59 protein-coding genes, 1 tRNA gene and 1 riboswitch (2 of these 61 cut by a window edge) are annotated in these 57,671 nt (G+C 40.4%); of the genes, 32 read left to right on the top strand and 28 right to left on the bottom strand.

Annotated elements, in window-relative coordinates; genetic code table 11:
- Together PR699_RS04685 and PR699_RS04690 are read right to left on the bottom strand one after the other, a co-directional pair.
- Positions 1 to 641: the 5' portion of an SDR family NAD(P)-dependent oxidoreductase gene (locus PR699_RS04685; RefSeq protein ID WP_014656095.1), read on the bottom strand. The gene continues 322 nt to the left of window position 1, outside the view; only the first 641 of its 963 coding nucleotides appear in the window; it begins with the start codon at positions 639 to 641; its stop codon lies beyond the left edge, outside the window.
- Positions 642 to 736: 95 nt separating this feature from the next.
- Positions 737 to 1,291, bottom strand: coding sequence for a TetR/AcrR family transcriptional regulator (locus tag PR699_RS04690; RefSeq protein ID WP_223854793.1), 555 nt, complete (start codon positions 1,289 to 1,291; stop codon positions 737 to 739).
- 475 nt (positions 1,292 to 1,766) lie between these two features.
- Here PR699_RS04690 and alr (PR699_RS04695) point away from each other — a divergent pair, with 475 nt between their 5' ends.
- Positions 1,767 to 2,990: an alanine racemase gene (gene alr / locus PR699_RS04695; RefSeq protein ID WP_004920471.1), complete on the top strand. Its 1,224-nt coding sequence runs from the start codon at positions 1,767 to 1,769 to the stop codon at positions 2,988 to 2,990.
- Between the two features lie 207 nt (positions 2,991 to 3,197).
- Positions 3,198 to 3,935 (top strand): phosphatase, encoded by a 738-nt coding sequence (locus PR699_RS04700; protein WP_004920468.1) that lies wholly within the window; start codon positions 3,198 to 3,200, stop codon positions 3,933 to 3,935.
- 44 nt (positions 3,936 to 3,979) lie between these two features.
- Here PR699_RS04700 and PR699_RS04705 read toward each other — a convergent pair whose 3' ends face one another.
- Complete coding sequence (locus PR699_RS04705) at positions 3,980 to 4,450, bottom strand: GNAT family N-acetyltransferase (RefSeq protein WP_272572841.1); 471 nt, start codon at positions 4,448 to 4,450, stop codon at positions 3,980 to 3,982.
- A 215-nt stretch (positions 4,451 to 4,665) separates the two neighbouring features.
- Here PR699_RS04705 and PR699_RS04710 point away from each other — a divergent pair, with 215 nt between their 5' ends.
- The 3 genes from PR699_RS04710 (at position 4,666) to rlmA (ending at position 7,693) form a co-directional block, all read left to right on the top strand.
- Complete coding sequence (locus PR699_RS04710; RefSeq protein ID WP_004920462.1) at positions 4,666 to 5,979, top strand: serine hydrolase; 1,314 nt, start codon at positions 4,666 to 4,668, stop codon at positions 5,977 to 5,979.
- Positions 5,980 to 6,566: 587 nt separating this feature from the next.
- Positions 6,567 to 6,764 (top strand): hypothetical protein, encoded by a 198-nt coding sequence (locus PR699_RS04715; RefSeq protein ID WP_004920458.1) that lies wholly within the window; start codon positions 6,567 to 6,569, stop codon positions 6,762 to 6,764.
- A gap of 107 nt (positions 6,765 to 6,871) precedes the next feature.
- Complete coding sequence (gene rlmA / locus PR699_RS04720; protein ID WP_041705372.1) at positions 6,872 to 7,693, top strand: 23S rRNA (guanine(745)-N(1))-methyltransferase; 822 nt, start codon at positions 6,872 to 6,874, stop codon at positions 7,691 to 7,693.
- A gap of 45 nt (positions 7,694 to 7,738) precedes the next feature.
- Here the strand turns inward: rlmA and mntP are convergent, their stop codons facing one another.
- From mntP to pabB, 8 genes are all read right to left on the bottom strand, one after another.
- Positions 7,739 to 8,323: a manganese efflux pump MntP gene (gene mntP, locus PR699_RS04725; protein WP_014656091.1), complete on the bottom strand. Its 585-nt coding sequence runs from the start codon at positions 8,321 to 8,323 to the stop codon at positions 7,739 to 7,741.
- A 7-nt stretch (positions 8,324 to 8,330) separates the two neighbouring features.
- A riboswitch (yybP-ykoY riboswitch) is annotated at positions 8,331 to 8,508 on the bottom strand.
- A gap of 151 nt (positions 8,509 to 8,659) precedes the next feature.
- Entirely contained in the window at positions 8,660 to 9,118 is a 459-nt protein-coding gene (locus PR699_RS04730) for a DUF986 family protein (protein ID WP_004920450.1), read from the bottom strand.
- A 90-nt stretch (positions 9,119 to 9,208) separates the two neighbouring features.
- Positions 9,209 to 10,060 (bottom strand): PTS mannose transporter subunit IID, encoded by an 852-nt coding sequence (locus PR699_RS04735; protein ID WP_004920447.1) that lies wholly within the window; start codon positions 10,058 to 10,060, stop codon positions 9,209 to 9,211.
- A gap of 13 nt (positions 10,061 to 10,073) precedes the next feature.
- Positions 10,074 to 10,874: a PTS mannose/fructose/sorbose transporter subunit IIC gene (locus tag PR699_RS04740; RefSeq protein ID WP_004920443.1), complete on the bottom strand. Its 801-nt coding sequence runs from the start codon at positions 10,872 to 10,874 to the stop codon at positions 10,074 to 10,076.
- Between the two features lie 87 nt (positions 10,875 to 10,961).
- The gene (manX, locus tag PR699_RS04745) at positions 10,962 to 11,933 is read right to left on the bottom strand and encodes a PTS mannose transporter subunit IIAB (RefSeq protein ID WP_204282976.1); all 972 of its coding nucleotides are present in this window, start codon (positions 11,931 to 11,933) and stop codon (positions 10,962 to 10,964) included.
- 655 nt (positions 11,934 to 12,588) lie between these two features.
- Positions 12,589 to 13,953 (bottom strand): L-serine ammonia-lyase, encoded by a 1,365-nt coding sequence (locus PR699_RS04750; protein WP_014656089.1) that lies wholly within the window; start codon positions 13,951 to 13,953, stop codon positions 12,589 to 12,591.
- A 173-nt stretch (positions 13,954 to 14,126) separates the two neighbouring features.
- Positions 14,127 to 14,687, bottom strand: coding sequence for a CoA pyrophosphatase (locus PR699_RS04755; protein ID WP_004920428.1), 561 nt, complete (start codon positions 14,685 to 14,687; stop codon positions 14,127 to 14,129).
- On the bottom strand, positions 14,671 to 16,047 hold the full coding sequence (gene pabB / locus PR699_RS04760; protein ID WP_014656088.1) for an aminodeoxychorismate synthase component 1: 1,377 nt from the start codon (positions 16,045 to 16,047) through the stop codon (positions 14,671 to 14,673). The genes PR699_RS04755 and pabB overlap by 17 nt, the downstream gene beginning before the upstream one ends.
- A 155-nt stretch (positions 16,048 to 16,202) precedes the next feature.
- Here pabB and PR699_RS04765 point away from each other — a divergent pair, with 155 nt between their 5' ends.
- Entirely contained in the window at positions 16,203 to 16,388 is a 186-nt protein-coding gene (locus tag PR699_RS04765) for a YoaH family protein (RefSeq protein WP_004920422.1), read from the top strand.
- 177 nt (positions 16,389 to 16,565) lie between these two features.
- Complete coding sequence (yebF, locus tag PR699_RS04770; protein WP_004920419.1) at positions 16,566 to 16,931, top strand: protein YebF; 366 nt, start codon at positions 16,566 to 16,568, stop codon at positions 16,929 to 16,931.
- An 80-nt stretch (positions 16,932 to 17,011) separates the two neighbouring features.
- Here the strand turns inward: yebF and PR699_RS04775 are convergent, their stop codons facing one another.
- Positions 17,012 to 17,242: a DNA polymerase III subunit theta gene (locus PR699_RS04775; protein WP_014656087.1), complete on the bottom strand. Its 231-nt coding sequence runs from the start codon at positions 17,240 to 17,242 to the stop codon at positions 17,012 to 17,014.
- A gap of 393 nt (positions 17,243 to 17,635) precedes the next feature.
- Between PR699_RS04775 and ftnA the strand changes: the two genes are divergently transcribed.
- The 4 genes from ftnA (at position 17,636) to PR699_RS04795 (ending at position 20,004) form a co-directional block, all read left to right on the top strand.
- Positions 17,636 to 18,139, top strand: coding sequence for a non-heme ferritin (ftnA, locus tag PR699_RS04780; RefSeq protein WP_004920416.1), 504 nt, complete (start codon positions 17,636 to 17,638; stop codon positions 18,137 to 18,139).
- A 190-nt stretch (positions 18,140 to 18,329) separates the two neighbouring features.
- Entirely contained in the window at positions 18,330 to 18,716 is a 387-nt protein-coding gene (gene copC / locus PR699_RS04785; protein WP_004920415.1) for a copper homeostasis periplasmic binding protein CopC, read from the top strand.
- A gap of 2 nt (positions 18,717 to 18,718) precedes the next feature.
- On the top strand, positions 18,719 to 19,615 hold the full coding sequence (copD, locus tag PR699_RS04790) for a copper homeostasis membrane protein CopD (protein ID WP_004920413.1): 897 nt from the start codon (positions 18,719 to 18,721) through the stop codon (positions 19,613 to 19,615).
- A gap of 41 nt (positions 19,616 to 19,656) precedes the next feature.
- The gene (locus PR699_RS04795; protein ID WP_004920411.1) at positions 19,657 to 20,004 is read left to right on the top strand and encodes a DUF2511 domain-containing protein; all 348 of its coding nucleotides are present in this window, start codon (positions 19,657 to 19,659) and stop codon (positions 20,002 to 20,004) included.
- 372 nt (positions 20,005 to 20,376) lie between these two features.
- Here the strand turns inward: PR699_RS04795 and PR699_RS04800 are convergent, their stop codons facing one another.
- The 3 genes from PR699_RS04800 to yebS form a co-directional block, all read right to left on the bottom strand.
- Complete coding sequence (locus PR699_RS04800) at positions 20,377 to 20,610, bottom strand: DUF1480 family protein (RefSeq protein ID WP_004920410.1); 234 nt, start codon at positions 20,608 to 20,610, stop codon at positions 20,377 to 20,379.
- 147 nt (positions 20,611 to 20,757) lie between these two features.
- Entirely contained in the window at positions 20,758 to 23,097 is a 2,340-nt protein-coding gene (locus tag PR699_RS04805) for an MlaD family protein (RefSeq protein WP_014656086.1), read from the bottom strand.
- Complete coding sequence (gene yebS / locus PR699_RS04810) at positions 23,072 to 24,298, bottom strand: membrane integrity lipid transport subunit YebS (RefSeq protein ID WP_014656085.1); 1,227 nt, start codon at positions 24,296 to 24,298, stop codon at positions 23,072 to 23,074. Before yebS ends, PR699_RS04805 begins: the two co-directional genes overlap by 26 nt.
- A 136-nt stretch (positions 24,299 to 24,434) precedes the next feature.
- Between yebS and PR699_RS04815 the strand changes: the two genes are divergently transcribed.
- From PR699_RS04815 to PR699_RS04840, 6 genes are all read left to right on the top strand, one after another.
- Complete coding sequence (locus PR699_RS04815) at positions 24,435 to 24,917, top strand: GAF domain-containing protein (protein WP_004920404.1); 483 nt, start codon at positions 24,435 to 24,437, stop codon at positions 24,915 to 24,917.
- Between the two features lie 111 nt (positions 24,918 to 25,028).
- On the top strand, positions 25,029 to 25,721 hold the full coding sequence (gene proQ, locus PR699_RS04820; protein WP_004920399.1) for an RNA chaperone ProQ: 693 nt from the start codon (positions 25,029 to 25,031) through the stop codon (positions 25,719 to 25,721).
- A gap of 19 nt (positions 25,722 to 25,740) precedes the next feature.
- A complete protein-coding gene (gene prc / locus PR699_RS04825; protein ID WP_004920397.1) occupies positions 25,741 to 27,783 on the top strand; it encodes a carboxy terminal-processing peptidase in 2,043 nt (680 codons plus the stop codon).
- 172 nt (positions 27,784 to 27,955) lie between these two features.
- A complete protein-coding gene (htpX, locus tag PR699_RS04830; protein ID WP_014656084.1) occupies positions 27,956 to 28,837 on the top strand; it encodes a protease HtpX in 882 nt (293 codons plus the stop codon).
- A gap of 229 nt (positions 28,838 to 29,066) precedes the next feature.
- Positions 29,067 to 29,348 (top strand): hypothetical protein, encoded by a 282-nt coding sequence (locus PR699_RS04835; protein WP_004920390.1) that lies wholly within the window; start codon positions 29,067 to 29,069, stop codon positions 29,346 to 29,348.
- Between the two features lie 48 nt (positions 29,349 to 29,396).
- Complete coding sequence (locus PR699_RS04840) at positions 29,397 to 29,519, top strand: hypothetical protein (RefSeq protein ID WP_004920387.1); 123 nt, start codon at positions 29,397 to 29,399, stop codon at positions 29,517 to 29,519.
- 6 nt (positions 29,520 to 29,525) lie between these two features.
- Here the strand turns inward: PR699_RS04840 and PR699_RS04845 are convergent, their stop codons facing one another.
- A complete protein-coding gene (locus PR699_RS04845) occupies positions 29,526 to 29,747 on the bottom strand; it encodes a DUF2594 family protein (protein ID WP_014656083.1) in 222 nt (73 codons plus the stop codon).
- A 143-nt stretch (positions 29,748 to 29,890) separates the two neighbouring features.
- Between PR699_RS04845 and PR699_RS04850 the strand changes: the two genes are divergently transcribed.
- From PR699_RS04850 to PR699_RS04865, 4 genes are all read left to right on the top strand, one after another.
- Positions 29,891 to 30,748: an NAD(P)H-hydrate dehydratase gene (locus PR699_RS04850; protein WP_014656082.1), complete on the top strand. Its 858-nt coding sequence runs from the start codon at positions 29,891 to 29,893 to the stop codon at positions 30,746 to 30,748.
- A gap of 188 nt (positions 30,749 to 30,936) precedes the next feature.
- Positions 30,937 to 32,145, top strand: a complete 1,209-nt coding sequence (locus PR699_RS04855; protein WP_014656081.1) for a sugar transporter — start codon at positions 30,937 to 30,939, stop codon at positions 32,143 to 32,145.
- Positions 32,146 to 32,290: 145 nt separating this feature from the next.
- The gene (locus PR699_RS04860) at positions 32,291 to 32,623 is read left to right on the top strand and encodes an SMR family transporter (RefSeq protein WP_004920375.1); all 333 of its coding nucleotides are present in this window, start codon (positions 32,291 to 32,293) and stop codon (positions 32,621 to 32,623) included.
- Positions 32,624 to 32,659: 36 nt separating this feature from the next.
- The gene (locus PR699_RS04865) at positions 32,660 to 32,968 is read left to right on the top strand and encodes a DUF333 domain-containing protein (RefSeq protein ID WP_014656080.1); all 309 of its coding nucleotides are present in this window, start codon (positions 32,660 to 32,662) and stop codon (positions 32,966 to 32,968) included.
- Between the two features lie 371 nt (positions 32,969 to 33,339).
- On the opposite strand, the gene dsbB is transcribed toward PR699_RS04865, so the two are convergent.
- Positions 33,340 to 33,861 carry a disulfide bond formation protein DsbB gene (dsbB, locus tag PR699_RS04870; protein ID WP_036940423.1) on the bottom strand — a complete coding sequence of 174 codons (522 nt, stop codon included), beginning with the start codon at positions 33,859 to 33,861 and terminating at the stop codon, positions 33,340 to 33,342.
- Positions 33,862 to 34,100: 239 nt separating this feature from the next.
- Positions 34,101 to 35,648, bottom strand: coding sequence for a sodium/proton antiporter NhaB (gene nhaB, locus PR699_RS04875; RefSeq protein ID WP_004920360.1), 1,548 nt, complete (start codon positions 35,646 to 35,648; stop codon positions 34,101 to 34,103).
- A gap of 221 nt (positions 35,649 to 35,869) precedes the next feature.
- Between nhaB and fadR the strand changes: the two genes are divergently transcribed.
- From fadR to PR699_RS04895, 4 genes are all read left to right on the top strand, one after another.
- Complete coding sequence (gene fadR / locus PR699_RS04880) at positions 35,870 to 36,586, top strand: fatty acid metabolism transcriptional regulator FadR (RefSeq protein ID WP_004920358.1); 717 nt, start codon at positions 35,870 to 35,872, stop codon at positions 36,584 to 36,586.
- Between the two features lie 1,119 nt (positions 36,587 to 37,705).
- On the top strand, positions 37,706 to 39,007 hold the full coding sequence (locus PR699_RS04885) for a D-amino acid dehydrogenase (RefSeq protein WP_004920353.1): 1,302 nt from the start codon (positions 37,706 to 37,708) through the stop codon (positions 39,005 to 39,007).
- A 47-nt stretch (positions 39,008 to 39,054) separates the two neighbouring features.
- Positions 39,055 to 40,125, top strand: coding sequence for an alanine racemase (gene alr, locus PR699_RS04890; protein ID WP_014656077.1), 1,071 nt, complete (start codon positions 39,055 to 39,057; stop codon positions 40,123 to 40,125).
- A 136-nt stretch (positions 40,126 to 40,261) separates the two neighbouring features.
- Positions 40,262 to 41,014, top strand: coding sequence for a MipA/OmpV family protein (locus PR699_RS04895; protein WP_014656076.1), 753 nt, complete (start codon positions 40,262 to 40,264; stop codon positions 41,012 to 41,014).
- Between the two features lie 127 nt (positions 41,015 to 41,141).
- Here the strand turns inward: PR699_RS04895 and PR699_RS04900 are convergent, their stop codons facing one another.
- From PR699_RS04900 to gapA, 3 genes are all read right to left on the bottom strand, one after another.
- The gene (locus tag PR699_RS04900; protein WP_014656075.1) at positions 41,142 to 41,759 is read right to left on the bottom strand and encodes a tetratricopeptide repeat protein; all 618 of its coding nucleotides are present in this window, start codon (positions 41,757 to 41,759) and stop codon (positions 41,142 to 41,144) included.
- Between the two features lie 202 nt (positions 41,760 to 41,961).
- Positions 41,962 to 42,843 (bottom strand): D-hexose-6-phosphate mutarotase, encoded by an 882-nt coding sequence (locus tag PR699_RS04905; protein ID WP_004920336.1) that lies wholly within the window; start codon positions 42,841 to 42,843, stop codon positions 41,962 to 41,964.
- A gap of 172 nt (positions 42,844 to 43,015) precedes the next feature.
- Positions 43,016 to 44,011, bottom strand: a complete 996-nt coding sequence (gene gapA / locus PR699_RS04910; RefSeq protein ID WP_004920333.1) for a glyceraldehyde-3-phosphate dehydrogenase — start codon at positions 44,009 to 44,011, stop codon at positions 43,016 to 43,018.
- A 355-nt stretch (positions 44,012 to 44,366) separates the two neighbouring features.
- Here gapA and msrB point away from each other — a divergent pair, with 355 nt between their 5' ends.
- Positions 44,367 to 44,780, top strand: coding sequence for a peptide-methionine (R)-S-oxide reductase MsrB (msrB, locus tag PR699_RS04915; protein WP_004920330.1), 414 nt, complete (start codon positions 44,367 to 44,369; stop codon positions 44,778 to 44,780).
- A 115-nt stretch (positions 44,781 to 44,895) separates the two neighbouring features.
- Entirely contained in the window at positions 44,896 to 45,201 is a 306-nt protein-coding gene (locus PR699_RS04920) for a YeaC family protein (protein WP_004920326.1), read from the top strand.
- A gap of 231 nt (positions 45,202 to 45,432) precedes the next feature.
- Here PR699_RS04920 and pncA read toward each other — a convergent pair whose 3' ends face one another.
- From pncA to sppA, 3 genes are all read right to left on the bottom strand, one after another.
- Positions 45,433 to 46,089, bottom strand: a complete 657-nt coding sequence (pncA, locus tag PR699_RS04925; protein ID WP_014656074.1) for a bifunctional nicotinamidase/pyrazinamidase — start codon at positions 46,087 to 46,089, stop codon at positions 45,433 to 45,435.
- Positions 46,076 to 47,095 carry an asparaginase gene (gene ansA, locus PR699_RS04930; RefSeq protein WP_004920319.1) on the bottom strand — a complete coding sequence of 340 codons (1,020 nt, stop codon included), beginning with the start codon at positions 47,093 to 47,095 and terminating at the stop codon, positions 46,076 to 46,078. The genes pncA and ansA overlap by 14 nt, the downstream gene beginning before the upstream one ends.
- 193 nt (positions 47,096 to 47,288) lie before the next feature.
- Positions 47,289 to 49,157 carry a signal peptide peptidase SppA gene (gene sppA, locus PR699_RS04935; protein ID WP_014656073.1) on the bottom strand — a complete coding sequence of 623 codons (1,869 nt, stop codon included), beginning with the start codon at positions 49,155 to 49,157 and terminating at the stop codon, positions 47,289 to 47,291.
- Between the two features lie 321 nt (positions 49,158 to 49,478).
- Here sppA and PR699_RS04940 point away from each other — a divergent pair, with 321 nt between their 5' ends.
- Genes PR699_RS04940 through PR699_RS04950 form a run of 3 tightly spaced genes read left to right on the top strand, consistent with a single transcriptional unit; the run spans position 49,479 to position 53,024 of the window.
- The gene (locus PR699_RS04940) at positions 49,479 to 50,030 is read left to right on the top strand and encodes an NAD(P)H nitroreductase (protein ID WP_014656072.1); all 552 of its coding nucleotides are present in this window, start codon (positions 49,479 to 49,481) and stop codon (positions 50,028 to 50,030) included.
- An 18-nt stretch (positions 50,031 to 50,048) separates the two neighbouring features.
- A complete protein-coding gene (gene selD / locus PR699_RS04945) occupies positions 50,049 to 51,089 on the top strand; it encodes a selenide, water dikinase SelD (protein ID WP_014656071.1) in 1,041 nt (346 codons plus the stop codon).
- A 3-nt stretch (positions 51,090 to 51,092) separates the two neighbouring features.
- Positions 51,093 to 53,024: a DNA topoisomerase III gene (locus PR699_RS04950; protein WP_014656070.1), complete on the top strand. Its 1,932-nt coding sequence runs from the start codon at positions 51,093 to 51,095 to the stop codon at positions 53,022 to 53,024.
- Between the two features lie 81 nt (positions 53,025 to 53,105).
- Here the strand turns inward: PR699_RS04950 and xthA are convergent, their stop codons facing one another.
- Positions 53,106 to 53,921: an exodeoxyribonuclease III gene (gene xthA / locus PR699_RS04955; protein ID WP_004920298.1), complete on the bottom strand. Its 816-nt coding sequence runs from the start codon at positions 53,919 to 53,921 to the stop codon at positions 53,106 to 53,108.
- 461 nt (positions 53,922 to 54,382) lie between these two features.
- On the opposite strand from xthA, the gene PR699_RS04960 reads away from it, so the two are divergent.
- A complete protein-coding gene (locus PR699_RS04960) occupies positions 54,383 to 55,258 on the top strand; it encodes a LysR family transcriptional regulator (protein WP_041705365.1) in 876 nt (291 codons plus the stop codon).
- A gap of 1 nt (position 55,259) precedes the next feature.
- Here PR699_RS04960 and PR699_RS04965 read toward each other — a convergent pair.
- The 3 genes from PR699_RS04965 to PR699_RS04975 form a co-directional block, all read right to left on the bottom strand.
- Positions 55,260 to 55,344, bottom strand: a tRNA-Tyr gene (locus PR699_RS04965).
- Positions 55,345 to 55,483: 139 nt separating this feature from the next.
- A complete protein-coding gene (gene purU, locus PR699_RS04970) occupies positions 55,484 to 56,332 on the bottom strand; it encodes a formyltetrahydrofolate deformylase (protein ID WP_004920291.1) in 849 nt (282 codons plus the stop codon).
- A 199-nt stretch (positions 56,333 to 56,531) separates the two neighbouring features.
- On the bottom strand, positions 56,532 to 57,011 hold the full coding sequence (locus PR699_RS04975) for a YchJ family protein (RefSeq protein ID WP_014656068.1): 480 nt from the start codon (positions 57,009 to 57,011) through the stop codon (positions 56,532 to 56,534).
- A 130-nt stretch (positions 57,012 to 57,141) separates the two neighbouring features.
- Between PR699_RS04975 and rssB the strand changes: the two genes are divergently transcribed.
- Positions 57,142 to 57,671, top strand: partial view of a two-component system response regulator RssB gene (gene rssB, locus PR699_RS04980; RefSeq protein ID WP_014656067.1) — the 5' portion only. 469 nt of this gene lie beyond the right edge of the window; only the first 530 of its 999 coding nucleotides appear in the window; its start codon is at positions 57,142 to 57,144; its stop codon lies beyond the right edge, outside the window.

Below are 57,671 nucleotides of genomic sequence, written 5' to 3' on the forward strand. Positions count from 1 at the left end.
CCGGGGTGAATAGCGCAAGCGCGAATACCCAGGTTGCGATAACGGCGGTCAAATTCAACAGCAAATAAAATGTTGGCAGTCTTTGAACGACTATAGGCAAGTTGTGGCTGATAGTCAGTATAGGAGAAATTAAGATCGTTAATATCAAAATCGAATAAACGGTGTCCTGCTGAGGAAACGCTAATAACACGAGCGCCTGAATTTAATAAAGGTATTAGGCGATTAACAAGTACAAAATGACCTAAGTGGTTAATACCAAACTGAGTTTCAAAACCATCGGCAGTATGACCAAATGGTGTCGCCATCACACCAGCGTTATTAATGATAATATCAATTGGTTTTCCGGCTGCGAGTAGTTTGTCAGAGCATGTGCGTACAGAGGCAAGCGATGAAAGATCTAATTCAACGAGCTCGAAACTGCCTTGTGGGTTAGCGCCACGAATAGCGTGAGCTTGCTTTTCACTTTTAGCAGTATGGCGAACGGTACCAATAACATGAGCGCCACGTGCGGTTAATGCTCTAGCAATTTCAACGCCAAGACCAGAAGAAGTTCCTGTAACGAGAATACGTTTATGACTTAAATCGATGTTATTTAAAACGTCATCAGCGGTGGAGGTGGCACCGAATAGGTTCTTTTTCATGTAATTCTCCTTAATATATGAGCACTAAAAAAGCCCCGCGCTCTTAATTTCAATATGGAAAACAACTTACTACATGATGGTGATTGACTGATTTTTTAACAAATCGAAACGGGAGCTGTAAAACAGTCAACGAGTATTTTTGTGCGTTGAAATAATTCGGTGGTGGTTGGGTTATCTGCAAGTTGACCATTTAATGCCAATAAAAAGACCTTTGCTGCCATCTCATCTTGTAAAATGACTGCAACACATTGCAGGATAAATTGCTGGTGCTGCTGCACAATACTAGGGGCAAGCTGCTCACAGATATCATAAAATTCTGCACCCATCGGTGCGCCTATCCTGTCAGCCCAAGGTTCGAGGATCAGTAATTGGCTAACTTGCATTAAACGCTCTTGTGAGGAGCGTTGTGAGTGAGCCACTTTTTTGGCGCTAGGTTGCCTTGATACCAACCATTCAACAAATACGTTGATAAAAATTTGCTCTTTATCTTTAAAATGTTTGTATAACAGTGTACGAGAAAGATGGGCTCTGTTCGCAATATCCTCAAGTGAGGTTTTTTTAAATCCAAAATTTAAGAAGCACCAACGAGCAGATTGTAAAATATGCGTTTGTCGTTGATTAATTTCTTCTTGGTGCATCTTTATTGGCACATCCACGCTCCATATAGGCTAATGCGAATTTGACATTATTAGACAATCTTATTTGGATGTTGACAAAGTTAACTAATATTGTCAATTCGTCAAAATAACTAGATGTAAAGCTCGCTTTATGGAAGTGACTAAATACGTTACTTCCATGATGGGCTAAATAACGTTGATAAATAGCATGATTAATCGGGTTTGGATGCGCGTCATAGAAACGTACTTTTAGCTAATACCGATATTAAAAACTTTTTTAATATAAAGTTATCAAATGGTTATGTTTGTTTTGTTGAATGGCTTGGTTATTATTTACCCTTAATCAAAATAATTAATTATTCACTTTTACTGCATTAATTGCTTGTTCAAAATATTCAACTTGATATTATTTCTATCCTATATGCATCAAATGTATATTTTCACTCTCCATAATTATAAAAATAATTTATTGGAGAATCTATTTCATTGATTACTAAGGATATAAAAGATGTCATTTCGGTTGAGATATCTTGCTTTACTTCCTCTATTGGTCGCAACAGCTTGCCAGCAACCTGCAAACACCAACACCAAAGCGATCCCTGACGCACAAGTCCAACCCATTATTGTGAATAATTCTTGGATAGAAATTTCTCGTAGTGCACTCGATTTCAATATTAAAAAAGTGCAGGCGTTGCTGGGGGATAAGTCATCGCTTTGTGCTGTATTGAAAGGGGATGCGTATGGTCATGATTTGACACTGGTAACGCCTCTGATGATTGAAAATAATGTGCAATGTATTGGCTTAACAAATAATCAAGAATTTAAACAAGTCAGAGAGTTAGGTTTCAAAGGCCGTTTGATGAGAGTGCGTAATGCCACTGAACAAGAAATGGCACAAGCAACAGCCTATGACGTTGAAGAGCTTATCGGTAATCTCGATATGGCACAGCGTTTAAATGATATTGGTAAAAAGCAAAATAAAGTAATACCAATCCATTTAGCATTGAATTCAGCGGGAATGTCACGTAATGGGCTAGAAGTGAGTCATGCGCAAGGCCTCAATGACGCAAAAATGATTGCTCAATTACCTCAGCTAAAAGTTGTTGGCATCATGTCGCATTACCCTGAAGAAGATGAGGCTCAAATCCGCAAAGATTTAGCGAAGTTTAAAAAGCAGTCACAACAAGTCCTTGATGTAACTGGATTGAAGCGTGAAGATGTCATTTTGCATGTGGCGAATACCTATGCAACCATCACTGTACCTGAGTCATGGCTTGATATGGTGCGTGTTGGCGGTATTTTCTATGGTGACACGGTAGCAACGAAAGACTATAAGCGTGTCATGACATTAAAATCGAATATTGCCTCGGTGAATCATTACCCTAAAGGAAACACGGTCGGTTATGACAGAACCTATACGCTAAAACGTGACTCTGTATTGGCTAATATTCCTGTCGGTTATGCTGACGGCTACCGCCGAGTATTCAGCAATGCGGGGCACGCATTAATTAATGGGCAAACGGTGCCTGTATTAGGAAAGACATCAATGAATACCGTGATGGTCGATGTGACTGACTTAAAGCAAGTCCAACCCGGAGATGAAGTTGTTTTCTTTGGTAAACAAGGTAATGGTGAAATCACTGCCGAAGAGGTTGAAGATATCAGTGGAGCATTATTTACTGAAATGTCAATTCTTTGGGGAGCGACCAACAAACGTATTCTTGTCGATTAAAGATAGCATTGCAGTAGGAAAAGAGAGCGAGTAGATATTCGCTCTTTTTATTTGTTATTTAGGCGTGTCACTGCTGATATTGGCGTATCCATTAAAATATGAGTTATGGCATCGCTATCGTAATAACATCTTGATATGTTAGCTTGAATGATCATTTGATTATTTGATAGTGTCGGAAGGCACACAATAGAATTAGAAGGGTAGCATATGTATCAAGTTGATTTGCATGCGCATACTATTGCCAGCACACATGCCTATAGCACGGTTAATGAGTATTTTTCCGAGGCAGCACGTAGAGGGATAAAACTGTTTGCCATTACAGATCATGGCCCTGAAATGGACGATGCTCCACATCAGTGGCATTTTGCCAATATGCCTATTTTGCCACGTATTGTGAATGGCGTTGGTTTGCTCTACGGTATTGAAGCGAATATTAAAAATAAACAAGGTGAAATCGACTGTAATGAAAAAATGAACAGGCAATTAGATATTATCTTAGCGGGCTTTCATGAACCAGTTCTTGCACCACAAAGTCAGGCGGATAATACAGAAGCGATGATTGCCACAATTCAAAGCGGCAAAGTACACATTATTACGCATCCGGGGAACCCTAAATACCCGATTGATATTCGTGCGGTTGCTCAAGCAGCAAAAGAGTGTAATGTCGCATTGGAAATGAATAACTCATCATTTTTGCATTCTCGCGTTGGCAGTGAATCAAATTGTCTGGCAATAGCTAAAGCAGTGAAAGAAGTGGGTGGCTGGGTTTCATTGGGCTCTGATTCACATTATGCGGGATATTTAGGTAATTTTGATAAAGTGGTTGAGATGTTAACCGCGATTGATTTTCCCCAAGAGCAGATCTTAAATGTCACTCCCCGCAGGGTATTGGATTTTCTTGAATCACATGGAAGAAAAGCCATTCCTGAATTTGCTGATTTTTAAATTATAAAGCCGTTTAGTCATCATTAAACGGCTGAAATAGGTTGCTAAAGCGATAAGGTCATATTAATACAAGGAAGATAGCTTTGAGCTAATGCAGAATAATATTGGCCTTTGTTTTGAGAAATAAACCCTTGTTTTTGATAAAACCGTTCGGCATTAGGTGTCGATTCTAAAGTGAGTTGTTTGATATGACGGGATTTAGCTTCTTGTTTGATCCTGTCCATAATTAAACGGGCTGCGCCTAAACCTGAATATTCAGGTAAAGTAAAAATAGCATCAACACTGTGCTGTTTAAGGTTTAAGAAACCTGTGGCGATTGGAATATTAAGCTCATTAACAACCACAAAAAATGGATTTTCTTCCACCATAGTTCGATAGCTTTCTGGCATTTTGTCTGGCGCCCACGCCATAATCACACTATGGCTAAAGCTTTGTTTACAAGAGTGACGAATCGCGTTATTTCTGATAAACCAAAGTTGTTCGGCTTCAGATGGTACAGCGAGTCTAATTTCCATTAAGCCCCCAGTTACATAATAAATTTCTGTGTTATCAAATCAAAAATCAGATTAATAAACAACTTAATCACCAAAGTACTGCTGAAGATTAAAAGTAATCCCATAAAAGAGCCGTATCCCTTCGTCTTTTTGGTCGATAGCGATAATAAAATCCAACGCTAAGATATTAATGACAATAAAAAGAGCTAGTTGTTATTATTATAAAAGGTCACCCTATGAAAAAATACAAAGTAAATGTATGTTTATTCTCGGCTTTATTCTTTACATCGCTCTATGGTTATGCAAATCAAACTGACAACGAATGTCATGTGCCTGCTTTATCGCAATGCCCTCAGCCTGTTGATAGTCACTACCCAAATGTTAAAGACATGCTGACATGGGATCAAAATGAACGATTGCTTGGTTTTCGTAATGATTACCGCTCTTACCCCGGAGATGTATTCCATGCAATTAATCCCAAACCGCTAGAAAGAGAAATTCAAAACTTAGTTGATGTCACTTACCAATTGAAAGGGATGACATATAACCTTGATGACTATATTAAGCGTAATGATGTTACCGCGTTAATGGTGATAAAACAGGGAAAAGTCGTCTTTGAATATTATGGTAAAGGAAACACGCCAAAAACGTTATGGACCTCGCGTTCGGTCGGAAAATCAGTTGTTTCAACTCTAGTTGGGATAGCACTACAGGAAGGTAAAATAGCCTCATTAGACGATGCCATAGTTAAATACAATCCAAGTGTTAAAGGAACCGCTTGGGAAGATGTGACAATAAGGCAGTTGTTACAACACACCTCTGGGGTTGAGTGGGGGGAAGATTATGAAAACCTAAACTCAGATTTTGCCAAAATGACCGAGTGTGAAGCAAACCCGAAAATCTATGAGTGTGTGCAACAGTTAGTTATCAATCCTAAACGAAAATCCTATGCAAAAGCTGGGGAAGTGTGGCAATACAATTCAGGCGGTGCGTGGTTATTAGGGGATACACTTGAAAAAGCAACGGGTGTATCGATAGCACAATATCTCGAAAATAAGATATGGCAACCTTTTGGTATGACGAGCGACGGGGTATGGCAAAGCTATGAATTAAATAAACATAATACAGGGGCACATGGTTTTAATGCCACGTTAGAGGATTGGGGTAAGTTTGGGCTATTTTTTGCAGGGAATGGAGTCTTGCCAGATGGTCACAAATCATTACCGGATAATTGGGTGAATGAGTCTAAAAGCTGGGTACAAGCGAAAAACTCGGTGAATCCAAGTTACCCAGAAGGGATCTATGGCTTTGAATGGTGGAACAATAGCGTTCCGCAAAAAATGCAAAATGCACAACCTAAAGAGGGCCTAGATGGGAACAATACATTGTGGGCATTGGGAATTTTTGGGCAAATTATTGTGGTCAATCCAAAAGAGCAGCTAGTCATTGTTCAGTGGTCCACATGGCCAGTTGCTCATCCAGCAGAAGATGGGCAGCCGTTAGAAGCCTCATTAGTTTTTAATGCAATTAATAACTATCTAAACAAATAATATACTTAATAAATATGAAACGATCGCTCAATTAAAACAAGCGATCGTTTTTATATGTAAAAAGAGTAAATTTGGAAAATAAAAAATAGATTGACTCCTTGTTGAGCTTTCATTGATATTTCACAGCCAATAGATGACGATTTTTTTTGATTTGTTGCCTGTCGGATAATTTAAAATGTTGTAATTTGTGTTATGTGGTTTTTTATATTTACTTTGAAGCGGTAAAATGGCTTCTTTATCATGATATTACTCAATAAATAAATTCAATTGGTTTTTATGAGTGCCTCGCATTTTGTTATCTTGTTGTTTTTGTTTAATAAATAAATCAATGAGTAATTGGTGTTATTTTTTTAATAAAAATGAATAGGTAAAGAAAATAAAGTTATCACTAAAAGGAATTTTCTATCATTAGACTCATTGTTAATAAAGTAAATAGAACATCAACAAATCGCATAAATATTACCCCATAAATAACCTATAAAAAATTTATAAATCTTTAAGTTTTTCCTATTGTAGTGTATTTAAAAAATATGATTTATTGATATCGCAAGAACATCCTTGTATACATAAATTTGAAGGTATTTAGAATGAAAAAGTTATTAGCAATTGCGACGGTATTGTCATTAGCCATTTCGGGTTCGGCACTCGCTGCAGGTACAGCAAAAGAGGGGAAAACATCGCCTACGGTGAAAACACAGCAAAGTAGCCAATCGCATTCATCGAGCAACAGCAAAGCTCATAATCAACCAGTAAAGAAAAAGACTCCAGACTCTACTAAAGGTTAATGAGCCACCACTAATGTCAATCCAGTCTCAGTGCCATGGGAAATATACAGCCCGTGGCGCTGAATCTATATGGTATACTGCTTTTTATTTATCAAGATATACCTGTTATGAGCTATCAATGCCCCCTGTGTTTTAGTCCTTTAAAATTGAATAATAATAGTTGGCAGTGTTCCAATAACCATCAATTTGATCGTGCAAAAGAAGGTTATGTGAACTTACTGCCAGTACAACATAAGCGTTCTAAGGATCCTGGTGACAGTGCCGAAATGATGCAGTCTCGGCGGCAATTTTTAAATGCAGGTCATTATGATCCAATGCGTCAATGTGTGACTGAGAAATTAGCGCAATACCTTTCTGAGCAGAGTGAAAATGTATTAGATATTGGTTGTGGAGAAGGGTATTACACTGACTATTTTATGCAAAGCTTAATAAAACAGCGGGCAATTAAAGCTGTTTTTGGGTTAGATGTATCAAAAGCCGCTATTCGTTATGCAGCAAAACGCTATCCATCAGTCAATTTTTGTGTTGCCTCTAGTCACCGTTTGCCTTTCCCTGAACAAAGTATTGATGCAATTGTTCGTATTTATGCACCTTGCAAAGCGGAAGAATTAGCTAGAGTTCTGCAACGTTCGGGAATATTGATTACTGTAACACCAGCTCCTGAACACTTACAGGAATTGAAACAGTTGATTTATAGTGAGGTTAAATTACATCCAATTAAAGAAGAAGCCTTGCCGCAATTTAAATTAGTGGATGAAACCAATTTAAAGTACTCAATGCACTTAACAGGGGATGAAGCATTTGCATTATTAGAAATGACCCCTTTTGCATGGCGAGCTTCTGTGGATGTTAAAAATACATTACAACAGTCAGAACCAAAAGATTATACGGCTGATTTTCTGATACGGGTGTATCAACTTATTGATTAACAAAATGAGATTACTCCCCCTACCAGTTCAGTAGGGGGGTATAAATTATGCGCTGTACATAAATACTTCGAGATGTTCGAAGAGGATATTAAAGCCAATAGCGATTAATACTATCCCACCGATAATTTCTGCTTTTTTTCCTAATAGTGGCCCCACATAACGACCAATCATCATACCTACCGTGGCCATGATCATGGTCATGAGGCCAATTGTCATTGCGGTATGCACAATATCAACTTGTAAAAATGCAAGACCAAGTCCGATAGCCATTGCATCAAGACTAGTGGCAATAGCAGAAAGTACTAAGCTAAGAGAGCTGTTGCGTGAAGGCGGTGTGCAGCAGTCATCATCGCTTTTGGCTTTAATACCTTGCCAAATCATACGAGAGCCAAGAATGAAGAGCAGGCCAAAAGCAATCCAATGATCCCAACGAATAACATATTGGCTTGCGAGAATACCAATTCCCCAGCCTATAATTGGGGTGAGTGCTTCAATAATACCGAAAATAAAACCAGTGCGGAGGATCTCTTTAAAGCGGGGTTTGTGCAGAACAGCACCTTTACAGATAGCGACAGCAAAAGCGTCCATGGAAAGGGCGAGTGCTAAAATAAGCGTAGCGTAAAAGCTCATAATATAAACCTCGGTTGGGTGCATCCATATACACATGAATTACCCCCAACCAAAAGGCTTATTCATGTGTCTATGGTCTTGCCAACCAAGATGGCGTCCGCACCACGTTTAAAAAACAAACGAGTATGTTGATACGGACATTCTGGATATATTTCCAGAACAGGCTACTCCCCAATGACGTGGTTCGAAAGATATCATAAATTAATTGAAAGGCAACACTTAATTTTATGTGGATATTAAAATTTATTGAGAATAATTTTCATTTGCAGAAATAAAAAAATTGAGGTTAATTAAATTTGTTATTAACCTCAATCTTAATGTGAATATATATAACCATTATTTATGATTAATGAAAAATTCATATATTCTTTGTAAATCATCAAGTTGAGAAACTTGAATATGGATTTTCTTATGCTCTAATCCGATAATTAGAATTCCGTCTTCTGATAAATTCATTGTTTTTATTCTGTCGTACAATATAAATGTGTTTGCAAAATAAAAACCTGTTTGTTTAAAAAATAGCTTTGGTGCTCGAATAAAAGCCAAATAGACTGACATTAAAATTGTAACCATTAATAAATAAGTGGTTAACATACTACCGTGTCGTGAAATATTGGTATAAATAACGATACAGATTAAGACAATAAAGATAATTGCATCGACACGATGTTTACGTCTGAGGTTAATTTTGAGTAGGGTTTTTCCCTTAAGTAAATGTTGAATAAACTCATCGTAAATTGCATACAGCAGCATCAGTAAAATAATAATGGCTAGTATGAAATCATTTAAGGTCATTTTCAGTGCCCTTGGCTAAGTAAACGTGCTAGAGAGCTTAAAAGTAAAAATGGGAGGCTGCAACCTCCCATTTCAGTTTATTACAGCAAATTATGGTGCTAAGAACTTCAACCAAGCACCTAAGATACCAAGGCCAAAGAAGCCAATGATGATCCACAGTGGGTTAACTTTACGGCGAAGTAGCCACATACATGCAAAAGTTAGTAATAATGGAACTAAACCAGGCATCAAATCATTCAAAATATCTTGAATGGTTTTGATTTCCATAACTTTTGTTGTTGGGTTCTCAATATTGGAAACAACGACGGGAATGTTGACCTTGGTCCATTTATTCACCAAGGCACCCATAACAAATAGCCCCAGTATTGATGCACCTTCAGTCAGTTTTTGTAAGAATCCGCCACCGATATCTTGAACAATATCAACCCCTTTTTTATAGCCATACGCAACGCCGTAGTAGAGCGTTAATAGGCGAACAAGGTTGAATAGAACAAAGAAGAGGATTGGGCCGAGTAGGTTACCAGTCATTGCAATACCGGCGCCTAGGGCTGCAAATACAGGACGAACAGTACCCCAGAAGATTGGGTCACCAACCCCGGCAAGAGGTCCCATTAAACCCACCTTAATACCGTTGATGGCACCATCATCAATATCTGCACCATTCGCACGTTGCTCTTCCATCGCCATGGTGACACCTAAAACAGGCGCAGCAACGTAAGGGTGGGTGTTAAAGAACTCAAGATGGCGTTTGATTGCTTGTTTACGCTCATCGTTATTTTCAGGATACAGGCGACGGATCACCGGAACCATTGAATAACAGAAGCCCAGCGCTTGCATACGTTCAAAGTTCCAAGAACCTTGTAACAAGTTAGAACGCAAGAAGACGCCGCGAATATCGCTTTGTGTAAGCTTTTTCGCTGTTGGATTTGTTGTATCTACCATGGTTGCGCTCCTCCTAGTCTAATTCATTATCAAGGTTGTTGTTGCTATTATTTTGTGCGACAACAACTTGAGATTTATTGTATTTCGGGCTGAGTTGGATATACAGGATAGCCATAACCGCACCGATCACACCCAGCGCAACAAGGTTAAATTCGGTAAATGCCGCAGTAACAAAGCCTAAGTAGAAGAATGGCATTAGATAGCCTGCACGCATCATATTGATAACCATTGCATAACCGACAACAACGATCATACCACCAGCAATGTTCAGACCATCAGTAACGACCTGTGGAATTGAATCCAGTAGTTCTCTTACCTCAGAGGTACCAACAGAAACTGCAACGATAAGCGCTGGGATCGCAATACGCATTGCTTGAAGTAATAATGCAGAAACATGGATCCAACTGATAGCGGTTAAATTACCACTGACGGCAGCACGGTCAGCAGCATGTTGGAATGCAACGGTAACGGTACGCACAATAATGGTAAGGACTTGTCCAGCCGCCGCCAGTGGAATTGCGATGGCGATACCAGCCCCGATATTTTGTCCACCAGCAATGACCAGAATGGTTGAAATAATTGATGCAAGTGCGGCATCAGGTGCGACAGCAGCCCCAATGTTCATCCAACCTAATGCGATCATTTCCAGCGTACCACCGATGATGATACCGGTTTTCATATCTCCCAAAACGATACCGACAAGCGTACAGGCAACGAGTGGGCGATGGAACTGGAATTCATCGAGAATAGAACCCATACCAGCGATACAGGCCACGATGAAAACCAGTACTATTTGAACAACGGTGAGTTCCATTGTTTAATCTCCTGTAACCAAACAAGTTTGGTAAATCTGTTTTCGAGTAATGGTTAAAATTAAATAATATTAACGGTTTAACTAAGACTAATTTTTAAATTTTTTAATCAAATCCATCATCTGAACTTTGCTGTCAGAAGCGACTTTTCGTACTTCTAATTCAATATTTTTATCATTCAGATAGTTGAACGCTTCAATATCTTTTTGGTTGATAGAAACCGCATTCGTAACTTGAGTTTTTCCTTCATGGAACGCCATACCACCGATATTGACAGAGGTGATATCAACACCAGCTTCAACCAAACGTTGTACATCCGTTGGGTTTGTGAACAATAACATGACGCGTTCGCCTGCGTATTTTGGGTTGTTATAAACACGAATACACTTAGCAATATCAACGACATGTGCTGTTACGCCAGGAGGAGCAACTTGTTTTAGTAATGTTGAACGTACCTGATCTTTTGCCACCTCATCGCTGACGACAATAATGCGTTTAACGCGAGTTTCTTTTGTCCAGCGTGTAGCTACTTGACCATGGATTAATCGGTCATCAATACGCGCAAGTGCAATCACCATATGTTCGCCAGGGCCAGCAGTGACTGTTTGTACTGGAGCAGGTTGTTGAACGGGGGCTGGGGATGGAGTAGCAGCGGCTTCTGGCTCTTTAAATTTCAGTGCCCGAATACCACCACGGCCTGTTTCTAAAGCAACGGAGATTAATTCGTCTATTGAAGGGTTATCGTCACGACACATAAAAGTTTCAACTAACATAGGCACATTAACGCCAGTGACTATTTCATAGTTTTCATGCTCGTTTACGATACGGCTAGCTGCGTTAAAGGGACTACCTCCCCATGTATCAACTAAAAATATTACCCCCTGGGAGGTATCTAAATCAGCTAGTTTTGCTGTGTACTTATCAAATAGGGTGTCTGCGTTTTCCCCTGGTACAAAGTCAATAAACGAGACATTTTCTTGCTCGCCTATCAACATTTCGGTGGTTCGTAGAAGCTGCTCTGCCGCCACACCGTGTGTACCAATCATAATAGCTATACTCACTTGATTTCCCTCTTAACAGATATAGAACGGAATTTGTAAATCAGGTCAAAATTGAATCAGCTTAATTAAACCTCCTAATAGAAAATGATATTGATAATTTTAGCTGAATAAATTCACTCTATTTTATTCAGTTAGAAAACTGTTAATTTGCTAACCATTAGAGTCAATATCCGTAGCATAACATTTCGCATTAGTGTAAAAACTTGTTTTGCGTCAGAAAATTAAAAACATGTATTTTATTTTAAATAAAATACATATATTGTCTGAGTATATTGGTTTTATTAAATAAATAAACTATATATATGCCAAAAACAGTGTATGTGACTGTTATCGGTAACAAAAAAATAGCAAAAAGAGTAAGGGATTTAAAATGTTGGACAAAAAATAGACGAAAAATGACACGTTTCAGCAGTAGGAAGTTCTGAAAAACGTTTGTTTTGTAAACAAGGGATTTAAGTAACGATTTAATTAAGTTTTTGTTACAAATTAAAAATAGAAAAGCCAAGTAGGCGAAAAATGACGTATTAAAGATCACCCTAAACAATTAAGTCAGATAATAATCAACAATACTTGATAAAAAATGCCGCGTGTTTAATCAAAGTAAAATACGCGGCATCGGTGAAGTGATTCAATTAATGACTAGTGAATAAAGACCCTAGTCACATTGGACTTTTATTGCTAAACCTCCGCGAGAAGTTTCGCGGTATTTGGCATTCATGTCTTTGCCCGTCTCGTACATCGTTTCAATTACTTTATCGAGAGAAACACGTGGCTCACTCGTACGGCGGAGTGCCATACGCGTTGCGTTGACGGCTTTGACGGATGCAATCGCATTACGCTCAATACAAGGTACTTGAACTTGTCCTGCAACAGGGTCACAGGTTAAACCAAGGTTGTGCTCCATACCGATTTCAGCGGCAACACAAACTTGTTCAGGGCTACCACCAAACAATTCAGCAAGGCCTGCCGCTGCCATTGAGCAAGCAACACCAACTTCGCCTTGGCAACCCACTTCCGCACCAGAGATAGACGCATTCATTTTATAAAGAATACCAATAGCCCCCGACGCAAGGAAATAACGTGTGTATAATTCCGGCGTAACAGGCTCAATGCAGTGGTCGTAATAAGCCAAAACCGCAGGAACGATACCACAGGCACCGTTGGTTGGGGCAGTAACAACGCGACCACCTGCCGCATTTTCTTCGTTAACCGCTAATGCAAACATATTAATGAGATCAACGACATTCATCGGGTCATTGGACAGTTTGCTTGATGATGTGACAAGACGGTTCAATGCTGGCGCACGACGAGGTACGCGCAGTGGCCCCGGTAGAACTCCCTCGGTATTTAACCCGCGTTCAATACAAGCCTGCATGGTTTTCCACACATCGGCAAAATAGGCATCGATCTCTTCTTTCGTGTGAAGGTCAAGCTCATTCTTCATCATCAAGCTAGAGATGGATAACCCCGTTTTTTTGCAGTGAAGCAAAAGTTCTTCTGCTGAGTTAAATGGGTAGGAAACGGGTTTACTATCCAGAACAGATTGACCAAAATGTTCCTCATCAACAATAAAACCGCCACCAATTGAGTAGTAAGTTTTGGTATAAATTTCTTCTTCGCCTGCAAAGGCATGGATAGTCATACCATTTTCATGTAAAGGCAGATTATCTAGGCGGAAGTTCATTCCACCTTCCCGTGGGAAATCTACCGTGTGAGTGCCGTTAGCTAAGGGTAGCTTTTCAGTCTTTTCAACGTTTTCAATAAAGCCAGGAATAGATTCGATATCAACAGTAGCAGGTAAATTGCCAGCAAGGCCCATAATGATTGCAATATCAGTATGGTGGCCTTTTCCAGTGAGTGAAAGAGAGCCATAAACGTCGACCGCAATGCGTGTGACGCTTGGTAATAATTGTTTGCTTACCAAATCATCGACAAATTCTTTTCCCGCCTTCATTGGGCCGACGGTATGAGAGCTTGAAGGACCTATGCCCACTTTAAACATGTCGAATACGCTTATCACGCAGGACTCCTTAAAAAAAGTAGATATTTAGTGATTTATTTTAAAGGGCGCTACTTTACTGTTATTTAGTAGTGTTAACCAGTAAGTTTAAATTATTTTTTAAAATAAGGTAGTAACAAAAGGCCAATTGCTACAGAATAGCACAAAATGTATTCAATTACGGCACAAAATGACTACTTGAGTTGCAGAGCTAGCTGATGAAGGATGGCAGCAGTGAGACCCCAAACGAGATGTCCGTTATGCCAATAGAAGAAAATACGGTTACTTTGACCAGCACGTTTGATATCAACATATTTATGTTGATTCAGTGATAGCGCATCAAATAGCGGAACCTCGAATACAGAGGCGACTTCACTAGGATTAGGGCGATAATTAATGCCTTCGGGGAGCAGGCCGACGATTGGGGTGACTTCGTAACCGCCAATACTTTGTTGTGGCGAGAGTTGCCCAAGTACTTGGACTTTCTCTGGGGGAATAGCCACTTCTTCATAGGCTTCTCGCAGCGCGGTAGTCACTAGAGAGCCATCTTCAGGGTCACGTGCCCCTCCTGGGAAAGCCACTTGTCCGGCATGCGAACGCAAAAAAGGGGAACGCTGCGTTAATAATAATGTGGGAGTGGTTTTATTGATAATAGGCAGAAGAACGGCAGCAGATTTGCTCGCCGTCCGTTGAGTTCGGCGAGTCACTGGCAGGGTAAACTGAAAGCGGTTTATAAACTCATTCAGTTTGGTCATCGTGCTCTACTTCTCCTAACACGGGTAATATCAGCCGTAACTTATCAAAGGTTTCTTGATACTCTTTATCCGCTTGGCTATCTGCCACAATACCACCGCCAGCCCAGCAAAAAATCCGTTTTTTATCTGTTAACAGTGTACGGATGGTAATGTTGGTATCCATTTTGCCACAAAAACTAATATAGCCTATAGCGCCACAATAGCCATGACGACGATGAGGTTCAAGCTCTTCAATGATTTGCATCGCCCGAATTTTAGGGGCACCAGTAATTGAGCCTCCTGGGAAACTTGCACGCAGAAGATCTGTTGCCGTATAGGGTTTATCAAGTGTTGCAGTAATTGTGCTAACTAAGTGATAAACCGCAGGGAAGGCTTCGACAGCGAATAATTCAGGGACCTTGACTGTTCCTGGTTGTGCAACTCGACCAATATCATTACGGAGTAAATCGACAATCATCAAGTTTTCAGCACGATCTTTAGGGGAATTCGCCAACTTTTCGACTTGCATGGCATCGGCGTGTTCATCCTCTAAACGAGGTAGTGTGCCTTTGATTGGACGTGTTTGTATCTCACCATCTTGTAACTGGATAAAGCGTTCAGGCGAGATGCTGATCACCGCATTATTAGGAAGACGAATGAAAGAAGAGAAAGGGGCGCGATTTGCTCGGGTTAATAATAAAAATGCATCCCATTCATTACCCTTATATTTTGCTTGAAAACGCTGCGCTAGATTTATTTGATAGCAATCACCGCTACGCAAGTATTCATGTATTTGGCCGATTTTCTCGTGATACTGCTCTTGTGACATATTTGAATGCCATGAACTGGTAAGGGCGAACTTGGTTTTACGTGAAGCTTTTTGTTTCTTCAACCAATCAAGGCGTTTATTGGTATCAGAATAACTGAATAAGGTGACCGTTTTTTCTTGATTATCGACAATCAACGCCCATTGATATATCCCAACGGCCATATCTGGAAACGATAAATCCGTAGTCGCTATGTGTGGCATTTTTTCGATACGACGACCTAAATCGTAGCTCCAAATACCGAGAGCACCGCCAGTGAAAGGAAGCGTATCATCACTAGCATGGTCAGGGGCGTAGTGTTCAATAGTTTGTTGAAGGAGGTTAAATGGGTCTGCGTCTGAACTCTCAACCGAATGCGGGTGGGTGATCGTCGTTTTATCGCCAATAGTGGTTAGCGTTGCAATAGGATCAGCCACAACAATATCGTATCTGTTATGCGAATGCTCGGCATTGCCTGAATGGAGCAGCATTGACCAAGGTTGATGGGCTAGTGGCGTAAAATAGTCAATAGCAACATCAGGATAATAGGGGAGTTGTATTTTATTGATAACCATTTGTATATACTAAACGCTAAGTCGATAAAAAAGAACTGATAACCAGATTAGCATATATCTTATCTTAAGAAGCCAAGAGCTGTTAAAATTAAGCTAAAATTTTTTATTTTCTCTCCGCACGATTTAAAACTAACCAGTTAAGAAGGGGTTTTGACATGTTTTCAGGTATGCCAGCGCTTAATCATCAACAACAGCAAGAAGCGGTTGAACGTATCCACCAATTAATGGCTGATGGGATGAGTAGCGGAGAAGCGATTGCGCTCGTTGCACAGGAAATCCGTGAAAGATACAAAGATAAAGAGCAGATCCAAGTACGTTTTGATGAAGAAAATGAACGTTAACAAAACAAACTATTAACATTTATGCTAAAATCTGATACATATTAGTTAAGTCATACCATTCTGGCAGTTTATAATTATTTCTACTATTTTAGTTATATTAGATAAATGTCGTATAAAATTAACTATGGTCACTGATATAATTTGTTACCCAACATTTTTATAGGGATCGGAGGAAGCATGAAGGCTGGTAAGAAAATTGGTTTTGCTTTAGGTGGCTGCGCACTGTTATTTAGTTCGATTGCATTCAGCGCCAACCAAGAAGAAGGTAAAGCGGCTCCGTTTATTAGTTGTGGAAAATTGGCAGAGCCTCAAATTGCTGCACAAGTTAAAAACGATTTTATGAATAATCGCTTGCCACGTTGGGCAGAAGAAAAGGCATTAGTTGGTAAAAAAGCCGTCGCATGGGTTAATAATCAAGATGTGACGAAAACAGAGACGGGTTACCAAGTGCCATTAACAGTCAGAGGCTCTAAGCAAGATCTGCAATATAATGTGACTGTTGATTGTGAAAAATCCACTATTACATATCACTCTGTAAAATAATCTATCTCGATTTGTAGCGATGTCCTAAAAAGGAGAAGTGATGCTTCTCCTTTTTAGTTATTCGTGCCTAAAAATCATATTTAGCGATTTTTGGGCTCGTAGGGTAGACGAGAAAAATGTTGTGAAAGCTGGCGGTAGTGGGCTAACCGTTCACGAAAATAGGCTCTAAGGTGCTCAGGTTGCTCCTGCTCGACAGCTTCTGCGATCACGGCAACATTATAGCGCTCTTTAAAGGCAACCCCCGAGGCTTGTAGGTCAACATTGACTTTATCCATTTCGTCTTTGGGTAACAATGCAAGGTTATGACTCATATCCACTCTCAATCACTTCAATGTAGAGGGGGTAGTGTAGCAATTTATCGGAAAAAATCACTAGCTGCCTCGTTACTTATGGCGTAAATATAGGGAAATAATATTTTGAATTGATTGAGAGAAATAATTATTTTCACGTAAGATTATATTTAATAACTCAACTATTGATTATAATGAGAATGTATTATTTTATTAAATAACAATGATAATTTTTTTCATTAAAACACAAGTAAATACCACTAAGGATAATGAGATTGATTATTATTAATTTTACAAAAAGTTATTAATTATCAGTAAATTGTATTTTTTTGTTTTATTATTGTTTTAGGGTTTTAATTATTTTTAGAATGTGCATAATAAAAGCATTAATCTTGATAACTAAGGAAAGAAAATATGTTAACGAATGACATGATCAATAAATTAAATGAGCAGTTAAACCTCGAGTTTTATTCTGCGAATTTATATTTACAGATGAGCGCATGGTGTAGCGATAAAGGTTTTGAAGGTGCTGCGGCATTTTTAAAAGCACATTCTCAAGAAGAAATGGAGCATATGCAGCGTTTATTTGACTATCTTAGCGATACTGGTGCACTGCCAAAATTAGGTCAAATCGCCGCGCCTCCTGTTGATTTCAAATCAATCGGTGATGTATTTACGCTGACTTATCAGCACGAGCAACAAATTACTGCGGAAATTAATAAACTGGCTCATTTAGCCATCACTACCCAAGATTATTCCACATTTAACTTCTTACAGTGGTATGTTGCTGAACAACACGAAGAAGAGAAATTGTTCAAATCAATCTTAGACAAATTGGATATGGTCGGTGAAAGTGGCAAAGCGCTGTTCCTATTGGATAAAGATTTAAAAAATATGTCTACATCCGCCCACGTTTAATATAAAACATCAATAGGTTCATGATTTGTAGTGATTAATTTCAATGCTCATGAGCCTTTTTCTTTTCATTTTGTGTTGATAATCACATCTTCAACAGCCAAATTCATTTTTTGGCAGCGAAAGCTTGTTTCTTTCGTATAATGATTGCTAAATAATCCAAATTCACCTGCAAATTAAGGGGTTACTAATTATGGCAATCTATCAAATCAAATCATCTTGGCGTAAATTGAGTGCTGTTGCAGTCCTATTTTTAGGTATGTCATTTCAACAGGCATTCGCTCATGCGCACTTAAAAGATCAACTACCAGCAGAAGGTGCGGCGGTTGAAAAGGCTCCTGAGTCAATCACCCTTAATTTCTCTGAAGGTATTGAGATTAATTTTGCAAAAGTGAAAGTGACGGGGCCTAATGACAGCGTCGTGAAAACAGGCAAGCCTGCGTTAGATTCAAACAATGACACCAAGGTTATCATTCCAATTGAAAGCAAATTAGAAGCAGGAAAGTATGATGTAAATTGGAGTGTGGTATCCGTTGATGGTCATAAAACGAAAGGCGAATATAGCTTTACTGTGAAATAATCATGTCTTTAGAGGCATTTTATACAGTTATACGCTTTTCCCATTTTATTGCTGCGATGTTGATGTGTGGAATGTCAATATTCGCAGCGATATTAAGTGTGGGTGCTTTTAGTCAAATCCTTCGTCGCTATCTTAATCGAGCGATTATCTTTAGTGCAGTAGTCACCGTGGTTACAGCCTTTGGCTGGATGGCTGCCCAAGCTGGGCTGATGGGGGATGGCTGGGAAGAAGCACTAGACTTTGATATTTGGTCAAGTGTATTTGGCACAACGTTTGGGCTGGTTTGGCGTTGGGAATTGGTGTTTGCTGTCATCACATTAGGTGTGATTTTTATCCGTTCACAAAATATCCGGCTTTATCTGTTATTACTACTTTCTATTGTGCTCCTCGGTTTACATGCCTTGATTGGCCATGCCGCGATGTATGGTGGTGTCATTGGGGCGTTAAACCGTTTAAATCAATTTCTTCATCTTATAAGTTCAGCCTATTGGTTTGGCGGATTATGGCCGTTTTTGATTTGCATTCAGTTCTTGCGAGATAAAAAAGAATTAGCGCCAGGCTTAGATAAGCAAATTTTTGCTAGTTTGATCCGTTTTTCTCGTGTAGGGCACGTTGCTGTCGTTATTGTTGTGGTGACAGGCATAATCAGCTCGATGACATTACTGCCAAATTGGCCGTTTAATTATACCGGTTCAGAATACCAATCGTGGCTTTGGTTAAAAATCAGCTTAGTTGCACTAATGGTCATTTTAGCCTTAGTGAACCGCTATATACTGGTTCCGAATATTAAAAGAAAAGGGCGGTTACAGTATTTGATTATTAATAGTTGGATTGAGCTACTGTTAGGTACTACGGCAATTTTAGCCGTTGCTATTTTTGCGACCTATCAACCTGTATAATCACCTGATAGTGAACTTGATGTTTTAACAAGGTAAGTTGTATGAAACTGAAATTAGCGCTGTGTTCTGTATTACTGGCAAGTACTAGCTTTACGGTGGCTGCGGCACCCATTGAGACAGTAAGTAAAAAGCAGTTTGGTGATGATTGGCCATTTACCCGAGAAGAAGTGATGCTGGAATGTAGAAGTAATGGTGCACTGATTGTCATCAACCCTGCCACACTCATGCAGTACCCACTCAATGATGTGGCACAGGCTCAAATGGAGAAAAAAGAGATCAAAGCACAGCCGATCGATATTTTATTAAAGCCAATTGAGACGGAAAAAAGCGCGGAAGAGCGCGTAGAACCACTCAAATTAGCGGCGAAGAAGCTGTGTAACAACTCGTAACCTCATCTTTATTAAAGAAGAACAATGCCATAGGTTATAGGCGATTATGCTTATAACTTGTGGCATTTTTTATTATCAACAAAAAGTTGAAAGGTTGTACTTATCATCGATATAGGGTGTACCTATCAATCAAATAGCTCGATATTGGAATATTAAGAAATAAATTGTGTTAATAATATGTAAAATAATTGATAATTAGTATGGTAAGAGTGCGTTTAGCAAGCTAGTATTAAATTGTACTTTGTTACGTCTCAATGGCAATTTTTAGCGCACGGCTCTGCCAGAGCCATTTCCCAAGGCCCGGTAATCGGAATCTACCAGGCCTCTTTTTTTGCCTGTTGTTTGTAGCCCACCAAATAGTGATTTCATCAATTAAGCCACTCTCATCACCCAATGATGATTATCTTTGTCATAACGATGACGGTATAACAGAACGGGTTTCTCATTGATGAGTGCAGGAATACTGGTATTTTCATCCCAACCATCTAATTGCATACAAAACTCAGTATCAGAGTCACAAGGTATACTGAGGGTATCACTTTTATGATCTGACATGATGGCGTCATTGATTTCATAGGAAGATATTTTCAAATTAACTATGCGCATAATGTTACCTCTCGATTAATGTGTAGCTGTGGCGTTACGACTCAACAAAATTAAGCATAGTACAAATGGAATCGATTTCCAAAATGTTTTTTAAGGGCGAGTTAAAAGAAAGGTGCAATATTGTTAAAATATGCACCTTTCTAGTGATTACTGTTTAGGGATAGATGTTCCCCATTCTAACCAGTCTTTAGGAGGTTCTAATTTTAGAATGAAATGCTGATCTGGCTTCGCTTTCGGCGCGAGAGGCACCGTTGGTGGGGTCGCCAAGGAGATACCTCCCCGAACAAACTGCTTGAAGGTGCCACTCTTGATCATGCCGCCTGTGAGGCCAAAGGAGAGGTTATAACCTGAAGAGATCCAAAATTGGGTATTGTCGCGGATCAGGTATTGGAACTCTTTACCAATTCGAGTCGCAACATATACGCGGTCGGAAAGCTCTCCCAAATATAAACCAGTAACTGTACCAATTTCCATTCCCCTAAAGAGAAGAGGGGTTCCAACCTGAATAGAGCCAACTTCGGTGGCATCTAATATAATTGTTAAGCCATCTAAGTAACGCGAGTCTGTAATATTGGCCGTTTGTAGTTCAAATTGGTAACGATTTCTATTTCCTCGTCCTGGCTCGGCACTGATATAAGGTTGGATCAAGGTATCGAGGTTATTGACGCCAGAAGGAGAAAGCTCTGGTGTGACAATAGCAAAGCGACTGCCACTCTTCGTGAAAGCTTGCACATACTCTGGATAAAGGATCGCGCGTGCATTCACTTCGCGGTTATTTGGCGATAATTTCAATGAATCGATTTGTCCAATATCGATACCTAAATAGCGAATCGGCATCCCTTCTGACAATTTAGACGCATCAAAAGTGGTTAAAGTTACGACACTCCCAATGGCTTTTGCCGCAGTTTCGTTTGGATAGAGGGTATGTTGCCTTGCACTATCAAGTTTGGCCGTTGGAATATTATCAAAACTAATGGCACCTCTAATTGCTCGTGTAAGAGGAGCGGCCTGAACGGTTAATCCACTGCTATTGAGTTTGACTTTAGCGCCGCCTTCTGCCCAAAAGACGCTTTTATCTGTTAGTAGATGACGGTATTGACTAGAAATATGAATATTAACCGCGAAACCGTCTTTGGTTGGGTTAATTGAGACTATTTCACCGACAGTAAATTGGCGGTAAAGTACTACTGAACCTGCCTGAATATCAGGAAGGGTGTTAGTGTTTAATGTAATTGTGGTGGTGGGTGATGAACCTGTTATACCCGCCTTAGCATTATCATCACTTCGATATAATGGGAACGTTTCAGGCAATGGCTCTTTACCTTTTCCAACCAATAAATGAACTCCACCATCTAACCACTCTTGCGGCGTTGCACCTTGAAACTGGATCCCCGTTAAGCCAAGTTGGACATCAACGCGGCTATTGGCAACAAACTTGGTATCGTTACGGATAAGATGGCGGTACTCATCCAAAATCGCGACTTGGAAGGTAACTTTATCATCAAGTAAGTTACGCTGTAACACTTCACCTATTTTTATTCCACGATAAACGATAGGTTGTCTGGCATCGACGCCATAGGTGTCAGGAGACCATAATGAAACCACTAAACTATTTTTATTTTGCTGTTCATCCTGTCCAATATCATGCCTGTTTGGATGCAAAACAAATTGTTGCCCTTCCTGTGCTGGGGCACTATTAGTCGGTGAATCAAATGCAACAGCACCATTGATTACAGCAGAAAGGCTTTCCATTTTGACATTCACACCAGATTTTAAATCAAAACCGCCTTGGAAGCCTGAAACATTCCAAAATTGACTGTTTTCTCTCACTAATCGGGTATACCGTTTTTCTATTATGGCGGCGATAGAAACCCCTTGGTCATTAGGCAAAATCGTGTAGTCAGAAATATAACCAACGGGCACTTTGCGATAATAAATCGGTGAGTTTTCATGCAATGAGCCTAAGTCTTTAGCCGTGAGATAGATGAGTAATTGCCCCTCTTCGGTTTGTAGTTGTGGCGGGGAGTCTTGAGCGATAAAGTTGTGTTGCTCTTCACCAGCCCCAGGTTGCATACCGATGTAGTTACCGCCAACAAGTGCATCTAAGCCAGAAACACCGGCTAATGAGGCTTTAGGTGTGACGAGCCAAAATTTGGTGCCAGAGGTGAGTGCGGGCTTCATATCTTTATTGATACTGGCCTTAACAATAATTTTCTTCATATCTTGGCTAACGGTGACAGATTGCACCAATCCAACTTCGACACCTTGGTAGCGGATCGGTGTTCTACCTGAAACTACACCGGGAGCAGAGGAAAATTCAATTGTCACCTCAGTACCTTGTTCCAACCAATGTTGGAAAAGTAACCAACCTGCGATAAACACAGCGACAAGAGGCAATAGCCAAAAGGGTGATATACGTGCTCGTTTACGTAAAATCGCCTCTTGTTCTTGCTCTACAGGTTCATTTTGTTGATTTTGATTTTCCATAAGAATCCCAAATTAAACGACTATCAAGCCACTCGACAGCGAGTATGGTTAAAATTACAGCGATACCGAAAAACAATGCGGCAGGGCCCATAGTAAAAGACATTAGCTGATCACGGTTAATCAGCGTCATCATGAGTGCGATAACAAATAAATCCAGCATTGACCAACGGCCAATCCATGTCACAAATTTTAATAACTTCATCCTCAATACCGGATCCGTCTGACTGCAACGTTGAATGGAGCATAACAGTAAAATCATGATCAGGATCTTAATAAAAGGCACTAAAATACTGGCGATAAAAACAATGATAGCAATGGGCCAATTACCTGATTCAATTAATGAAACGACACCAGAGTAAATGGTGTCTTCCATGCGTTGCCCGTTAAGATAGACAACGGAAATTGGCATTAAGTTAGCAGGAAAAAGCAAGATCATCGCTGCAATCAGTGCGGCCCATGTTTTTTGTAGGCTATATGGTTCGCGGTAGTGTAAGGGGCGATGGCAGCGTTGGCAGACTCCTCGTGAATTTGCAGGCCCGGTATAGTGGCAAGCTTGGCATGTTAAAGCATGAGGGTCATTAGCTTGCTCTTTTTTAGGGTAGAAGAGCTGCCAAAGTTGTTCGACATTTAGGTGGATTAATATTAACAGACTAATTACTGTCATGGTAATAAAAGCGATTAAACCATTTCCCAAAAATACGCTGGCGTAATCTTGCATTTTGATTGCAGCAATCCCCAATCCAATAAGATAGACATCCAACATAACCCATTCTTTTAAACGACTTAGTATCAGTAAGACGGGGCGTAGATTTAGGCGAACACGCCTTCCTATATAGAGATAAACGATAGAAATCGGCAAAAGCAGAGGTGCGCCGATGGCACAGAAGGCGATAATGCTCGCAGTGAATGGGTCACCTTGAGAATTGATGAGCCTAATACCTTCGATCACGTTGGCATAGATTTGTGTTCCCAATAAATGGATTGATATCAATGGCTGCCAAAATGCGATAGGTGCCAACATTAATAATGTAATAGAAAGAATAAATAAGCGGTTTAGTGACCAAGAACGGCCATCGTCAAGCTGACTGTGGCAACGTGGGCATATCACAACCTGTTGAGTATCATGTGAAGGAATAGATAATTTAAGATTGCAATAGCAGCAGTGTTGCGAAATTATGTCACTATGATTAATGTGATTCATTGTTTTACTCATGGAGTTGTTAGCCGCGCGTGTAATCTAGTGTAAAAAAATTTACGGCTTAGTGACAACTTGCTAACCTACAGGGTGCACAAATTGTTTACTCTATTGCATCATTTAATTATTACAAGAAAATTTTATGGATAAAAACAAGTATTATCACGAACTTTCAGATAGTTTGTCTGCACTATTGGCAGGAGAATATGATTTAATTGCAAGTTTGGCGAATACAAGCGCGTTGTTGTATGAGCGCCTAGAAGGTATTAACTGGGTGGGTTTTTACTTAAGAAGTGGACAAGAGTTAGTGCTTGGTCCTTTTCAAGGAAAGATAGCCTGTGTCAGAATACCGTTTGGCAAAGGTGTCTGCGGTACGGCATATAGCCAAAATAAAATTCAGCGTGTTGATGATGTGCATGCTTTCTCTGGTCATATAGCCTGTGATTCGGCAAGTAATGCCGAAATCGTGCTTCCATTGGAAGTTAATGGTCAGGTTTTAGGCGTGCTGGATATTGATAGTCCAAATTTCAATCACTTTGATCAAAATGATGAAATTGGTTTAAAACATCTTGTAAGCCAGTTGTGTCAACATCTGGCAATGTGTTCGATGCCAAATTATCATTAAATATTGGTATGTTAACTTAATAGGAACGTGGCAATTGTCTGCAACGCTATTATAATGTCGGCTTGTTCATGCCCGTGCTGGTTGGCAAAATCGTTGTTATCAGGAAATTTCATGGAAAATCAACCTAAGTTGAATAGTAGTAAAGAAGTTATCGCGTTTTTGGCTGAGCGTTTTCCACGCTGTTTTATCGCTGAAGGCGAAGCACGTCCGTTAAAAGTCGGAATTTTTCAAGATATCGTAGGGCGTTTGACCGAAGAAGATGGTATTAGCAAAACGCAATTGCGTTCGGCATTGCGTATGTATACCTCTAGCTGGCGTTATCTCTACGGTGTTAAAGAAGGCGCTAAGCGCGTTGACTTAGATGGTAATGATTGTGGTGAATTAGAGGCGGAGCATATTACGCATGCTCGTCAACAATTGACTGAGGCAAAAGCTCGAGTTCAAGCGCAACGTGCAGAGCAAAAAGCGCAGAAACGACCAGCAGCCAAAAAATCAGGTGATAAAAACACCCGCAATCCGGCAGCAGCAAAAGACAAAGCGCCGCGCCATCGCCAGTCAGAAAATAAAGAACGCCCACAAAACTCTTCGACTAAACCTCAGCGCCGTAGTGGTGCAGCATCTCCAGAGCAAAAATTGAAATCAGTGACTGATATTAACGCACTTCAGGTCGGCCAGACTCTGAAAGTGAAAGTTGGTACAAGTCTGATGGATGCGTCTGTGCTGGAAATTGCTAAAGATGGTGTCAGAGTTCAGTTGCCAACAGGAATGGCAATGATTGTGCGCGCGGAACATTTAAAGTTCTGATACGGAGGTCAATCAGGGCATGAACAAACTTTTAAAGATTGCATTAGTCGTTAGTGTTGCCACTTTTGGTAGTGCAATTGCGAATCCTCAAGCAGTGACACAGTTCACTGCTGCTCAGTTACCTGTATTAAAACAGGATACTCAGCATGGCACAGTAAGTGAAAGGGTAACATCTAGGTTTACCCGCTCTCATTATCGCCAATTTGATTTGGATAAAGCGTTTTCCGGTAAAATTTTTGATCGTTATCTGAATATGTTGGATTACGGTCATAACGTTTTGCTTCAGTCAGATGTTGATGAGTATGCAAAAGATAAAGCTAAAGTCGGTGAATGGCTGGAAAATGGAAAACTAGATACGTTCTATGACCTGTACAACCTTTCTCAGAAAAGACGCTTTGAACGCTTCCAATATGCATTAGCTCGTCTTGAGCAACCAATGAATTTTGATGCGAATGACTTTATTGAAGTCGATCGTAGTAAAATGCCTTGGCCAAAAGATAAGCAAGAATTAGATAAGCTTTGGGATCAAAAGGTCAGGTATGATTGGCTGAACCTGAAGCTATCGGGCAAAGATGATAAAGAGATTAAGGAAAAACTCACTAAGCGTTATAACTTTGCTTTAAGACGTTTGACGCAAGGGCAAAGTGAAGATGTTTTCCAATTAATCATGAATGCTTTTGCTCGTGAAATCGACCCTCATACCAGCTACCTTTCTCCGCGCAATACTGAACAGTTTAATTCTGAAATGAGTTTGTCGTTAGAAGGGATTGGTGCAGTCTTGCAGCAAGACGATGAAAATACAGTGATTAATTCATTGGTTGCGGGTGGGCCGGCAGCAAAAAGTAAAGAATTAAAAGTAGGCGATAAAATTATCGGTGTAGGCCAAACTGGTAAGCCGATGGTTGATGTGGTTGGTTGGCGACTCGATGATGTGGTCGCACTGATCAAAGGGCCTAAAGGAAGTAAGGTCCGTTTGGAAGTGGTATCTGACACAAAAGGGGCTAAGCCCCATGTAGTCACTATCGTTCGTGAACAAATTCGTTTAGAAGATCGTGCCGTTAAACTGAACATTAAAAAAGTCGGGAATGAAAAAGTCGCCGTACTAGATATTCCGGGTTTCTATGTTGGTTTAACCAATGACGTTAAAACGCAACTACAGAAAATCGCGAAAGATAACGTTTCTGCCCTAGTTATTGACCTGCGAGGTAATGGCGGTGGTGCATTGACAGAGGCCGTTTCATTATCCGGTTTGTTTATTCCTAAAGGGCCAATTGTGCAAGTCCGTGACAATAATGGGCAAGTGCGTCAGGATGCAGACGATGACGATGTCATTTACTACAAAGGGCCGTTAGTTGTTCTTGTTGACCGCTTTAGTGCTTCCGCCTCTGAAATTTTTGCGGCGGCAATGCAAGATTATGGTCGGGCGCTGATTGTCGGCGAACCAACTTTTGGTAAAGGGACTGTTCAACAACATAGAAGTTTGAGTCGTGTTTATGACCAAATGCTGAAGCCTGATTGGCCTGCATTAGGCTCAGTGCAATACACCATTCAAAAATTCTACCGTGTTAATGGTGGCAGTACTCAGCGTAAAGGGGTAACACCGGATATTGTTATGCCTACAGGGCAAGATCCTGCTGAAACGGGGGAAAGCTTTGAAGATAACGCATTGCCATGGGATAGTATTCCGCCTGCCAATTATAGCAAGGTCGGGGATGTGACTTCCGATTTATCAGACTTAAAAACTAAACACTTAGCACGTATTAGCCAAGATACAGAGTTTAAGTATATCGATGAGGACATTGCACATTATAAAGCGAATAAAGAGAGTAAAAATCTTATTTCGTTAAATTATGCACAACGTCTGAAGGAAGATAATGAAATTGAAGCAACGAAACTAAAACGTATCAATGAGCGTAATGCAAAAGAAGGTAAGCCTCTATTGAAGTCAATTGATGATTTACCTAAGGATTACGAAGGGCCTGACCCGTATTTGGACGAAACAGTTAAAATTGCTATTGATCTTGCTAATCCTGATACCCATTTATTGCCAAATAAAAAATAATTTGGTTAAACAGTAAATTAGGGCCAGCAATCGCTGGCCTTTTTCATAGCCTGTGTAAAGTTATGTTAATTTTTGGTTTTTTCGTGTTAAAACACTTGAAAAAGTATGAAAAAACCTTATTTATACCCTAAATTCTTCGTGATATTTATTTTTACCAAGGAATCAAAAAAAGATGATGCGAATTGCCTTATTCTTACTCACAAACTTAGCCGTTATGTTTGTGTTTGGGATAATTTTAAGCTTAACAGGTGTTAAAGGGAGCAGTGTTCAAGGCCTGATGATTATGGCTGGCCTATTTGGTTTTGGTGGTGCGTTTATTTCGCTGTTAATGTCAAAATGGATGGCACTTAAATCGGTTGGTGGAGAAGTGATTGAATCGCCCCGCAATGAAACTGAGCAATGGTTAATCAATACGGTAAGCCGCCAAGCTCAGCAAGTGGGTATTCAAATGCCACAGGTTGCGATTTATCACGCGCCGGATATTAACGCATTTGCTACAGGAGCACGTCGTGACGCATCATTAGTAGCGGTTAGCACGGGTTTACTAGAAAATATGAGCCGTGATGAAGCAGAAGCGGTTATTGCTCATGAGATCAGTCATATTGCAAATGGCGATATGGTGACAATGACGCTATTACAGGGTGTTGTGAACACGTTTGTGATCTTTATTTCCCGTATCATCGCTCAATTCGTTTCTGGCTTTATGTCGAGCAATGATGATGAAAGCGAAAGCAGTAACGGTAACCCAATGGTTTACTTTGCCGTTTCAATGGTATTAGAAATTGTATTCGGTATCTTAGCGAGCATTATTACCATGTGGTTCTCTCGTTATCGTGAATTCCATGCAGATGCTGGTTCAGCGAAGTTGGTCGGTAAAGAAAAAATGATTGCTGCGTTGCAACGTCTGAAAACCAGTTATGAACCACAAGAAGAAGGCCGTTTAATGGCGTTTTGTATCAATGGTCGTGGCAAAGCATTTAGTGAACTTTTCTTGTCACACCCGCCATTAGATAAACGTATTGAAGCGCTACGTTCTGGCGAATATTTGAAATAGTTAAGTTGGCTAATTAGCCATAAAAATTGATGAAAACCCATGGTAGTGAAAAATCTATCATGGGTTTTTTATTATGGGCAAAAATTAATTTAATGCAGATCAAATTAGTGTATTCTTTAAGTGGAATTTCGTAGATTTTCTTTGGGGTCAGGTAGATGAAGGGTCTATGATGAACGAAGAAATGATGAAAATGAGCCTTAACAGAATTAGATAATATTAAGGATATAAAATGGACATACTTGTAAAAACGTTGGTTTTTGGCAATGAGTTTATGACGGTAGAAAATCCAGCGCGCTTAGTTCCCTTTAAATTTGAAATTTACCAATCTCCAACGGGTTTTTATCACCGCATGTATAAAGAAGTAGGAATGTCCGGTGCTAATTTAGGTCAGGCTTTTACTGTATGGGCTTTTGAAGAACAAAAAGCGCACCGTGACCCATCTGGCGAAATAACGTTGGAAAAATATATCCAACATTGCCAAGATATTTATAACGGAAAAGTCAAAGATTAATCTAGAATAAAAAAAGCCCCCTTCATAGAGATTTGAAGGGGGAGCTAAATGAATAAAGAATGGTTTAATTCGAGAGCAAAGATAAATTATTTCGATAAAGGATATTTAGTTATTTGTGCAGTTTTAAGTGTAATTGAACAACAAAGCCCCTTAAATAGCACTTATCGTTAAAATAATCTATTGGCGAAAACCTGCTTTGATCTGTTCAAGCGTATTACGATAAGTCTCAGCTTGTTTTTCATCTTCCATCGATGCAATTTCACGCTCCATTTTAATCAGAATTTTACCTGCATCAGCTTGACCAATTGCTTTGAGCATATGTGCAAGCAGGTTTTTTATACAGGTCACTTCTGCTGCTAATTCATTCACATCAGGTTGAGTTGGAAAATGTGCTTTCATTAATAAAGTATCCTTTAAAAATTCGTGAGTTTGCTAATATTGTATCATAGAAAGGTTATAGATTGCGCCATAACATGATGAATTAAGATGAAGAATTCAGATAGGAATTAAAAGGTCGCAATGCAATATCAAAAGGATTAGTGATGTTAACTTTAATAGAAAAACAGTGGCTAGCAGAGCAATTCCCTTTATTTGTTAAGCCTCGACCAGAGCAGAGTCACAAAGGCACGTTTGGAACGCTAAATATTATTGGTGGTAGTGCAGGAATGACCGGCTCTTGCGTACTTGCTGGCGTTGCCGCGCTCAAAAGTGGCTGTGGCAAAGTGATTATTGGGTTTAATCAATCGCCACTCACATTGCAACTTATAGAGCATGCCCCCGAATTAATGTTGCGCCAAGCCAATGAAGTAATAAATGGTGAAACACCAACAGCATGGGTTATTGGTTGTGGTTTAGGTGTATCTTCAGATGCGCAATTATTGATAAATAGAGCATTATCATTTGTTGAACAGCAGCAAAGCGTGTTAATTGATGCTGATGGCCTGAATCTACTTGCTCAGATGCCCCTATCTCAAATCTTATCATCACAAACAGTACTCACGCCGCACCCTAAAGAAGCCGCAAGGTTGTTACAAACAACAGTCACGGCGATACAAGCGGATAGGTTGAGTGCCGCGCAACATCTCAGCCAGCGGTTTGGTTGCTGGGTAGTGTTAAAAGGTCACCATACAATAATTTCTGCCCCCAATGGCCAAACTTGGCGCAATGAAACGGGTAATAGTGGGTTAGCTACAGCGGGGAGTGGGGATGTGTTATCAGGGATTATCGGCAGTTTATTGGCGCAATCATTACCCATTGAAGAAGCGGTGAGAGCCGGCGTTTGGTTGCATGGTAAAGCGGCAGACTTACTAATAGAAAAAGGTATAGGCCCTATTGGGTTAACGGCTCATGAAATCATTGATGAGGCGCGAGCTATCAGAAATAGAGCAACTTTTTATTGATGTTCTCGCATTGACTCACTTTAAATATCTGAGAAAAATGTGATACCATTCACATAAATTAGATTGCTTTTCAATCCTTGAAACGAAGCAATATCAAACCTCAGCTTAAATCCAATAACGTGGCTTCTATACCGATCAGCTTTTGATTGGGGGATGGGTTTTTGCTGATATCAACAAAGGCGCAAGCAATGACAATGACACAGGTTTCTAGAAAAACAGCTTGGATCCGAGTTGTGGCACTAGCGGTCGCCGCATTTGTTTTCAATACCACCGAATTCGTTCCCGTTGCATTACTGAGTGATATTGCGGCGAGTTTTAACATGACAGTAGCCCATACCGGATTGATGATCACCATTTATGCGTGGGTAGTGGCGATTATGTCATTGCCGCTGATGCTACTTACGAGCAAAATTGAACGGCGTAAGTTATTAGCATTACTATTTATTGTCTTTGTTTTAAGCCATATCCTTTCTGGTTTTGCATGGAATTTTGAAGTTTTGATTGTGGCGAGAGTAGGGGTTGCATTGTCGCATGCGATATTTTGGTCGATCACCGCCTCGTTAGCTATCCGCGTTGCACCTGCGGGTAAAAAGGCTCAAGCGTTAGGTTTATTAGCGACAGGTACTGCGTTAGCAACGGTGTTAGGTTTACCAATAGGGCGTGTTATTGGTCAGTTATTAGGGTGGCGTGTCACTTTCTTATGTATTGGTGCTATCGCATTATTAACCATGATTGCATTGATTCGCTTTTTACCTAAATTGCCGAGTGAGCATTCAGGTTCATTAAAAAGCTTGCCAGTACTTTTTAAACGCCAAGCGTTAGTCGGATTGTTTGTTCTGACGGTCGTGGTCGTCACAGCGCATTTTGCCGCCTACAGCTATATCGAACCTTTTGTTCGCGATATCGCGCTACAGAGCCAAAATTTTGCAACCCTATTATTGCTGATTTTTGGTGTGGCGGGGATTGCGGGGAGCATGATCTTTAGCCGTTATAGTGGTAAATATACACTATCATTTCTACCTGTGGCGATTGCTGTTTTGACGATATGTTTATTATTGTTAATGCCAATCAGTGGTCATGTAAGCTGGCTGGTTATCTTAAGCATATTCTGGGGGATCGCCATCATGTGCGTGGGCTTGGGTATGCAGGTGAAGGTGATTGATCTTGCACCGGATGCCACTGACCTTGCAATGGCAATCTATTCGGGGATCTTCAATATTGGTATCGGTGGTGGTGCTTTGCTCGGTAACCAAGTGATTGTGCATATGGGGATGGCAAGTATCGGTTATGTGGGGGCGATATTTGGCTTGATCTCATTAATTTGGTGTACTTTTATATTTAGACGCTATAGCGCGTCATTTCGCGAACAAGTTAAAACAGCGCCAATGGCACACTAAATAAACTACTTAACATGTTTAATCCCCCTGTAATAGTAATGATTCTATTGCAGGGTATTTTTTTATATTTGGTCATTACAGCAATTGATAACTATGCTAAATTTCTTATCATTTTGATAAAGTTAGATAATAAAAAGGTGACTTGATGAAGGGGCTAGGTTTTTTATTGATGTCTATAGTCGCAGAAGTGATTGCTACAACGACATTAAAGGCATCAGATGGTTTTAGTCGTTTTTGGCCATCGTTGATTGTCGTCATTGGGTATGCGGTCTCTTTTTGGGGATTATCCCAAGTGGTTAAATTGATCCCTTTAGGGATAGCTTATGCAATTTGGTCCGGTTTAGGCATTGTACTCGTTTCGGTCGCTGCAATATTTATTTATCAACAGAAACTCGATTTACCTGCAATTATTGGTATGCTATTAATCATAGTCGGTGTTTTGGTCATCAATCTGTTTTCTAAAAGCAGTGTTCACTGATTCAGGGAACAGAAACAGTTATGGATGGGGATTAGGATGAATCGAAAAAAAAGCAGTCTGCTTAAGTTTACTTTTTGGAATAGCCTATTCGTTGGTAGTCTGTTTGTTTTAGCAGGTTGTGGGAGTTCAGAAACCATAAATACGGCACATCATGTCGATCGCTCAGCTTCCCAATATGCGCAACAGGTGGTTAATTTAGGGCCTCAAGCGCAAGAAGCGTGTGTTTCTGCGGGTGGATTACCTTCATTAAACCTAGAATTGAATGGTGCCCAAACCGCCGTTTGTCAATTTGCTAATGGTAAACGTTGTGCTGCTGATGTCATACTTACAGGCAGTTGTATTTAGTTAAATTCCCTCAGATAAAAAGTCCATCACGCATCATGTTGGGCTTTTTTATATCCGTTTTGTAGTTAACCCATTTGTTGAGTTTATTTCCACGTTTCGCTCCCTTGCTTTTCATTTAAATGATAAAGCGCACGCAATTATCTAAATAATGCGGGTAATTTCGGCTGTTATTTATTTAAAAATCGTTGGCAGTAGGTCGGCTATTTTTAGCTAGGGGGATGAATGCAGCGCATGAGTGGATAAAACAGAATGAGTTTTTATTTTTTAATCTAGATGCCATGATAAGAAGTGGCTCCCAATGGCATTCATCGGGAGCCATCGCATTAGCGCCTGCCAATGCGCTTTATAGGACGCGAATTGTACTATTTACGCTATGCTTTTTTGTGTGATGGAAAAAATTGGCTGATAGCGACAATGATAGCCACTAAAAGATAAGCTGCATAAATACCAATTAGCCATTGTGGCATATCTAACCCTAAGAAATCCCATTGCCTAACCGTACAGTCACCCGTTGCTTCAAAGACAGCAGGCGCCCATTTATCTAATGGTAACCACTCGGGGAAATTGACGAAGAAATCACATGATGCAAATGGTGAAGGGTTGAGTTGCAGCATGGTATGCTCCCAAGCAAGATCTAAACCGCGCCATGCAGCGTAGCCCCAAATAATGATGGCAACCCAACGTAAAGCGATTTTGCGTGGCGCTATTGCGCCAATTAACCCTGCAATCATAATGCCAAACAGTGCAACACGTTCATAGATGCACATGACACAAGGCTGCAATTTCATAATGTGCTGAAAATAGAGCGCTGCACATTCAAGCATAAACGCAATAAAGGCCATTAACAGCCAAGCGCCTCGTCCTTGTGAGCAGTAGTTAAAGAATCTGAACATACTTTACTTCCCTAAATTAATGGTACGCACATTTTGCCCCTATTGGTAAGACAAAAAAAGGTGCCAGAGAATAATTATGCGATTTTAAATAAGCCTTTACCTAACATTACAAACTAAACCATTTTATTTGTAATTTCAAATAAGGAGTAATGCCGAATTAGGGGGATAGAGTAAACAAAAGCTACTCCATCTGACGATGTGAGTAGCTTTGAATATAGGTGAGTTGGTGGTGATTAAACTTAAGGTAGGCTAATCCAACCTAAGCTTTCTAACCAGTGTGTGACAGGTATTAACCAAAACTCAACACCGATTAACCCAACCACAGTCATGACGACGGTATAAGGTAAAGCCATCCATACCATGCGGCCATAGGAGAGGCGAATTAATGGCGATAATGCAGACGTCAGCAGGAATAGGAAAGCCGCTTGCCCATTTGGCGTGGCAACCGACGGAAGGTTGGTTCCCGTATTGATGGCAACGGCGAGTAACTCGTACTGATGGTGTGAAATTAGCCCTTCACTTGATGCCTTTAATGCCTCGGTAATATAGACAGTACCGACGAAGACGTTATCTGAAACAGCGGAAAGAAGACCGTTGAATAGATAGAACAAGGAGAGCTGTGATGATTCAGACGATTGCAATACAAATTGAATAAATGGTGTAAATAGCTGCTGGTCGATGATCACCGCTACGACGGAGAAAAAGACGGTCAGTAGTGCGGTAAAGGGCAATGCTTCCTCAAACGCCTTACCTAAGGCATGCTCTTCTGTAATGCCACAGAAGGCGGTGGTTAATACGATGACGGATAAACCGATAAGCCCGACCTCAGCGAGGTGGAAGGCAAGGGCGACGATTAACCAAATACCAATCAAGCCTTGCACAATAAGTTGTGCTTTCTCTTTTTGGGTACGTTTAGTGCTATTTTTTTGGTCATGATCAGTCAGGACTTGGCGAACGGTTGCAGGTAATTCCGCCCCATATCCAAATAATTTAAATTTTTCGACCAAAAAACACACAATTAAACCGCACGCAAAAACAGGTAATGTAATGGGGGCCATACGTATAAAGAAAGTCACGAAATCCCAATCGACATGCTTAGCAATAATCAGATTTTGGGGTTCACCAACCATCGTCATGACTCCCCCTAATGCTGTACCGATACCGGCATGCATCATGAGGCTGCGCAAGAAAGCTCTAAATTGCTCAAGTGTTTGTTTCTTCTCAGCCGTATCGATATAACTGTCATTTTGTAGATCAGTATTGCTGTGTTGGCTAGAAGCGTATTGATGATAGATAGAATAGAAACCGATGGAGACGCTAATCACAACGGCGATAACAGTGAGTGCATCTAAAAAAGCAGATAAGAAGGCACTTGCTAAGCAGAAAGCTAATGACAACGTACGTTTAGAACGAACATTCAGTAACAGTTTGGTGAAGACGAACAACAACAGTTGTTTCATAAAATAGATACCGGCGACCATAAAGATCAGCAGCAGTATGACTTCCAAATTGTTACTGATCTCATGAGAGATCTGTTTTGGGGTTGTCATGCCAATGATGACGGCTTCAATGGCTAAAAGCCCACCGGGTTGCAGCGGATAGCATTTGAGTGCCATGGCGAGGGTAAAGATAAATTCTACTACAAGTAACCACCCGGCGATGAACGGGCTGACAAAATAAAATACCAGTGGATTGATAATTAGAAATATTATTATTGCGAGCTTATACCAATCTGGAGAATTCCCTAGAAAATTTTTTAAAAAAGCTCTTTTTACACTAAAATCCATTATGAATTGTTTTCCTCTTACTTGATGTATTGTACAGTAAATTCACATACTACTCTTATCTTTTACATAAATTAAGTCTGATCAGTAATAGATAATATATTCATTATATGGGAGTTTATGATTGGTTTTGTTGTTTATGTGGGGTCTAACTATCTCAATTTACGACAATCTGGTATGATTTCTATAATAATCCGTCTGAAAATGTTTGGAATAATAAAAATATGGTCATAAAAGCTCAAAGTCCTGCAGGGTTTGCGGAAGAGTATATTATTGAGAGCATCTGGAACAATCGCTTTCCACCAGGGTCGATTTTACCTGCTGAACGGGAACTCTCGGAGTTAATTGGTGTAACACGTACGACGCTTCGTGAAGTATTACAGCGTTTAGCGCGTGATGGTTGGTTGACGATACAACATGGCAAACCAACCAAAGTGAACAATTATTGGGAGACTTCAGGCCTGAATATTCTTGAAACCTTAGCAAGGTTAGATCATGACCGTGTGCCACAACTGATTGATAATTTGCTAGCGGTGAGAACCAATATCGCTGCTATTTTTATCCGTACTGCTTTTCGTCAAAACCCTGAAAAATCATTGGAAGTTTTGTCTGAGCGTGAGAAGGTCGAAGATAACGCAGATGCGTTTAGTGCCTTAGATTACAATATATTCCGCGGGTTGGCTTTCGCGTCGGGTAACCCTATTTATGGCTTGATTATTAATGGCTTAAAAGGGCTTTATACCCGTGTTGGTCGTTACTATTTCTCTAACCCGGAAGCACGACGCCTTGCGCTCAATTTCTATCAACAATTGTCAAACTTATGCCGCGAACAAGCGTACGATCGTATTATGGAATCCGTTAGAAATTACGGTAAAGAAAGTGGTACGATTTGGCATAGTATGCAAGGGAATATGCCTAACGACCTCGCAAATGCGCGCTAACCATTCCGCGCATCCTAATTTTAACTCACGTTACTGTATGATGTCTGAAGCCAGTTTGTGCTATTAACCAACTGGCCTTTTGGCTGTCAGAAAACCAGAAATTGCAAGTGACTTGGTCAGCTACTGAATATTGCCTGACGCTTTTTTGGGCACACATGATATGGGGTATTCAATATTGAGAGCAATATTTTCTGCTTGAGTGATCATTTCGGGTGATTGTGGCTTTATATCAGGATAATAACATTGAAATAGTACTTTGCTATGGATTGTTTCGACAGCCTCACATTCAGTATGGCAAGTGAGCAGAGGGCGAATGCTAAAACAAATTTTTCCCTCGTGCTCCACTTTAAAATGTTTAAATGATATGCAATCTGAATCTGCTACACTGCGATTGGTCATTAAACAGGACATTACGATTAAAATAAGAAATGGTCGTTTTTTTATCATGCTCCCTCCGTCAGATTTTATTAATTGACTGCTGACTTTAGCAGCTAATTTCACGTGGTAACATTTTGATTTATAGTAATAATTAACGTTTATTAACGTTCGTTTCTATATTGTTTTATACATTGTGGATTCAATAAGATAGAGAAAGAGGCGTTTTCAGCAGACTGAGACCCAGAAGGCTTATACTTTGTAAATCTGATTCATCCAATACGAGAAAAGAGCAAAAACCATTTTTGCGATAAAAATGGGTAATTGTTTTTGTGCTTGAAATCACTAAATTATCTACAATTCTGAAATAAAAAAATCAACAAGATTATAATTCATTTTAAGGTAAATTTGTGCATTTATTTCCTATGTTATTGCATGGAAATAACATATATTAAAAAATAGGTCATCAAAATAATATACCAACAAGATAGTATAAAACTCTAAATTAACGTATGAAAAAATAATTCAATCGAAATTAATTTTCTATTAATTGTCTGTTTTTATTCTATTTTTAACTATTCAATTAGAAATGGGTACTAGCATTTAAATCTGAGGTGTAAAGTAATTGTAACTGTTTTTGAATTAATTGTCTGAATTGTTAAAAGTGTTAATTAACCATATTGGAAAATGAATACTAGAATATTATTCTAATGAAAATATTCGTGCTAAGCAGCAGGGGGAGTGATGAAAGTTTTGGTCTTAGGTGCGGGGGTCATCGGTGTTACTACAGCTTGGTATTTAGCACAAGAAGGGCATGAAGTGACCGTATTAGATAGGCAAATGGATGTTGCTGAAGAGACGAGTGCGGGTAATGCTGGACAAATTTCCCCGGGCTATGCGACTCCATGGGGTGCCCCAGGGATCCCATTAAAAGCGGTTAAATGGATGTTCGAAAAGCACGCTCCATTAGCCATCAGGCCTGACGGCACATTATTCCAATTACGTTGGATGTGGCAAATGCTTAAAAATTGCGATATTCAACATTATGCGATGAATAAGAGCCGTATGGTGCGGATAGCGGAGTATAGCCGTGATTGTATTCGCCAATTACGTGCAGATACAGGGATTAGTTATGAAGGCCGTCAAGGTGGAACATTGCAACTGTTTAGGACCGAAAAGCAGTTTGATAATGCCGCCAATGATATCGCTGTCTTACAGAAAGAAGGCGTACCATACGAGCTGTTGACCGCCAATGAGTTAGCGAAAGCGGAGCCTGCACTTGAATATGTGAAGGATAAATTGACGGGGGGATTACGTTTACCTAATGACGAAACGGGTGATTGCCAACAATTTACTAAGAAACTGGCGAAAATGGCCCAAGATGCGGGGGTTAAATTCCAGTTTGGTCGTCATGTTGAACAGATCCTGACGGATGGCAATAAAGTGAGTGGTATTCGTTGTGATGGTGAAATATTACAAGCGGATCGCTATGTAGTTGCGATGGGCTCATATTCCACATCATTACTGCATAATTTAGTGAAAATACCCGTTTATCCATTAAAAGGGTATTCATTAACAATGCCAATTATTAATGCTGAGCGCGCACCGACATCAACAGTTTTGGATGAAACTTATAAGATCGCAGTAACGCGCTTTGATGACCGCATTCGTGTTGGGGGCATGGCAGAAGTGGTTGGCTTTAATTTGGATGTGCTGAAAAAACGCTGCGAAACATTGAAGATGGTAGTACAAGATCTCTATCAAGGTGGCGGTGATATTTCTCAAGCGACGTTTTGGACGGGGCTTAGACCTATGACGCCAGATGGAACGCCGATAGTCGGCCCAACGGCTTATAGCAATTTATATTTAAATACGGGACATGGAACGCTAGGTTGGACGATGGCATGTGGTTCAGGTAAGTTATTAGCTGATCTGATTTCAGGGAATAAGCCTGACATTGCATCCGACGATTTATCGGTATTTAGATATATTGATGGCTTTAATACAAAATTAACCCATAGTGGTGATTTATCGCCTGCGCGTTGAGCAATTGGCTGAAAAATATTCGGATAGTATAAAAAGAAGGAAGAGATATGCCTCGCCCAATCAGTGCGGTAATTCATCTGCAAAATTTTACTCATAATTTGTCCGTAGTTCGTCAGCACGTTGGGCATGCAAAAATATGGTCTGTCATGAAGGCAGACGCTTATGGTCACAGTATTAAACATGTGTGGAAAGCACTGGCGGCATCGGATGGCTTCGCGATTTTAGATCTAAATGAAGCCATTTTATTGCGTGAACAAGGTTGGAAGGGGCCTATTTTGTTATTGGAGGGCTTTTTCCAGCCTGATGATTTAAAAGTCATAGATCAATACCAATTGACTACGGCGGTGCACAGTTATTGGCAATTGGATGCGATTGAAAATAGGCACTTTCAAAATCCCATCTCCGTGTATGTCAAACTAAATAGCGGAATGAATCGCTTAGGTTTTGAGCCGCCGGAATATGCTCAAGTGGTGCATAGATTGTCTGCAATGGAAAATGTAGAGACGGTCATCTTAATGACACATTTTGCGAATTCGGATTTATCGACAGGCACAGATAAACCTCATGCGATAATTAAACAGTTTATCGATGGTCAGTTTCCTGTCTGTATTGCCAATTCAGGGGCGACGTTATGGCACCCAAAGACCCATTATGATTGGGTTCGCTCTGGTGTGATCTTATATGGCGCATCGCCAAGTGGTCGTTGGCAAGACATTGCGGATAAAGATTTACGTGCGACAATGACATTGCAATCACAAATTATTGCAACACATGAGATTGCAGCTGGGGAATCTATTGGTTATGGCAGTAAATTTACAGCACCTTACCCAATGAAGATAGCCACGGTCGCCTGTGGTTATGCGGATGGCTATCCACGTCATGCGCCAACAGGCACCCCCATTTGGTTAAATGGAACGCGTTGTCCTCTATTAGGAACTGTTTCAATGGATATGCTAACAATAGATGTTAGCGAATGCCCAACTGCTAAGATTGGTGATCGCGTTGAGCTATGGGGTAAAAACTTACCGATAGACGACGTTGCTCAGGCGGCAGGCACTATTGGTTATGAATTGATGTGCGCGTTGGCGAAAAGAGTACCAGTCGTATATGAAAATTAGAATGATTGTGTAAACAGTATTAGACATGGTTATAAATTTAACTAAAAATGTGATCAGTCGTGGGAGTGTTTTGGCTAAAGAGCACATCAAGGTATGATGCGCACTATTGTTCAATCTTCTAATATTTCAGGTTAATATGCGTAAAACAATCAAATTAACATCACTTGCTGTCGCATTAGGTTTATTATCCTCCGCAACTATGGCTGGAACTTGGTCTGTAGGGGGTTCGGTTTTGGCGCAATCAACACCTTATAAAGGTATAAAATCGAAAGACTATGTTACGCCAGTACCGATTGTTAACTATGAAGGTGAAAACTTCTATTTTCGTACGTTAGCAGTAGGTTACTACTTGTGGAATGACCAAGAGGATCAACTTTCGCTTGATGCTTATTATTACCCTCAATTCTTCAAACCGAAAGATAACGACGACCGTGATATGCGTGAGCTTGATCGTCGCCGCGATACGGTAATGGGGGGCTTGACGTACAAACACAAAGCCGATTGGGGAACAATCCGTACCGTTGCGTCGGGGGATATGTTAGGGATCAGTAATGGTTTGCGTGCAGAAGTTGCTTACCTTTATGGTTTCTATGGCGACAATTGGTCGTTAGTTCCAGGTGTAGGTATCAAGTGGGATAGCAAAAATCAAAACCGCTATGAGTATGGTGTCTCTTCAAAAGAGTCGCGTAATAGTGGTTTAGCTCGCTATCGTCCGGGTGATAGCTGGACTCCATATGTTGAATTATCAGGTAACTATAAGTTCAATGATAATTGGAGTGCCTTTGCAATGGGGCGTATTGACCGTCTGCCAAATGAAGTGAAAGATAGTCCAATGGTTAATAAATCAGTTTCTGCAATTGTTTGGAGTGGGGTAACTTATACCTTCTAATTGCTAGCCATGACTTGACAAAAAATCCCAAAATGCGCTTTGTGCTTTTGGGATTTTTTATTGGTATTTGAACAGGGCACGATGACATGGTTGATTATGGCGAACTTGCTGGTGGTAGATGGCTATTTTAGTCAGGATCTTTATAAATATCGCAAGGATAATCGGGGAGGTAGGATAAGACGTGAGCGATCTTGGCTTTTGCAAAATACTCATAAGCTTTTGCATAATCTTTGGTAACCCCCATGCCATTTTCGTACATTCGGCCTAAATAGAGATAGGCATCTTCATTATGTTGTGCAGCCGCTTTATGGTACAGCTCTAGAGCTATTGTATAATTTTGGCCAATTGCATGACCATGTTGATACATGAAACCAAGCATAGCCTGAGCATCGGGAATCCCATTATCAGCCGCTTTTTTAATCCAAGCAAACGCTTTAAGCCAATCTGTATCAACAACTTTTCCGTCATAATAGTGCAGTCCTAAAACATACTGTGATTTAGCACAACCTTGTTCTGCTGACATCTTTATCCAGCGATAAGTTTCTTCAGGTTGCCTTAGATACCGTGTGTTCCATGACGCGACGCTAAATTGTGCTTCGGCATCACCATTAACCGCATCTTCGCATACCTGTTTTGGCATATCTCTCATCCAACTATTACTATATTTTTTATATAAGTCGTCACAGTAGTTGGCAGAGACGGCAATAGGGGCAGACAATAATAATAACAAGGTGTACTTATTCATTGAGTTCATTTTTTAGTGGGATAGAAATCAATACTTATCTTAAATTTAATTATTGATGCTTTACAATGTGTAGACGGTTTTTATATCACGTACTATTTCGTTGGAGAGAAAAGGTATATGAAGAAGTGCTGCTTGCGCATCCTTAGTGACGTAACAGCATGATGAGGCGAGAAAAGAGCCCGCCTCATCGCGGAGGTCACTATCAGTCTTGTGGCTTATTATCGCGTGTCATCATAACGAGAGAAAGGCGAGCGGGGTGCTGATTTTCACTTTTCATCGGTTGATTAATGCGCGCCGTTTCAACACAAACCATCTGTTTGTAGCCATTGTTTGGCATATCTTGCATGCTACATGACAATTCAGCCCATGGGTTCCAACATACAACGTCAGAGTTATGGTAATGGTGTATTTCAATGGTTCGTGACCAGCTATCATCACGGATCAAACTATATTCCTCTGGCTCAGAGTAAATTCTGTCGGTATGGCTATTAATTTTTAGCGGCTTATCTTCATAAACTTCACGGTCACTGACTTTATCAAAGTAGTGGCCACCTAAACCGTATACCGTGGTTTTTTGGATATCACCAATATTGAGGTAAGTGTGCATTGCGGCTGTGGTTTCAAAATCACCATAGCTTTCTAATTCTAACTCACAGGTCTCACCGAGTTTCATTCGCAATATCAATGTAAACTCATGTGGCCATAGTTTGCGTGTATATTCGTTATCTGTCAGAGTGAAGGTGAGGATCACGCCATCTTCATGTTCATTATGTGCAGTAAATTGCCACGGTAAAATGCGGGCGAAACCATGACTTGGGCTACCTGCGGGGCCAAACCAAGGCCAGCAAATAGGGATACCCCCACGAATGGCTGTACCTGCTTTGAAAGCACTTTCACTGCTTAGCCAGATGCACGGTTTTTGACCACAAGGTTGCCAATCGATTAATTGTGCACCTTGAATACTAACGGCACCACGCACTTTAGGATGCGAAACAATAATTAAGGGTAATTCACCCAATTGGCGTTGGCTAATGTAGGCTGAAAGTTGCTTAATCACCGGTAAAGCAAAGAGTTTATCGTGCATAATTATTTGCCTGTGAATAGAGAAACAGTGAATACAAATAGGTTAGCAGAACTTAGGAAAACCGTCATTCACTCTAAGAGGTAAGTGAGGGGCTCCTGACAATTTAGGAGCGAATAAAAGCAAAAGAGCCGCCTAAAGGCGGCTCAAATTAACCATAAAACGCTAATAACTCTTATTTAGAGATGTGAGCGATCAGGTCTAGAACTTTGTTTGAATAACCTGTTTCGTTGTCATACCAAGAAACCAGTTTTACAAAGTTGTCGTTCAGTGCGATACCTGCTTTAGCATCGAATACTGAAGTCAGTTTTTCACCGTTGAAGTCAGTTGATACAACGTCATCTTCAGTGTAACCCAGAACACCTTTCAGCTCGCCCGCAGCCGCTTCTTTGATAGCGTCACAGATTTGAGCGTAAGTGGCTGGTTTTTCCATACGTACAGTTAAGTCAACAACTGAAACGTTTGGAGTAGGAACACGGAAAGACATACCAGTCAGTTTGCCATTCAACTCAGGAATAACTTTACCTACCGCTTTAGCAGCACCAGTTGAAGATGGGATGATGTTTTGAGAAGCACCACGACCACCACGCCAGTCTTTGTGAGAAGGACCATCAACAGTTTTTTGAGTTGCTGTTGTTGCGTGAACAGTCGTCATCAGACCTTCGATAATGCCGAATTTGTCATTGATAACTTTAGCCAGAGGTGCCAAGCAGTTAGTTGTACAAGAAGCGTTAGAAACGATTTCTTGACCTGCATAGCTCTTATGGTTAACACCCATAACGAACATTGGCGTGTCGTCTTTTGAAGGGCCAGTCAGAACAACTTTTTTCGCGCCTGCTTGGATGTGTTTACGTGCAGTTTCATCAGTTAAGAAGATACCTGTTGCTTCTGCAACAACGTCAACACCAACTTCGTTCCACTTCAGGTTTGCAGGATCTTTCTCTGCAGTGACGCGAATTTTTTTGCCATTTACAACTAGGTGACCATCTTTAACTTCAACAGTACCGTTGAAACGACCGTGAGTAGAGTCATATTTCAGCATGTATGCCATATAGTCTGCATCGAGCAGGTCGTTGATAGCAACGATTTCGATATCAGAACGCTCTTGTGCAGCACGGAAAACGATACGGCCAATACGACCAAAACCATTAATACCTACTTTGATAGTCATAGTATTTCCACCAGCTATTTATTCGTGAATTAAGTTGTAGTTAAAGTTACCAAAACCTTGCCAGCCGTCAAGCGGAATCGTGTCAATTATTGAAAAAAATCAAAACAACTCGCACTAATTGCTTACTTGTCAGCCACTTTAGAGGCAAATACATCCGCACGTATTATCGGGATTGTGCGGGATAATGAAACCTGCTATCAGTGATATATGTGAAACTCGTCACAAATCAAAACACAAAGCACTATGTTAATTAGTTTAGAATATCTTTATAAAACGTGTTGTTAATTTTTTGTTGCACCGAATGGGGGTATTCTTAGCTTAATACCACTCAGTTATTTCAATATTTGGGTTTGATATGACAGATAAAAGTAAGCAACCGATTGATATCTCGGAGCTAAATGATATTCAGCAATATGTCACTCAGCAGGCAGGGACCGAGCGTCCGTTCACTGGCGTGTTATTGCATAATCGTAAAGATGGGGTGTATGAATGCCTGTGTTGTGGTACACCACTTTTTCTATCAGACACTAAATTTGATGCGGGGTGCGGGTGGCCGAGTTTTTATCAACCAATGACTGAAGATGCGATTAAGTATATCGAAGATTTCTCCCATGGAATGCATCGGATTGAAGTGCGTTGTCAAAATTGTAATGCCCACTTAGGACATGTGTTTCCTGATGGTCCACAACCAACGGGGCAACGTTACTGCATTAATTCAGCATCATTAAGTTTTATCGATGAGAAAACTGGCGAAAAGACCCGTGGATAGGGTGCTGAAGCTAGCTGACGCTGAAAACTAAATTAAGCAATATCGATTCAGCTAAGTTGAAATAGATAATATGTCAAATGAACTACTAACTGGGTCTCTTTGAAGGAGTTGTGAAGTGAGTGTAAATTTAGAGCCAGAGCAATTAGAGCAACTGTTATCAGTGATGACCCCTGAAATTTATCAGCGTTTGGTGACAGCCGTTGAATTAGGAAAATGGCCTGATGGTGTCGCATTAACCCCTGAGCAAAAAGAGCATAGCTTACAGATGGTGATGTTATGGCAGTCTCGTCATAATCATGATCCTGAACATATGACCATTGGTACGGATGGGCAGATCACGATGAAAAGTAAGCAGGAACTTAAATCGATGTTTCAAGGGGAAATGTTGGCAACCTTGAAGCCACAAAATAAAGACGAATAATCGCAATTAGAGGCAGGCGACAGGCGAAATAACACGCTAGGCATACAGAAAAACGAAATGAACAGTGTGCCTTGTCGCCGTGGTTGAAAATGGCGCAATCAGCGTTGATAAAACATGGATATGGGGGAGAGGTACTCGCGTGTGCTTTTTATTCAATCTATGTCAAACAACCAATAGTGTTAGCGACTAGCCAATACCTTGCCTTAAAAGGGCAAGGTACGTCGTTGTTAATTATTGCAGAGAATCGGTGGTGAGTAGGGTCGCCCCTTTTTGTGACATCTCGGCTAATGCGAGTTCACTATCCATTGCGGATAAATTTACGCCTCGGCAACCATCGGTAAGTACATCAACGTTATATCCCAGCTTTAACGCATCAAGTACCGTGAATTTGACACAATAATCGGTCGCTATCCCCATAATGAATAATTGGGTAATTTGTTGCTCTTGTAACCAAGCGTGTAATCGCGTCTGGCTTACTTTATCATTGTCGAAAAAAGCACTGTAGCTGTCTACTTGCGGATTTTCACCCTTCGTAAAAACTTCACAAATGGCATCTCGGTTGAGTTCCGGATGAAACTCAGCGCCAACTTCCCCTTGAACGCAATGAACGGGCCACCACACTTGGGGAATGCCATTAAGCGTACCAATGTCACCAACTTGTGTTCCTGAATTAACAGCAAAGCTCAGGTGATTAGCGGGGTGCCAGTCTTGACTAGCGATAATCGGAATATTTTGTCGTTGGCATAGCTCTATCGCCTTATTCGCTGTTTTTATTACCGTTTCACTATCGGCGACAGCAAGGGCACCACCTGTACAAAAATCATTTTGTAGATCAACTAACAGTAAAGCGGATTTAACTAAATCCTCATTTGGCTTATTCATCGGCATAGCTGAGTTCACCTCTAAGATTATGTTGCATTAATTCCCGAACATGTGCCGGTGTATATTCTTGACTAAGTAAGTAATGTAACTTACTCAATGCAGCTTCAAATGTCATATCAAATCCACTGATAACGCCTGCCTCGGCAAGTGCATGTCCTGTCGCATAGCCTTCCATATTGACTCGACCTGAAATGCACTGTGTCAGATTTACCACAATAATGCCTCGGTTTGTAGCATCATGGAGAATTTTCAGTAATTCAGGGCGTTGTGGGGCATTTCCGACACCATAGGAGCGTAAAATCAGAGCTTTTACAGGTTGTTGGAGTATGTTACGTACAATTTCAATAGACAGTCCGGGATAGAGCATAACGACACCAATCGGTTGTGGTGTGATCCGGTGGCAGATTAATGGGCCAACACCGATTGGGGCTGGGCAGGTATTAAAAGTACGAATATGAATACCTGCTTCCATTAATGGTGGACAGTTGGGGGAAGTGAACGCATCGAAACCATCGGCATGCGATTTTACGGTGCGGTTTCCTCGATACAGTTTATTGTTAAAGAACAAACCGACCTCATTAATGGGGTAATTCGCAGCGAGATATAAGGCATTAAGTAGATTAGTTTGGCCGTCTGAACGCAATGCCTCTAAGGGGATTTGTGACCCTGTCACAATTACAGGCTTACGTAGGTTCTCTAGCATAAATGATAATGCTGATGCCGTATAAGCCATTGTGTCAGTGCCATGTAAGATAACAAAGCCATCATACAGCGCATAGTTTTCACTGATATCATCGGCAATGATTTGCCAATCTTCTGGCGTAATATCAGAGGAGTCGATTAAAGGCTGGTGTTCTTTGATGGTAAACTCAGGCATTTCAGGGCGATGGAATTCGGGCATTTTAGCTAATTGGGCCTGAAGGTGCCCTGAAACTGGAATATAACCTTGTGGGGAGTGGCGCATACCAATGGTTCCGCCAGTATACACAACATAAATCGATTTCTTCTGCATTGAGTTACCTAATGTTCGACGAATAGCATGAATAACAATATAAGCAGCTATTACTATCCTTTGTTTTATATGAAGATATAACAATTTTGACTCATTTAATTATTGTTATCTACTGTTTAAGTGGGATTTGCGAGAGGAGAGGCAAGATAAATAGAGGGATCCCCTTTAGGTGTGCTAAAGGGGATCAGGGAAGTTAGTTAATTTCGGCGCAATTTAAACAGAATGCGTAACGATTTTGAGGATCGTTCATTTTTAAGAAGAATTGTGCCTGTTGACGAATGTCGGTAGCAACAGCTTCTGGTAAGAAGACCTGTAGAACGTCAGGCATCACTGCTTGGGCAGTGCTACTGAGTTCTAAAATTAACTGATCCATAAATGACAACTCAGGTTGCATCCAATCTAATGAGACGTCATTGAGTTTGGCTAATTCAGCCGCTTTAGTCACGGCATCATCGAAATCCCCTAATTGGTCGACTAAGCCAATTTTTTTCGCGTCACTGCCAATCCAAACACGGCCTTGGGCGATTTTATCAATTTCTTCTGGCGTTTTATTACGTGACTTCGCGACTAAACCTATAAAGGTTTTATAACCATTTTCGATAGTAATTTGCATCATATCGGAAAATTCAGGGCTAATTCCTTTGGTTGCAGAGATATCGGCAAGTGGGGTGGTTGATACACCGTCAGTATACACTCCGACAGAATCTAAGGCATTTTCAAAGGTATTGATTACGCCAAAGATGCCTATCGAACCCGTAATCGTATTCGGGCTTGCCACAATATAGTTCGCAGGGGTTGAAACCCAATAGCCGCCAGATGCAGCCATGCCGCCCATTGAAACGACGACGGGTTTACCCGCAGCACGTGCAGACGCGAGTTCGTTGCGGATAAGATCAGAAGCCGTTACGCTACCTCCAGGGCTATTAACGCGTAAGATGATTGCTTTAATATTTTCGTTCAAACGGGCTTCGCGAATTTGTGAGCTAATTAAATCACCACTTGCAATACCCGGAGATTGAGGGCCATCCATGATAGCGCCCTGAACGATGATAACGGCAATATTACCCGCTGTGGCTGATGTTTCAGAGCCAGTTGTGCTGGTCAGCTTACCTGAATAATCATAAATACTGATGTAATTGAAATGCTTCTCTTGTTTATTCCAGCCAAATTGATTCTTAAGTACATTTTCTGCTTGCTCACGCGTATAAATCTTATCAACTAATTTTTGATTTAATGCGTATTTTGCGTTATCACCACCGGAGGCACGTAACTTACTAAGTAACACATCTGCCCCAGGGAAGATACCTTTCGCAGTGGTTTGGCGGTTTTTGGCTAGTGTATCAAGATAGTTATTCCATAACGCATCTAGCCACTGTTTAGTCGCTTGGCGTGCTTCTGGTGACATATTGTCTCGCATTAGCGGTTCAACAGCAGATTTATAAGTCCCCACACGGAAAATATGGCTACTGACTTTTAATTTTTCTAACAAGGATTTGTAGTAAAGGGTGTTTGTTGAAAAGCCTTGGATCCCCACCATACCTTGAGGGGATAGAAAAATATGATCAGCGTAACTGGCTAAATAATATTGAGACTGACTAAAACTATCGCCAACAGCATAGATAGGTTTTCCAGACTCTTTGAATTCAGTAATCGCTTTCCCGATAAAGTTTAGGGAAGGCTGATCTGCACTAACGAGGTTATCTAAACGTAATACCATGCCAGTAATACGATCATCGGTTGCTGCACTACGAATGGTATCGACAATGTCAAATAGTGAGTTTTCTTGCATGCGGTTGTTAGGGGTTCCCAATAACTCACGACTCATGCGGCCAAAAGGATCGGGGGTTGAGACCTGATCAACGACAATACCCTGTAAGTCAACATAAAGTGCACCAAAATAGTTCTGGTCAGGTTTAGAATCGGATTGATATAGCGCTATCGAACCAATAACTAAAAAACACAATATAAGAAAAATAGTGTTGAAAACCAATTCCCGAATAAAATTTAGTATTCGCCAACTGAATTTAAATACAGTGGCGATGATTTTCCATGTTTGACGCATAATTTCTCCGACACACGAATTTGCACTTGTTATCTTAACGAAATAAAAACAGTTGTCTGCAAATGAATAATATTTTTATTCATAACAATACGCTTTGGAGCGTTGTACAATGTCGTGATGATATTTTTCAACATACACAAATGATATAATTCAATCAATTAATCAATATAACACCATGGTACTCGTTAGCGAATAAGATGAATGATAAGTTTTTAAGCTGAGTACCTAACCCTGGTTGGGGTATTTAATCATTAATCAGCGCAATAATGATTGCTTGTTTGAATGACTATTATATCAGTTTACTCTGAATCGGAGAGGAATATGGATGCTTTAACCCTTTTATTGAACCGCCGTTCAGCTTCACGGCTAACAACCCCAGCACCACAAGGCGATGAATTGCAAAATATTTTAGCGGCAGGTATGCGTGCTCCTGATCATGGTGCTTTACGGCCTTGGCATTTTATTGTGATGCAAGGCGAAGGGTTAAATCGCTTTAGCCAATTACTTGAAAAAGCAGCGAAAGAGGGCAACTTAGGGCCGGAAGTGGAAGAGAAAGCGCGTAATGCCCCGTTTAGAGCACCTTTGATTATTACAGTTATCGCGAAGACTCAAGCACACCCTAAAGTACCTGAGTGGGAACAAGTTGTTGCTGCTGGTTGTACGGTACAAGCGATGCAAATGGCGGCGGTTGCCCAAGGATTTGGGGGAATTTGGCGTTCAGGTTCTTGGACGGAAGATGCGGTTGTGCGTGAAGGATTAGGTTGTGCACCGACAGATCGCATTGTGGGCTTTTTATATTTAGGTACGCCTGAACTGAAAGCACCTGCAAAAGTACAGATCCCTGATATGCAAGAATTTGTTTCTTACTTTTAATTGATAAGGCCGAGCGTAATGGAAAAAATTAGATTAACACAGTATAGCCATGGTGCAGGTTGTGGTTGCAAAATTGCCCCAAAAGTTTTGGAACAAATCCTTCATACAGAGCAGGCCAAATTTCATGATCCTCATCTGCTTGTAGGTAACGAAACAAAAGATGATGCGGCTGTTTATGATTTAGGCAATGGCATAGGGATTATCAGTACGACAGATTTTTTTATGCCCATTGTTGATTCACCATATGAATTTGGTCGTATCGCGGCGACTAATGCGATTAGTGATGTGTTTGCTATGGGCGGTAAACCCATTATGGCAATTGCTATTTTAGGGTGGCCTATTGCGAAACTATCTCCCGAAGTGGCAAGAGAAGTCATTGAAGGAGGGAGAGCGGCTTGTGCCGATGCAGGGATTACGCTTGCAGGTGGTCACTCTATTGACGCACCAGAACCGATTTTTGGTTTAGCGGTAACTGGGGTGGTAAATACAGAGCATGTGAAGAAAAATAGTGCAGCAACAGCAGGTTGTGAACTTTTTCTGACTAAGCCGCTGGGCATTGGCGTATTAACGACCGCAGAGAAAAAAGGGTTATTAGCCGAAGAGCACCAAAATCTTGCGGCACAAACAATGTGTCAGTTGAATAAACTGGGAGCTGTTGTTGCACCGTTACCGGGCGTGACTGCAATGACTGATGTGACGGGTTTTGGTCTACTTGGGCATTTGAGTGAAATTTGTCAAGGCTCAAAGGTACGAGCAGAAATATCCTTTAGCCGAGTACCGAAACTTGCAAATGTTGAACATTATATCGATGCCGGTTGTGTACCTGGGGGAACCCAACGCAACTTTGAAAGTTATGGGCATCTTATTGGGCCGATGACAGAGGCTCAACGCAAATTATTATGCGATCCACAAACATCGGGTGGTTTACTGATAGCAGTAGAACCTTCTGAGGTCGCTAAAATTAAAGACATTGCACAGCAGCAAGGTGTTTTGTTACAGTCTATCGGCAAATTATTACCCCATCGGGAAAATGTACCTTTAATTGAAGTGATAGATTAATTCATGCGTTTGTTTATTGCGGAAAAGCCCAGCCTCGCTAGGGCAATAGCGGATGTGTTGCCAAAACCTCATAAGAGAGGGGATGGTTTTATCCAGTGCGGTGATGACCAAATAGTGACATGGTGTATAGGCCACTTATTGGAACAAGCTGAGCCAGATGCGTATGAGCCTCGGTATGCTCGCTGGAATCTGCAAGATCTGCCGATCATTCCTGAAAAGTGGTTGTTAAAACCACGTTCCGCAGTGACAAAGCAGCTTAAAACGATTGATTCCCTTCTCAAACAGGCAACGGAAGTCGTTCATGCCGGAGACCCTGATAGAGAAGGGCAATTGCTGGTGGATGAGGTATTAGATTTTTTGAAGCTTTCTGATGAGAAAAGAAAGCAAGTCAAACGTTGTTTAATCAATGACCTTAACCCTCAAGCCGTTGAAAGAGCCATCGAACGGTTACGTGAAAACCGAGAGTTTATTCCTTTATGCGTTTCGGCATTAGCAAGAGCAAGAGCGGATTGGCTATACGGTATTAACATGACGCGTGCCTACACATTGTTGGGGCAACGTGGCGGGTATCAAGGCGTATTATCAGTAGGGAGAGTACAGACCCCTGTATTAGGCCTTGTTGTTCGCCGTGATGAAGATATTGAAAACTTTGTACCTAAAGATTATTTTGAGGTACGCGCCCATATTGTGACGCCAGAAAATGAACGTTTTGTGGCTACTTGGCAACCAAGTGAATCTTGTATTGATTATCAAGATGAAGAAGGGCGTTTATTTCATCGTCCTCTTGCTGAACATGTGGTGTCGCGTATTACAGGGAAGCCTGCTTTTGTTACGCAGTATCAGGACAAACGCGAATCTGAAATTGCGCCATTACCATTCTCCCTTTCTGCACTACAAATTGAAGCTGCTAAAAAGTTTGGGCTAAGCGCTCAAGAAGTTTTAGATATCTGCCAGCGTTTATACGAAACTCATAAATTGATCACGTATCCACGTTCAGATAGCCGTTATTTACCGGATGAGCATTTTGCTGGACGTCATTCTGTGTTGAATGCGATTTCAGTACATCAACCTGAATTAACCCAGTTTGAATTACCTGAATTAGATAAAAAAAATCGCTGCTGGGACGATAAAAAAGTGGATGCTCACCATGCTATTATTCCAACCGCAAAAGCCGTATCAGTAAAACTAACGGAGCATGAAGCCAATATTTATCAACTGATCGCCCGTCAATATATCATTCAATTTATGTCAGATGCCGTTTACCGTAAATGTACGATTGAGCTTGACATTGAAAAGGGCAAGTTTATTGCGAAAGCGCGTTTTTTAGCGGAAGCGGGTTGGCGAGTCGTATTAGGCAGTAAAGAGCGCGATGCTGAAAATGACGGTAGCCCATTACCGGTTGTTGCTAAGGGGGATGAGTTACTGTGTGAAAAAGGCGAAGTGCTTGAAAAACAAACGCAACCCCCAAGGCCTTTTACGGATGCGACACTATTATCCGCGATGACGGGGATTGCGCGTTTTGTTCAAGATAAAGCCTTAAAAAAGGTATTGCGTGAAACTGATGGGTTAGGTACTGAAGCGACGCGAGCAGGTATTATTGATCTGCTATTTAAGCGTCAGTTTTTATATAAAAAAGGTCGCTATATTCACTCAACCCCAGCGGGTAGAGCGTTAATTCATGTATTGCCTGATATGGCCACATTGCCAGATATGACGGCGCATTGGGAATCTATTTTGACGCAAATCAGTGAAAAACAAACGCGTTATATTGATTTTATGAATCCGCTTAGTGCGACATTAACGCAGCTTATTCATCACGCCCGTCAGTTTACTAACTTACGAGCATTTCGAGAGTTACCGCCTGTCACAAAGAATAAAACGACTAAAAAGCCCGTAAAATCGGCGAAAAAACCGAAAAAAAGTGAGCAAGAGTAGTCTACTAGTGAGTGTGAGCCATTTGATGGTTATCGGAGAGGTCGATAGGGAAAATCTTCCCTATCGAACAAAAAAGAGCAGTTAGCCTTTGGTTAAATCAAACTCGGCCCAAACGGGGGCATGATCTGAAGGTTTTTCCATTCCCCGTATTTCGTAGTCAATCCCTGTTGCCACACAACGTGTAGAAAGAGCCGTAGACGCTAAGAGTAAATCTATACGTAAGCCTCTGTTATCATCAAAACCTTTTGAACGGTAGTCAAACCACGAGTAACAATCATCCACGTCAGGGTTCATTGCGCGATAAGTATCGACAAGCCCCCAATTTAGCAGTCGTTCCATCCATGCGCGCTCTTCGGGTAAAAATGAGCATTTACCTGTTTTTAGCCAGCGTTTACGGTTCGCTTCGCCAATACCAATATCCAGATCAGTTGGACTAATATTCATATCACCCATGATCAATAGCTGTGATTGAGGGGTCTGGGTTGATGTAATATAGTCTTGTAAGTCTTGGTAAAATTTCTCTTTAGCAGGGAATTTTACTGGGTGTTCACGGCTTTCGCCTTGAGGAAAATAGCCATTTACGACAGTTAATAAACCATGATTGGTTTCAATATCTGCCATGATGATCCGGCGTTGTGCATCATCATCGTCGGTAGGAAAGCCTTTTCGAACTGCAACAGGCTTATTTTTAGTCAGGAGAGCGACGCCATAGTGTGCTTTTTGACCATGATAAAATACATGATAGCCTAACTTGCTAACGTCATCGTAAGGAAACATTTCGTCGTGAACTTTGGTTTCCTGTAGACCTATCACCTCTGGCTGATGCTTATCAATGATAGCTGCCAATTGGTGTGGGCGAGCACGGAGGCCATTTATGTTGAAAGAGATAAATTTCATGGTCTTTTATCACCTATTAGATTTTTGTCTGTACATCGAGATTCTAACAGATGATGACTAGACTGTAACTATTAAATAACTATTTAAATATAAATTGAATTATGCTTAATGAATATTTATAGCTCTAATTATAATCGTAATGTTTTATCTTAAAATTTAAATAAGATTATTAGTTATATAATTAATGAAAAATATGTTCACTGATTTCAAATTGGTGATTTATATTTAATGTGATTTAATAGTCGAGTCATAAAAAATAATGAAATGAAACAGTATAATATATTGCTTTGCATTGTTGGAAAATATAAAAATAGTTTTATGAAAAATTGTTACTCATTCAATGAAAAATTAAATTAAAATTTTCATCTGATATGTCAAGTGATGGGCTATTCAACATATTGTTTTTAATGATTAATAATGTTGAATTTTGCATGTTTAATAAACAGAATGGGGTCATAGATATGTTCTTTTCAAGAAAATTAGAGGCATTTATGGCAGTTGTTGAAAATGGCTCATTAAGTAAGGCTGCTAGGGTAATGAACCGAACGACGCCACCAATTGCTAAGTCAATTAAAGACTTTGAAACAAGCTTAGGAAAACGCCTATTTAAACGAGAAAAGTTTGGTATGACTTTAACTAAGGATGGTCAAGAGTTATATAATGACTTACGTGATCTTTACTTACAAGAGAAGGAAATAACTAAGAAACATTTTACAGGTTATATTGTCAATGAAGCCAATATTTATTATGACTGGGGGAAAGAAAATTTCCTTATTCACCTTTATCAGGCAGCAAATAAAAATAATGTTCAAATTAATATATTGAGGTTTAATTATGAGGAGGTTGATGAAATTGTTGATTACGATGGTAATACGGTTATTTTAAGTTCTCAACCTGTCGTCAGTGAGCGTTTTTCCTTACAAAGAAAAATAGAGAATGCATCATTAGGGATTTATTGTCGTAATGAATTATATGAAAAATATCATTACAATATTATGGCGCTATTAAGGCAATGCACATGGCTGTGTGATCCTGCATTTTATAAGAGCAGTTTAATGGGGGAGCTGCTTAATCAGGTTGAACTAGAAGGTAATAAGGCCAGTATTCGGCAAATGGATAATATTGGTAACTGCCAGAGTTTTCTTCAAGTTGGTGATTTTATTGCAATTATTGATTACTACCCTGAAAATGACGTGAATGATAAGTTGCTTAACTATATTCCGTTAAATTCAATTATTGAGGATTGCTGCTGCTATGTTTATAAGTCTAAGTCACACTCTAGTGTGTTAAATCGATTTATAGACACAATTGATACTTTAGGTGAAGGGAACGCTTGAATGGTGGTGGGAGAAGGATTCGAACCTTCGAAGTCTGTGACGGCAGATTTACAGTCTGCTCCCTTTGGCCGCTTGGGTATCCCACCAGATTTTGAGTTGCTGTATTCGTTGACAGCGGGCGGCATCATATCAAATGACGCGCCCCTGTAAAGTATTAATTTTTTAAAAGCTGTTCAAATGCTGTTTTTTTGCGCTTCATGCATATTTAAACAGCAAATATTCGTATTACAAGATAATAGTACGGTTTCCGTAAACAAAAACACGTTGAGCTAATACCCAATATAATGCGTGGCTAAGGACATTTTTTTCAACATCCCTACCTGCGCGCATCATATCATCGGCTGTGAAGGTGTGGTCTACATTAATAACGTTTTGCGTAATGATAGGGCCTTCATCAAGATTATCATTAACAAAATGAGCCGTCGCACCAATGATCTTAACGCCCCGTTCATATGCCTGATGATATGGACGGGCACCAATGAATGCAGGCAAGAATGAGTGGTGAATATTAATGATTTGGTTCGGATAATGCTGTACAAACGCTGGGGTTAATACACGCATGTATTTTGCTAAGACCACATAATCAGGCTGATATTGGTCAATTTGCGCAATCATTTTTTCATCATGCTGTTCACGCGTTAGACCTTCATGGCTAATATGGTGGAAAGGAATACCGAATTGTTCGACAAGGCCTTTCAATGTGTCATGGTTACCGATAACCGCCGCAATTTCTACATCTAAACCATCGTATGCACTCTTCATCAATAAGTCACCTAGACAGTGAGCTTCCTTGGTGACCATAACGACAATACGGCGACGGCCTGATGAATTTAATTCACGTTTTGAACCCGCCGGTAGGGCGTCATCGAGATCAGCGAGTAGGGTTTCATCATTAAAAATCCCCTCAAGCTCTGTACGCATAAAGAAGCGACCAGTGCGGTGATCAACAAATTCATTATTCTGTACGATATTGAGCTGGTGTTTGTAACAAATATTGGTAATTTTTGCGATCAAGCCTTTTGCATCAGGACAAATGGTGCGAAGGACTTTTTTTTGTACATTCTTTTGTTGCATGGAAGTGTCTGATCCTTAACTTACAAAGCTTACATACTCATCATACTTCAAGTGACTGTAAATAGCGCAAACAGGGTTTGCATCTATCCGATAAATAGATGTTTTCGCGCATCGTTTTAGCAGTAGCTTGAAGGGCTTAGAGCGCACATAAGCAAACGATACATTATGCATTTCCGTTACGATGGGTAAAACATGACCACTAATGATTGTTACAGCATTTTTTGAATTTTTTGCCGGAACCACATGGACATAGATCATTTCGACCTGTTTTAGGTGTAATACCATCTATGTAATACCAACGTTTTTCTATACGCAGAAAACGGGAACGTTCATGAATAAGCTGTTTATGATCAGCTTTTTCATCAATAAAGCAAGTTGAAAATTCCACATAACCTTCATCACTATTTTTAGCATAAGAAGAACTAATGACACGAAGAGAAAGCCATTGTGTCTGTAAGAAGCTTTGTTCTATTTCTTCACGCCAGTTATTGGCATGACAATCAGGATGCCAAGTTGCGATAAGGTAATCGGCATTTTTTGTCACATAAGCACTATAGCGAGAGCGCATCAATTGCTCGGGTGTTTCAGGGATTGCCTGATTATCGAGATAAGGTTGGCAGCATTGGCTAAAAGGGAGTGAATTGCCACAAAAACAACAGTTGTTTAGGGATTGTTCCATCTTCTACTCTATAAAAATAAGTATAAGGTATAAAAATAACTATACTTTAAAAATGACAGTACAATGATTTTGTCATATGAATAATAGTATTGGTAGTAAATAACCGATGAAAGCTAGAAGTAGGTTAAATATGAAAAATAAAAAGATACTCATCGTTGAAGATGAAAAAGTTTTTCGTTCAATGTTAGAAGGGTACTTACATGCTCAGGGGATGCAAGTCTTTGTCGCGGATAATGGTCAGAGTGCATTAATACGTCTCACCGAAGAAAACCTTAACCCTGATGTGATTTTGTGTGACTTGAATATGCCTGTCATGAGTGGTGAAGATTTTATGGCAGAGTTGGTCACACGAAATATTCACATCCCTGTTATTGTCATCTCTGCAACAACAGATTTCACGCAGCTTGACCGTATGCTACGGTTAGGTGCAAAAGATGCTTTATTGAAACCAATAAAAAATTTAGAGGAGTTGAAAGTTACTATTCAGAGTAACCTGTATCCTGAGCAATACAACGATCAAGTTGTTAATAGGTTACAACCCACACTGATAAACTATGATAACCAAGATATCACGCCAGTGTTAAAGCAATTGCAGCCACCTATAAATCAAGTGATTAATGGCTATCGCGTTAATTACCGTCAATTAAATGAAATTAACCG

It is taken from the genome of Providencia sp. PROV268 (assembly GCF_028477805.1).
Lineage (GTDB): Bacteria > Pseudomonadota > Gammaproteobacteria > Enterobacterales > Enterobacteriaceae > Providencia > Providencia stuartii.

Bases quoted from the DNA above. Each gene is read 5' to 3' on its own strand.
- mntP (WP_014656091.1), bottom strand. From the start codon at position 8,323: ATGAGCTTTTACGCTACGCTTATTTTAGCACTCGCCCTTTCCATGGAC.
- msrB (WP_004920330.1), top strand. From the start codon at position 44,367: ATGACAGATAAAAGTAAGCAACCGATTGATATCTCGGAGCTAAATGAT.
- PR699_RS04715 (WP_004920458.1), top strand. From the start codon at position 6,567: ATGAAAAAGTTATTAGCAATTGCGACGGTATTGTCATTAGCCATTTCG.
- copD (WP_004920413.1), top strand. From the start codon at position 18,719: ATGTCTTTAGAGGCATTTTATACAGTTATACGCTTTTCCCATTTTATT.
- PR699_RS04705 (WP_272572841.1), bottom strand. From the start codon at position 4,450: ATGGAAATTAGACTCGCTGTACCATCTGAAGCCGAACAACTTTGGTTT.
- PR699_RS04855 (WP_014656081.1), top strand. From the start codon at position 30,937: ATGACAATGACACAGGTTTCTAGAAAAACAGCTTGGATCCGAGTTGTG.
- PR699_RS04865 (WP_014656080.1), top strand. From the start codon at position 32,660: ATGAATCGAAAAAAAAGCAGTCTGCTTAAGTTTACTTTTTGGAATAGC.
- PR699_RS04895 (WP_014656076.1), top strand. From the start codon at position 40,262: ATGCGTAAAACAATCAAATTAACATCACTTGCTGTCGCATTAGGTTTA.
- dsbB (WP_036940423.1), bottom strand. From the start codon at position 33,861: ATGTTCAGATTCTTTAACTACTGCTCACAAGGACGAGGCGCTTGGCTG.
- pncA (WP_014656074.1), bottom strand. From the start codon at position 46,089: ATGCCGATGAATAAGCCAAATGAGGATTTAGTTAAATCCGCTTTACTG.
- PR699_RS04730 (WP_004920450.1), bottom strand. From the start codon at position 9,118: ATGACCTTAAATGATTTCATACTAGCCATTATTATTTTACTGATGCTG.
- PR699_RS04700 (WP_004920468.1), top strand. From the start codon at position 3,198: ATGTATCAAGTTGATTTGCATGCGCATACTATTGCCAGCACACATGCC.
- PR699_RS04800 (WP_004920410.1), bottom strand. From the start codon at position 20,610: ATGCGCATAGTTAATTTGAAAATATCTTCCTATGAAATCAATGACGCC.
- PR699_RS04815 (WP_004920404.1), top strand. From the start codon at position 24,435: ATGGATAAAAACAAGTATTATCACGAACTTTCAGATAGTTTGTCTGCA.
- rlmA (WP_041705372.1), top strand. From the start codon at position 6,872: ATGAGCTATCAATGCCCCCTGTGTTTTAGTCCTTTAAAATTGAATAAT.
- PR699_RS04950 (WP_014656070.1), top strand. From the start codon at position 51,093: ATGCGTTTGTTTATTGCGGAAAAGCCCAGCCTCGCTAGGGCAATAGCG.
- PR699_RS04975 (WP_014656068.1), bottom strand. From the start codon at position 57,011: ATGGAACAATCCCTAAACAACTGTTGTTTTTGTGGCAATTCACTCCCT.
- PR699_RS04735 (WP_004920447.1), bottom strand. From the start codon at position 10,060: ATGGTAGATACAACAAATCCAACAGCGAAAAAGCTTACACAAAGCGAT.
- fadR (WP_004920358.1), top strand. From the start codon at position 35,870: ATGGTCATAAAAGCTCAAAGTCCTGCAGGGTTTGCGGAAGAGTATATT.
- PR699_RS04905 (WP_004920336.1), bottom strand. From the start codon at position 42,843: ATGCACGATAAACTCTTTGCTTTACCGGTGATTAAGCAACTTTCAGCC.
- PR699_RS04740 (WP_004920443.1), bottom strand. From the start codon at position 10,874: ATGGAACTCACCGTTGTTCAAATAGTACTGGTTTTCATCGTGGCCTGT.
- ftnA (WP_004920416.1), top strand. From the start codon at position 17,636: ATGTTAACGAATGACATGATCAATAAATTAAATGAGCAGTTAAACCTC.
- PR699_RS04845 (WP_014656083.1), bottom strand. From the start codon at position 29,747: ATGAAAGCACATTTTCCAACTCAACCTGATGTGAATGAATTAGCAGCA.
- xthA (WP_004920298.1), bottom strand. From the start codon at position 53,921: ATGAAATTTATCTCTTTCAACATAAATGGCCTCCGTGCTCGCCCACAC.
- PR699_RS04840 (WP_004920387.1), top strand. From the start codon at position 29,397: ATGAATAAAGAATGGTTTAATTCGAGAGCAAAGATAAATTATTTCGAT.
- PR699_RS04860 (WP_004920375.1), top strand. From the start codon at position 32,291: ATGAAGGGGCTAGGTTTTTTATTGATGTCTATAGTCGCAGAAGTGATT.
- PR699_RS04885 (WP_004920353.1), top strand. From the start codon at position 37,706: ATGAAAGTTTTGGTCTTAGGTGCGGGGGTCATCGGTGTTACTACAGCT.
- htpX (WP_014656084.1), top strand. From the start codon at position 27,956: ATGATGCGAATTGCCTTATTCTTACTCACAAACTTAGCCGTTATGTTT.
- PR699_RS04900 (WP_014656075.1), bottom strand. From the start codon at position 41,759: ATGAATAAGTACACCTTGTTATTATTATTGTCTGCCCCTATTGCCGTC.
- pabB (WP_014656088.1), bottom strand. From the start codon at position 16,047: ATGGTTATCAATAAAATACAACTCCCCTATTATCCTGATGTTGCTATT.
- gapA (WP_004920333.1), bottom strand. From the start codon at position 44,011: ATGACTATCAAAGTAGGTATTAATGGTTTTGGTCGTATTGGCCGTATC.
- proQ (WP_004920399.1), top strand. From the start codon at position 25,029: ATGGAAAATCAACCTAAGTTGAATAGTAGTAAAGAAGTTATCGCGTTT.
- PR699_RS04795 (WP_004920411.1), top strand. From the start codon at position 19,657: ATGAAACTGAAATTAGCGCTGTGTTCTGTATTACTGGCAAGTACTAGC.
- yebF (WP_004920419.1), top strand. From the start codon at position 16,566: ATGAAGGCTGGTAAGAAAATTGGTTTTGCTTTAGGTGGCTGCGCACTG.
- selD (WP_014656071.1), top strand. From the start codon at position 50,049: ATGGAAAAAATTAGATTAACACAGTATAGCCATGGTGCAGGTTGTGGT.
- PR699_RS04775 (WP_014656087.1), bottom strand. From the start codon at position 17,242: ATGAGTCATAACCTTGCATTGTTACCCAAAGACGAAATGGATAAAGTC.
- sppA (WP_014656073.1), bottom strand. From the start codon at position 49,157: ATGCGTCAAACATGGAAAATCATCGCCACTGTATTTAAATTCAGTTGG.
- prc (WP_004920397.1), top strand. From the start codon at position 25,741: ATGAACAAACTTTTAAAGATTGCATTAGTCGTTAGTGTTGCCACTTTT.
- PR699_RS04835 (WP_004920390.1), top strand. From the start codon at position 29,067: ATGGACATACTTGTAAAAACGTTGGTTTTTGGCAATGAGTTTATGACG.
- ansA (WP_004920319.1), bottom strand. From the start codon at position 47,095: ATGCAGAAGAAATCGATTTATGTTGTGTATACTGGCGGAACCATTGGT.
- PR699_RS04850 (WP_014656082.1), top strand. From the start codon at position 29,891: ATGTTAACTTTAATAGAAAAACAGTGGCTAGCAGAGCAATTCCCTTTA.
- PR699_RS04960 (WP_041705365.1), top strand. From the start codon at position 54,383: ATGTTCTTTTCAAGAAAATTAGAGGCATTTATGGCAGTTGTTGAAAAT.
- purU (WP_004920291.1), bottom strand. From the start codon at position 56,332: ATGCAACAAAAGAATGTACAAAAAAAAGTCCTTCGCACCATTTGTCCT.
- alr (WP_014656077.1), top strand. From the start codon at position 39,055: ATGCCTCGCCCAATCAGTGCGGTAATTCATCTGCAAAATTTTACTCAT.
- copC (WP_004920415.1), top strand. From the start codon at position 18,330: ATGGCAATCTATCAAATCAAATCATCTTGGCGTAAATTGAGTGCTGTT.
- PR699_RS04805 (WP_014656086.1), bottom strand. From the start codon at position 23,097: ATGGAAAATCAAAATCAACAAAATGAACCTGTAGAGCAAGAACAAGAG.
- PR699_RS04940 (WP_014656072.1), top strand. From the start codon at position 49,479: ATGGATGCTTTAACCCTTTTATTGAACCGCCGTTCAGCTTCACGGCTA.
- nhaB (WP_004920360.1), bottom strand. From the start codon at position 35,648: ATGGATTTTAGTGTAAAAAGAGCTTTTTTAAAAAATTTTCTAGGGAAT.
- PR699_RS04755 (WP_004920428.1), bottom strand. From the start codon at position 14,687: ATGACCAAACTGAATGAGTTTATAAACCGCTTTCAGTTTACCCTGCCA.
- alr (WP_004920471.1), top strand. From the start codon at position 1,767: ATGTCATTTCGGTTGAGATATCTTGCTTTACTTCCTCTATTGGTCGCA.
- yebS (WP_014656085.1), bottom strand. From the start codon at position 24,298: ATGAATCACATTAATCATAGTGACATAATTTCGCAACACTGCTGCTAT.
- PR699_RS04765 (WP_004920422.1), top strand. From the start codon at position 16,203: ATGTTTTCAGGTATGCCAGCGCTTAATCATCAACAACAGCAAGAAGCG.
- PR699_RS04710 (WP_004920462.1), top strand. From the start codon at position 4,666: ATGAAAAAATACAAAGTAAATGTATGTTTATTCTCGGCTTTATTCTTT.